This is a genomic window from Amycolatopsis sp. NPDC114503 (assembly GCF_055633655.1).
Map to the genome: position 1 here is coordinate 1 of NZ_JBVKDT010000013.1, position 57,671 is coordinate 57,671.

The window sequence follows — 57,671 nt, forward strand, 5'->3', positions numbered from 1 at the left end:
CGTGGTCAAGCGCAGGTGAGGGATGCCGTAGTCCCACACCGCTAGGCGCTATGCCAACTAGCACCGGGATATGCCAACTATCACCTGTCGTCACAGGCATCGAACGGGAGCGTCGTCGTGGTCACCCAGTCATTCTCTCGAACGCACGTTCGATTACGCCATCGCTCGAAGTGGTCAACCCCGACCGCGGGAGCGAGAGAAACAAGATCACCGTCCGGAGCCAAACCCCAGTCCTGACAGCAGAAATCTTCCGCTCGCACGCAGGCGGCACCGCGAGAAACCCACGCCATCCGCAACGCAAGGTAATCGCGATCACCTGATTGAGTGACTTTAGATCGCGGTTGGCTGTGCTTAGGGGGCGGCTGCGACTGTGGCACACGCAGGAAGATGACCGTTGGGTCGAGGAGCTTGCGATGGGCGTGAACTGGGGGCAGAACCGCCGCACCGAGCCAAACGAAGCAGTGTCCCTCCTTGAGGGCCTGCTGATCGAATGCGATGCGGGGGCCGGAGACACGGTATTGGTCGGCGGAGGACCGGCCAGCGGGAAAACACAGGTACAGAACCAAGTGGTAGCGCGAGCCCGCGAACTGGGCGTTCTGACGCTCACCGCGGCGGGAGCGGCCGACGAGCGCGACGTCGACGGAGGCGTGCTCGAGCAACTGCTCGCCAGCCCGGCATTGCCGCGCGAAGTGCTGGCTGCCGCCGACGGCGAGGACCGGATCGCGGCGTTGTGCAGTGCGTTGCACCGGGTGGCGCGGGAGCGGTCGCTGCTGATCGCGGTCGACGATTTGCAGCACGTGGACGAGACATCGGCGCGGTTGTTGCTGCGACTGCAACGGCGGGCGCAGTCGGCCGCGATGTTGCTGGTGCTGACGCAGCCGGACGGCTGGTATTCGGGCGAGGGCGTCGAATTCGCCGCGCAGCCGCACCGGTACGTGCATCTCACGCCGTTCACCGTGGAGGCGATCGCGCAGCTGGTCTCAGACCACGGCGACGCTGAGCGGATCCACGGCCTGAGCGCGGGGAATCCGTTGCTGGTCAGCGCATTGGTCGACGCATGTCGTAGCTCGGTGGACGATGGCGCGGTGTATTCCGATGCGGTGCAACGGCTTCTCCATCGCTACGGTTCGCCGCTGCGGGAAGTGGCGACGGCGATCGCGGTGCTGGACACCGACGTGACCACGGACGCGGTGGCGACGGTCGCCGGCGTCGACCCGGTCGAGGCGGAGGCCTCCGCGGGACTGCTTGTGGAGACTGGGCTGGTCGACGGGGTGCGGTTCCGGCAGCAGCCGGCCGCTGCGGCGGTCGTCGGCGGGTTGCGCGGGTCCGAGAAGGTGCAGCTGCACATCCGGGCGGCTGAGGTGAAGCACGCACGCGGGTTGTCGGCACCGGAGGTCGCGCGGCATCTCGTGGCGGCGGGCGAAGCTCAGGCGGAGTGGGCGTTGCCGGTGCTGGTCGCGGCGGCGGAGCAGGTGATGCTCGGCGACGACGTCGACTTCGCCACCCGCTGTCTGCATCTGGCGGCATCGACGACCACCGCGTCGTGGGAGCAGCAGATGATCTCGCAGCTGCTGGCCAAGATCACCTGGCGGGTCAACCCGGCAGCGGCCGCACCGCATCTGGCGGCGTTGCGTGAGGCTGGTTCGCTCGACCAATCCGATCGGATCGCGTTGGTGCGCCAGTCATTGTGGTTCGGTGACCGGGAAACGTTCGAGTCCGCGCTGGTCCGGCTGGGCGACGACCTCGAGCCGCTGCACCCGCGCATGGCCGCTGAACTGACTCTCGCCGCGCATTGGCACTACGGCACCGCACCGCAGCTGTCGGTCGACGCATCGGATCCCTGGATGCGCACGGCAACCACGCTCGCCTCGGTTTGGCGGGTCGGTGGCAGCGAAGAGACTTCGGTGTGCGCGGAGCGGATTCTGCAGAACTGCAGGCTCTCGGACACTTCGCTGGAAGCGTTGGCCACAGCCATCCTCGCGCTCGCGTACGACGGCAAGGCGGACCGCGCGGAAGGCTGGTGCTCTTCGCTGGCCGAGGAGGCCGAGTACCGCGGCGCGGTGACGTGGAAGGCAATGCTCGACGCTATCGGTGCGAGTCTGCTGCTGCGTCGCGGCGAACCGACCGAGGCGGCTGAAGCGGCGAGCCGTGCGCTTGCGTTGCTTGACGAACCGAACTGGGGCGTCGCGATTACGTACCCGCTGGCCACGATGCTGACCGCGTACACCGCGGCAGGCGCGTTCAAGGCCGCAGCGGCGGTGTTGCGACACGCTCTGCCCGAAACGGTGTACACGACACTCGGCGGCATACGGTTCCTCAGGGCGCGCGGGCAGTTCCACCTGGCCACGAATCGCGGACTCTCCGCGGTGAGTGATTTCCAGCAGTGCCAACGCATTCTCCGTGACCGCAACCTAGACCTGCCCGCCGTGGCGCCGTGGCGGACCGACCTCGCCGAAGCGAATCTGCGGCTGCGCAACCCGACCCTGGCGGTCGAGCTGGCGAAACAGCAGCTGGCGGACACGACGGACGCGTTCTCGCAAGCAGTGGCGCTGCGGGTGCTGGCGTTCGCCGGGGACACCGGTGCGCGGTCCGGCCTGCTGAACCGGGCGGCGGAGGCGTTCAAGGAATCCGGCGACCGGCTTGAGCTGGCCCGTACGGTCCGCGCGATCAACCAGCTCGGCCAGCGCGCGGAACGCTCGGCGGGCCTGGTGAAACCGGTGCAGGTGCCGCGACAGCCGATGCGTCCGCTTACTCCGCGTCCGGTGGCGTCGAAACCCGAGCTGCCGCGCGCGGATCCGGAGGGAACGGCGGCGACCGCGCTCAGCGAGGCCGAACTGCGCGTCGCGGAACTCGCCGCGCACGGGCGGACCAACCGCCAGATCGCCGAGGCGCTGTACATCACAGTGTCCACTGTGGAGCAACACCTGACCAGGGTGTACCGGAAACTCGGCGTGGCCGGGCGGAGCGCGCTGGCGGGCGAACTCGCCGGTGCCGGGCAGTGACGGAAAGCGGGGCAAGGGTGCTGACCGACGTAGAGCTGCGAGTCGCCGAACTCGCCGCGCAGGGCGTGCCGGTGGCGGTGATCGCGGAGGTACTGGGAGTGTCCGCGAACACCGCCGCCAGCCACCTGACGGCCGTCTACGTCAAGCTCCGGAACGCGTGAAGGGCCTCTCGCGCGAAATCCGCGGGAGGCCCTTCACCGGAGACAGGTCAGGAGCGGCGGGCGGCGACCACCGCGTTGATGATGTCGTCCAGGGAACGCGTCGGCACGAAGCCGATCTGGTTGTACGCGCGGGTGCAGTCGGGAATGCGGCGCTGCATGTCCTCGTACCCGTCGCCGTACGCCTCCTCGTAAGGCACCTTCGTGATGGTGCTGCTCGAACCGGTCGCGCTGATCACGCGCTCGGCCAGCTGCGAGATGGTGGTCTGCTCGTTGCTGCCGAGGTTGAACACCTTGCCGTACGCGGATTCGTCGGCGAGCAGGTCCGCGAGCGCGGGCACGACGTCCTGCACGTGGCAGAAGCAGCGGGTCTGCTGTCCGTCGCCGAACACCGTGATCGGCTCGCCGGCCAGCGCCTGCGTCACGAAGCGCGGGATGACCATGCCGTAGCGCCCGGTCTGGCGCGGGCCGACGGTGTTGAACGGCCGCACGATCACCGTGCGCAGGCCGTGCTCCACCGCGTACAGGTGCGCGAACGTCTCGTCCAGCGCCTTCGCCTCGGCGTAGGACCAGCGGTTCTTCAGCGGCGAACCGATGATCCGGTCGTCGTCCTCGCGCAGGCCGTCGGCGGTGTTCTTGCCGTAGATCTCGCTCGTGGACGCGACGAGGATCGGCACGTCGTGGCGCAGCGCCGCGTCGAGCATGTTCTCCGTGCCGTGCAGGTTGGTGCGCAGGCTGTCCATCGTCTTGTCGAGGATGGTGAACACGCCCACCGCGGCGGCGAGGTGGAACACCGCGTCGATGCCCGCCATGCACGATTCGACCGCGTTCGGGTCGGTGATCGAGCCGCGCACGAAGCGGAAGCCGGGGTGCCCGGCGAATCCGGTGAGGTTGTCCAGGGTGCCGGTGCTGAGGTTGTCCAGTGCGACGACCTCGTCGCCGCGGGCCAGCAGGTGCTCGGTGAGGTGGGAGCCGATGAACCCGGCGCCTCCGGTGATGAGGTAACGCACTGTTGAGTCCTTTCAGTGTCATCCGGGGCTTCGCCCCAGGCCGGGGCTCCGCCACCCGGAACCCCCGCAAAGAATTAGTTCGCGAAGAGCGCGCGGTCGAAGCGATAGGTAGCGTCGATGACGGTCGAGCAGTCGGCGAGCCATTCGTAGTCGTGGCCCGGCTGGACGGTGTGGATGAGCGCGACGTCCCAGTCCTGGCCGTCCGGCTCGGGGACAGTGTCGAGCGAACCGCCGGTGATCCGGACGTTCGGGACCAGCGGGTCGTAGTAGCCGATCTTCGCGCCCTTCGCGGCGAGAAGATCGAGGATGTCGAGCGCGGACGAGGAACGCACGTCCTGCACGCCGGGCTTGTACGTCACGCCTACCACCAGCACGCGCGTACCGGCCATGCCCTTGCCTTCGCGCGACAGTGTGTTCAGTACGCGGTCGACGATCTGCTTCGGCCGCTCCGCGATGGCGTGCATCGCCTGGGTCACCAGTGGCGCGTTGCTCTGCGTCGCGCGCAGCTGCCACAGCAGGTAGTGCGGGTCGCAGGGGATGCAGTGGCCGCCGACGCCGGGGCCGGGGTGGAAGGCCATGAAGCCGTACGGTTTGCTGGCCGCCGCGTCGATGACCTCGATCGGGTCGATCGCGAAGCCGTCGCTGATCTCGGCGAACTCGTTGGCCAGCGCGATGTTCACCGCGCGGAACGTGTTCTCGTACAGCTTGGTCATCTCGGCCGCTTCCGGCGAGCTGACGCAGTGCACGCTCGGGGTGAGCACGTTGATCACGCGCTGCGCCATCGCGGTGCACACCGGGGTCACGCCGCCCAGCACGCGCGGCGTCTCGGACTGGGTGTGCGTGACGTTGCCCGGGTCGATCCGTTCCGGGCTGGACGCCACGAACAGGTCGCGTCCGATCGTGAATCCCTTGGCCACCAGCGGTTTCACCAGGAGCCGGTTCGAGGTGCCGACGTAGCTGGTCGAGGTCAGGATGAACGTCTGGCCGCGGCGGGCGTTCGCGACCAGCGCCGCGCACGCCGCCTCCAGCGGGCCGAGGTCCGGCATCAGGTACTCGTCGAGCCCGGTCGGCACGCACACCAGCACCGCGTCCGCCTCGGCCATCCGCGCCGAGTCCGTGGTGAGCTGGAAGTCCTCCTGGTGCACGGCTTTCTCGAGCCTGCGGTGGTCGGCTTCGATGAGGTCGACCTCGCCGGAACGGATCGAGTCGAGCCGGTTCTGCGACAGGTCGATGCCGATCACGCCGACGCCGCCGGCGTGCAGTCCGAGCGCGGTCGGCAGGCCGACGTAGCCCATCCCGATCACCGCGACCGACGTCAGTTCGTTGCGTTCGGCGATGGTCTCGAATTCAGCGACAGTACTGGTCATTCCTGGTCACCCGTTTCTGGATGGGCTGTGGGAAAAGCGAGTGGAAAAAGCGGAGAAGAACCCGGTCATCGGACCGAACGGACGATTTCGAAGGCCTCGGCGAGGCCGGCGCTGACCTGTGAGCCGCGGTATTCGGCCAAGGCGCGGACGCCGCGTTCGCTGCGCGGGTTCGGCCACGGCTCGAGTTCCTTGCCGTAGGCGCGCAGCGCTTCGATTTTGCGTTCGAGGTGGCTTTCGTCGATGATCTGCCAGCAGTTCGGCCGGAACGTGACCGGCAGCCCGGAGGCCTCTCCGACGTCGGTGGCGGAGCGGATCTCGAAGGTGCGGACCTCGCGCACCGGACCCTTGCCCGGCCGTCCGGCGACCCGCGCGGCGCGGCTGACCAGCGCGTGGTCGGTACTCAGGTCGCACATGCTCGTGGCGAAAATGGTGTCCGGCTCGAATTCGCGGACCTCGCGCTCGACGACCTGGTTCAGTTCGAGATGGCTGACCGTGTCGAGCCGGTTGTCGCCGAATTCGTGGACTCGCACGCGTTCGATGCCGAGCGTTTTCGCGGCCAGTTCGATCGCGTCGGTGCGATTGGTGACCTCGGCGCCGGCGGCCGAACGCGAACCGTCGTCGTTGGTGAGAATGCAAAGCGAAACGGTGACGCCCTCGTCGGCGAGCCGGGCGATAGTCCCGCCCGCGCCGAGCGTTTCGTCGTCGCCGTGGGCTCCCACCACCAGCAGCCTGCGTGTCAACGTGTGCATACGATTCCCCAGTCCTTGTCCGGGCGGTGAAACCCCCAGCGAAAACGAGCCGTGCGAAATGGCTTGGAACGCCAGCAAAATCTGACACCCGGCCGGGCTTGCGACAACCCCTAAAGACCGTCTAAAGCGGACCTTGGCCGGCGGGTGCGACCGGCGCGGCAGGGGCCGTTAGGGGTGGGTCCGAGCGCGGACGCGCTCGTATCGTCACGACGTCGGGCGAGCAGGCGACGCGGAAGGAACGTGGGCACGTGGGCAACTCCGAAGAGAAGCTGGTCGGTGCGCTCCGGGCTTCGGTGAAGGAAACCGAGCGGTTGCGGGAAAAGAACCGCAAGCTCACCGAAGCCGCGCGGGAGCCGATCGCGATCGTCGGGATGGCCTGCCGGCTTCCCGGCGGCGCGGGCACCCCGGAAGCGTTGTGGGAAATGCTGTCCGGCGGGGTCGACGCGATCGGCGAATTCCCGTCGAACCGGGGCTGGGACCTTGACCGGCTCTACGACCCGACCGGCGAACGGCCGGGTTCGAGTTATGTGCGCGAAGGCGGGTTCCTGCACGACGCGCTCGATTTCGACGCCGATCTGTTCGGCATCAGCCCGCGCGAGGCGCTGCTGATGGACCCGCAACAGCGACTGCTGCTCGAAACGTCCTGGGAGGCATTCGAGCGCGCGGGGATCGCGCCGCATTCGGTGAAGGGCAGTCCGACCGGCGTTTTCGCGGGCACGATGTACCACAATTATCAGGGCAGCTACGGCTCTTCCGGCGTCATTTCCGGTCGCCTCGCCTACACTTTCGGGCTCGAAGGACCCGCGGTGACCATCGACACCGCGTGCTCGTCCTCGCTCGTCGCGCTGCACTTGGCGGTACAGGCGCTGCGCAGCGGCGAGTGCACGCTCGCGCTCGCCGGCGGCGTCTCAGTGATGTCGACGCCGCGTACGTTTGTCGAGTTCTCCCTTGACGGAACGCTCGCCCGCAGCGCTCGTTGCCGTACCTTCGCCGACTCCGCGGACGGCACCGGCTGGTCCGAGGGCTGCGGAATGCTGCTGGTCGAGCGGCTGTCCGACGCACAACGCAACGGGCATCCGGTGCTGGCGCTCGTCCGCGGCACCGCGATCAACCAGGACGGCGCGTCCAACGGCATGACCGCGCCGAACGGGCCCGCGCAGCAGCGCGTGATCCGGCAGGCGCTGGCGAACGCACGGCTGCGGCCGGACGAGATCGACGTCGTCGAGGCACACGGCACCGCGACCAAACTGGGCGACCCGATCGAGGCGCAGGCGCTGCTCGCGACGTACGGCCAGGAGCGCGAAGAGCCGCTGTGGCTGGGGTCGATCAAGTCGAACGTGGGGCACACGCAGGCCGCGTCCGGCGTCGCCGGTGTGCTGAAGATCGTGCTGGCGCTGAACAACGACCTGCTGCCGAAGACGCTGCATGTCGACAAACCGACTCGGCATGTGGACTGGACCGCGGGCAAGGTCGAACTGCTGACCGAGGCCCGGCCGTGGGAGCGCGGGGACCAGCCCCGGCGCGGTGCGGTGTCGTGTTTCGGGCTGAGCGGGACCAACGCGCACATCATCATTGAGGAAGCGCCGGCTCCGGAGGTCGCGGAGAACCCGCGCGACGAGGCGGCGGTTCCGGTCGTGGTTTCCGGCCGGACGCCGCAAGCCTTGCGGGCGCAGGCCGCGCGGTTGGCTGAACACCTTGCGGCACAGCCGGAACTGGAACTGCTCGACGTCGCCGCCACCTTGGGCGCGTCGCGGACGCATCTGGACCACCGGGCCGCGGTGATCGGGAAGTCCGCTGAGGACGTTCTGCCCGCGTTGAACGCGCTCGCGAATGGTGAGCTGGGTGCGGTGAGCGGCCTGGCGCGCGGCGAGGCGTCGTTGGCGTTCTTGTTCTCCGGACAGGGATCTCAGCGAGTCGGGATGGGACGTCAGCTGGAGGTCTTCCCGGTCTTCGCCGAGGCTTACGCGGCGGCATGCGCGGAGCTGGACCGGCATCTCGACCGGCCGATCCGCGCGGTGATCGACGGCGATGCGGATGCGTTGGGGCAGACGGCGAACACCCAGGCCGCGCTGTTCGCGTTCGAGGTTGCGCTGTTCCGGCTGGTCGAATCGTGGGGGCTTACCCCGGCCGCGTTGTGCGGCCACTCCATCGGCGAGCTTGCCGCCGCGCACTGCGCGGGCGTGTTCTCCTTGCCTGACGCGGCAAAGCTGGTCGTCGCTCGTGGACGGTTGATGCAGGCGTTGCCGAAGGGCGGCGCGATGGTGGCCGTCGAAGGAACTCCGGACGAGGTCGCGGAGCATGATCCACAAAGGACGGTTGATGTCGCCGCGGTGAACGGGCCGCGTTCTGTCGTGCTGTCCGGTGCTGAAGACGCCGTCGTAGCCGTGGCCGCGAAGTTCAGCGACGCTGGGCGGCGGACGACGCAGCTCAAGGTTTCGCATGCGTTCCACTCGCGACTGATGGAGCCGATGCTCGCCGAGTTCCGGGCGGTCGCGCAGGGTATTGCTTACGCGCAGCCGACGATTTCGGTGATCTCCAGCGTGACCGGCGAAGAGGTCTACGCCGAGCTGACCGACCCCGAGTACTGGGTGCGCAACGTCCGCGAGCCGGTCCGGTTCGCGGATGCTGTTCGCGCGCTCGCCGCTGAGGGCGTCAACCGGTTCCTCGAGCTGGGCCCGGACGCGCCGCTGACGGCCGTGGTTCCGCAGTCCGCCGGTGACGCCGTCGCGGTGCCGGGCCAGCGTCGTGACGTCCCCGAGGACGTGGCGCTGCTGACCGCGTTGGCGACGTTGCACGTCCGTGGCGTGGTGCTGGACTGGGCCGCGCACTTCGCCTCGCGGGGTGCGAGCCGCGCGGGCCTGCCGACGTACGGCTTCCAGCACCAGCGTTACTGGCTGGAGGTCTCGTCCGAATCCGGGGACGTCTCGTCGATGGGGCTCGACCCGGTCGACCATCCGCTGCTGGGCGCGGCGACGTTGCTCGCCGACGTGGACGGCGTGGTGCTGTCCGGTCGCGTGTCGACGGCGACGCATCCGTGGCTCGCCGACCACGCCGTCGGTGGTTCGATCTTGTTGCCTGGCACGGCGTTTGTGGAACTCGCGGTGCGCGCTGGCGACGAGGTCGGCTGCGGTCGCGTCCAGGAGTTGACTCTGCACGCGCCTCTCGTGCTGCCCGCCAAGGGCGCCGCGCGGATCCAGGTGCGCATCGGCACTCCGGCCGCCGACGGGACCCGGCCGATCAGTGTCCACTCGCGACCCGATGATCTCGCCACGGCTGTCGGCTGGACTCGGCACGCGGACGGCACGCTCGCGTCCGCCGCTTCCGGAACGAACTTCGACCTCAGCGAATGGCCGCCGGCCGGAGCCGAGACCGTTGACGTCGAGGGGATGTACGACCTGCTGGCCGAGCACGGAATGGCTTACGGGCCGGTGTTCCAGGGCCTGCAGGCGGCGTGGCAGCGCGGCGAGGACGTTTACGCCGAGGTCGCGCTGCCCGAGCAAGAGCGGATCGGAGCGGAGGCCTTCGGCCTGCACCCGGCCGTGTTCGACGCGACCCTGCACGCCGTGGGGCTCAGCGCGGCAGCGGGGGAAGGGACCACGCTCCCGTACGCCTGGTCCGAAGTGGAGCTTTTCGCGACAGGTGCGTCCTCGCTGCGAGTCCACGTGCGACCGACTGGTGAACAGGCTGTCGAGCTGCGTCTTGCCGACAGCGCCGGATCTCCGGTCGCGCGGGTCGGCACGTTGAAGCTGCGGCAGATCAGCGAGGAACAGCTGGCGGCTGCGGCTCCGACTGGTTCGGACGAACTGTACGAAGTGGACTGGGTCCCGGTGGCTTTGCCGGACGCACAGGAGGCTTACGAGGTCTACCGGGCGAAGGCCGGGAACAACGCTGCTTCAGCGAAGAAGGCCATCCACAATGCACTGTCCAAACTGCAGTCGGACGGCAAAGAGAAGCTTCTCGTGGTGACCGGCAACGACCTTGCTGGGGCTGCGGTGGCTGGTCTCGTCCGGTCAGCGCAGGTGGAGAACCCGGGACGGATCGTGCTCGTCGAGGGCGATGCCAGCGACGAGCAGTTTGCGGCCATCGCGGCGGCGGACGAATCGGCGGTGCGGGTGTCCGGTGCCGAGGTGCGCGTGCCGCGTCTCGTCCGGGCGACGCCGGAGCTGGAGGAGCCGGTCGACTGGTCAGCCGGGACCGTGCTGCTCACTGGCGGTACCGGGGCGCTCGGCCGGATCGTCGCTACGCACCTCGCGAAGCAGGGCGCAAGGAAGTTGCTGCTGGTCAGCCGTCGTGGCGACCAGGCGCCCGGCACTGCGGAACTTGTCGCGGAACTGGCCGAACTGGGCGCGGAGACGACTGTCGCCGCGTGTGACCTCACAGACCGCAAGGCCGTTACGCGGCTGCTGAAGAAGCACCCGGTCGCCGCGGTGGTGCACGCCGCTGGGGTGTTGGACGACGGCGTGCTGCCGTCAATGACTCCGGAGCGGATCGACGGCGTCTTCAACCCGAAGGCGCTCGCTGCGTGGCATCTGCATGAGCTGGCTGGCGACGTCTCGGCGTTCGTGACCTTCTCGTCGGCCGCCGGTGTGCTCGGCGCTCCTGGCCAGGCAAACTACGCTGCCGCAAACGCTTTCCTCGACGCTCTCGCCGTGCACCGCCGCGCCGAAGGCAAGCCGGCGCACTCGCTGGCGTGGGGCATGTGGGAATCGGCGGCCGGGATGGCTGGCGAAACGAATGGCAAGCGCGGGCTCGGCGCATTCACCGCGGCGGAGGGGCTGGCGCTGTTCGACACCGCCGTCAGCTCGACTGGAACGGTCTTTGTGCCGGTGAAGCTCGACCTGCCTGCGTGGCGCGAAGCCGGCGCGGTGCCGGACCTGCTGCGCGGCCTGGTCCCGGCGGCCCGGCGGACCGTCGCCGACCGCGAGGCCGGGACGGACTCGTTGCTGGGCAAACTGGTCCGTCTGCCCGCGGACAAGCGCCTCGACCACCTGCGTGACCTGGTCATCGAGCACGCGGCCGCGGTGCTGGGGCACACGTCGACGGACGTCATCGACGCCGACCGCGCGTTCAAGGACCTCGGTTTCGACTCGCTGACCGCGGTCGAGCTGCGCAATACGCTCAACGAGGCCACCGGCCTCAGCCTCACCGCGACGCTCGTCTTCGACCACCCGACCGCCGGCGACCTCGCCGCGCACCTCCACGACGAGCTGCTCGGCGACCTGGACGCGGACGCGGCCGGGCCGGAGACCACGGTGGTGGGCAGCGACGAGCCGATCGCGATCGTGGGCATGGCCTGCCGGTTCCCTGGCGGCGTGACCACGCCGGACGAGCTGTGGCAGCTGGTCGCCGCCGGTCAGGACGGGACCAGCGACTTCCCGACCGACCGTGCTTGGGACATGGACCACTGGCTGGAGCAGGTCGCGCCGGAGGGTGGCACGCCGCGCGGCGGATTCGTTCCGGACGCCACCGACTTCGACGCCGCGTTCTTCGGCATCAGTCCCAACGAAGCCGTGATGATGGATCCGCAGCAGCGGATGTTGCTGGAGTCGTCGTGGGTCGCGCTGGAGAACGCGGGCGTGGATCCGTTGGCGCTCAAGGGAAGCACCACCGGGGTATTCGTCGGCGTGATGCAGTCCGACTACGACCCGGGCGACGCGCTCGAACAGGGCGGCGGGGCTTATCGCGGATCCGGTGCGTTGAGCAGCGTGGTCTCCGGACGGGTCGCGTACGCGTTCGGCCTCGAAGGGCCTGCGGTGTCGGTGGATACGGCGTGCTCGTCGTCGCTGGTGGCGTTGCATCAGGCGACCCAGGCGTTGCGCGGTGGTGACTGTTCGCTCGCGTTGGTTGCGGGTGTCTCGGCGCTTGTTTCGCCGGCACCGTTTGCGCAGTTCCTTGACGGTGCCGTTGCTCGCGATGGCCGGTGCAAGCCGTACTCGGCTGCGGCGGACGGGTTTGGCTGGGGCGAGGGCGTCGGGGTGCTCGTGATCGAGCGGCTGTCTGACGCGCAGCGCAACGGGCACGAGGTACTTGCCGTGGTGAAGTCCAGCGCGGTCAACGCGGATGGTGCTTCCAACGGGCTCAACGCGCCCAGCGCTTCCGCGCAGGAAAAGCTGATTCGGCGGGCTTTGTCGGCGGCTGGCCTGGTGGCATCCGATGTGGACGCCATCGAAGGACACGGTGCGAGTACTCCGCTGGGAGACCGGATCGAGACCGCTGCGCTGCTGGCCACTTACGGCCGGGAGCGGTCGGCGGACCGTCCACTGTGGCTTGGTTCGGTGAAGTCGAATATCGGGCACACGCAAGCCGCGGCTGGTGTCGCGGGTGTGATCAAGATGGTGCAGGCCATGCGGCACGGAGTGTTGCCGTCGACCTTGCACGTCGACGAGCCGACTCACGAGGTCGACTGGGGTGCTGGAACTGTCCGGCTGTTGGACAAGTCGCGGGACTGGCCGGAAGTGGATCGGCCGCGGCGTGCTGCGGTGTCGGCGTTCGGGTACAGCGGGACCAACGCGCACGTGATTCTGGAGCAGGCTCCGGATGTCGTGGCGGAAGCGGCTGACTCGGGCGACTCCGGCGGGGTGTTGCCGCCGCTCGTATTCTCCGCTCGGACCGCGGCGGCGCTTCCGGATCAGGCCCGGGCGTTGCTGGCGCACCTCGACAGGTATCCGGCGTTGGATGTCGTTTACTCGCAGGCGAATCGTCAGCCGTTGTTCTCGCATCGGGCCGCGGTGGTCGGTTCGGATGCTGCTGAGCTTCGTGCGGCATTGAAAGCTTTGTCTACTTCGGACTCGGCGGTGACGGGCCGTGCTCGCTCTGGCGGGCGGACCGCGTACCTCTTGCCGGGGCAGGGCAGCCAGCGGGCTGGGATGGGCGCGGAGCTGTCCGCTGCGTTCCCGGTGTTCGCGCACGAACTGGAGCGAGTCGCGGCGAAGTTCGATCAGCATCTCGGGCGGTCTCTGCGCACGGTGATGTTCGCTGAGGCCGGGTCGGTGGATGCGCAGTTGCTGGACCGGACTCAGTTCAGCCAGGCAGCGGTGTTCTCCTTCTCGGTGGCGTTGTATCGGCTCCTGGAATCGTGGGGGCAGCGGCCGGAGGCGCTCGTCGGGCATTCGGTCGGTGAGATCGCGGCCGCGCATCTGGCTGGGGTGTTCTCTTTGGACGACGCGGTGAAGCTGGTCGCGCACCGGGGTCAGTTGATGGCGGAGACTCGGGCCGGTGCCGTGGTCGCGGTCGAGGCCAGTGCGGACGAGGTGCGGCCACTGCTGGGCGAGGACGTTGCGCTGGCCGCGGTGAATGGGCCGCGGTCGGTGGTGGTGTCTGGTGTGGACAGTGACGTTCAGGTGATCGTTGAGCACTTCGAGAAGCTCGGCCGGCGTAATAACCGGCTTGCGATCGATTGTGCGGTGCACTCGCCGTTGCTGGACGAGATTCTCGAAGAGCTGGAAGAGATCGCGCAGGAACTGACGTTCGCGGTGCCGACTGTGCCGGTGGTCTCGACGGTCACTGGTGCTGAGGTGACGGACGAGTTGTCTGATCCGGCGCATTGGGTGGCTAACTGCCGGAACACAGTTCGCTTCGCGGACGCGGTGCAGGCTTCTGGGGCGACTCGTTTTGTCGAGTTGAGTACGAACGGGGTGCTCACCGCGGCTGCTGAGGCGAGCGTCGAGGACGCGGAGTTCGTGCCGGTGCTTCGGCGTAATCGTGGCGAGGTTGCTTCGACGCTTCTGGCGGCTGGGCAGTTGCACGTTCTTGGCGCGGGGCTGGATGTTCGGCGGATGTTCCACGGGCGGTCCGCGGCTACGGTTCCGTTGCCGCCGTACGCGTTCCATCGGACGCGGTACTGGCCGTCGGTGGACATGGAGGCTCGGCGGGCTACTGGGACTGGGCTGGCGACGTTGTTCGGGCCTGCGTTGACTGTCGCTGGATCGTCCACTGTGGTGTTGAGCGGTACTTTGCCTGCTGATGAGGCGTTCCCGGTGGCTGGGTATGTGGAGCTGGCAGTTCGGGCTGGCGACGAAGTCGGGTGCGGACGCGTGGTGCGGTTGACCGTCGAGTCGCCGTTAGCCTCTGCGCAGGTGCAGATCGTGGTTGGTGAGCCGGATGACGCTGGGCAGCGTTCGGTGACTGTCCACTCGCGACATGACGGTGCTTGGACGCGGCATGCCGAGGGTGTGCTGGCGGTGGACGACGGTGGTGAGCCGGAGAGCATTGGCCAGTGGCCGCCTGCCGGTGTGGAGCCGGTCGCGGCTGGACGGCTGGATGCTGCTTGGACTGTCGACGGGGTCGTGTTCGGGGAGATTGAAACTGATCCGGACGAGCGGTTTGGCCTGCAGCCGGCCGCGCTTGACGCGGCACTGTCCACTGTGGGCGGGGATCCCGTGGAATGGCGGGACTTCCGGTTGTTCGCTACTGGGGCGGCGAAGCTTCGGGTTCGGTTGACGCCGCTCGGGGACGATCGGGTGGCGGTGCTGTTCGCTGATCGTTCTGGGCGGCCGGTTGCGGCGGCCGAGTCCGTGACGTTGCGGGAGCTCGTGGCTCCGGAGGCTGTTGCGTCGACGCAGGCTGCGGTGAAGAAGCGGCGTGCGGTGGCTGACGATGTCTCGGAGTTGGAGCTGACCGAGAAGGGGCTGCTGGCGTTTGTGCTCGAGCAGGTTGCTGGTCTGCTTGGGTATGCCGATACCGCCGAGCTTGACGAGGATGCGCACTTCTTGGAGATCGGGTTCGATTCGCTGACTGCGGTTGAGTTGCGGAATCGGATCGCCGGGGTGGCGGGGGTTTCGTTGCCTGCGTCGATTGCGTTCGATCATCGGACGCCGGGCGGGCTGGCGAGGCATTTGCTCTCGGTGCTGACCGGGCCGGCGGTTGAGGTCGGCGGGGATCCGGTTACCGAGATGTTCTTCGAGGCTGTCCGGGGCGGGCAGGTGGAGAACGGTCTTGCGTTGCTGGGGGCGGCGGCTCGGTTGCGGCCCACTTTCCGGACTGTGGCTGAGCTTCCGGAGGAGCCTCGGCCGGTGGAGTTGGCTGATGGGCCTGCTGAGGTGAAGTTGCTGGCGGTGCCTACTCCGGCAGGGATGGGTGGCGCGTATCAGTACGCGAAGCTGGCGGCTCGGTTCCGCGGGGTGCGGAGGGTTGCTGCGTTGCCTACGCCGGGGTTTGTTTCCGGGGAGTCGTTGCCTGCTGATCTTGAGTCGTTGCTGGAGGTGCTGGCGGAGAGTGTCCGGCTTTCCGGGGATGGGCCGTTTGTTTTGGCGGGGCATTCTTCTGGCGGGGTGCTGGCGTATGCGTTGGCTGCCCGGGTGGGGGCGGCTGGGGTCGTTCTGCTTGACACTTATGCGATGGATGACGGTGGGGATGCTGGGGATACTGTGCGGGATATGGCTGCGGGAATGGTGGAGCGGGAGGAGCAGTTCGGGCCGTTTGACCGGGATAAGCTGACTGCTATGGCTTATTATCTCGGGTTGCTTGACGGGGTTGAATTGCCTGAGGTTTCCGCGCCGGTGGTGTTGGTTCGGCCGGATCGGCGGTTTGTCATTGCGGGGGATTCCGCGGAGCGGGCGGAGGAGGATCCTGGGGTGTGGCGGACTACGTGGGATCGGGCGGATGTTGTGGTGACTGTGCCTGGGGATCATTTCAGTATCGTGGATTCGGATGTGGAGACTACGGCTAAGGCTGTGGAGGGGTGGCTGGGTTCGGTCGGGTAATCTGCGGGGCGGCTCGTCGCCTGGCGGCGACATTGCGCCCTGGTGGGCTGGGGCACCCCGAAGCCCATTGTGATGACGGACGGCGGGTGCTTGTCAAGGCGGGAAAGATGCCTTGACAAGCACCCGCCGTCCGCATTTGTGGCTTCGTATCGGGGTGCAGGGTGGGGGCTGGCTGCCTGGGTCAGTGGGGTGTGTCGGGGGCGGTTTGCGCGGGGCTTGGGTGTCTGGCTGGGGTGGGGTTCGCGGGTGCCGGTTGGGCGGTAGGTCCGTGAAGGAGTCCCTCACGACCGGCGACGTCCGTGAGGGGAACCCTGAGGGAATCAGGGGCTGTGAAGGTGGCCCTCACGGACGAGGGTCAGGGGAGCAGGGTGGCGATTCCGTCCAGGACTCGTTCCAGGGCGAAGTCTTCGGGGGCGGCGGCGGGGTATTCCCCAGCTTCTGCCAGCTCGGCCAGGTGCGGGTAGGCACCCTCGGCCAGGCGGGGTTGCAGGAACGCACGCACCTCGGCCGCGTACTCGGTGGATTCCGGTGAGTCCGGATCGGAGATCGTTCGGCGGCGGTCGGACGTGGCTCGGACTACTGCTGAGACCAGTTCAGCGCACGAGAGTGAGTCCACTGTGGACAAACCGGCCTCGGTGAAGATGGCCAGGAGTTGTTCGGTCCAGCGGAGGCGGTGTGGGGTCAGGCCCTCGCGGACGTCCAGCAGCCACGGGCGCGCCGCATATCGCTTGGTTGCGGCGTCGGCCCAGGTGCGGACGGCGGAGCGCCAGTCCAGGCCGACCGGAGGTTGCGGGGGTGGGCCGAAGCCGGCTTCGGCGAGGAGGATCAGCAGTTCGTCTTTTGAACTCACGTACCGGTACAGCGCGTTGGTCGTCAGCCCTAGTGCGGACGCGATGTTCGGCAGCGACGCGGCTGCCAGGCCTTCGGTGTCGGCCAGTTCGACGGCTGCCGTCACCACCGCTTCCACGGTGTGGGACGGCTTCGGTCCTCGGCGGGGGCGGGGGGCGCCTTCCCACGCTGGGGTCAGGCCCGGCGGCAGGGCTCGGGGATCGGGCTCGATCGGCATCTTTCGCTCCGGTACGTCTTTCAGTAAACTGTGCAAGTCTTACACTGATCTGGTCTGGGGGCGAGCCAACGTGAGCGAGACCAACCGGTTCGGGTTCGGGAAGGTCACCGAACTGGATCGGAAGCTGGCGGCTACCGAGGTCGAGCACGCTCGCTCCGAGGGGTTTTGCGACGGGCAGGAAGCGGCCCGCAGGCTGGCCCGGATCCGGCTCGCCGGGTCGCATGCGGCGTTGCGGGCCGCGGTCGAGGGGCGTGCTTCGGGGTCTCCGCCTCCTCTGCTTGAGGCCGCGCCGAAGCTCGCGTTCGGGCTTTGGGTGGTGGTCGTGGCGGTCAACGCGCTGATCTGGTTCGGGATCGGCGTGATCGGCGGGCAGTGGGATCCGCTGTGGCTGCTCTGGGTGCTGCTCGGCGGCGGGGTGCTGGTCGCGGGCGTGTGGAGCGTCCGGGACTTCGACCGGCGGGCGCGGACCTCGGCGGGCGGGGCGTCCTGAGCGGAACCCCTTCGCGAGGGCCTGGGGTTCCCCGATCGGCCGGGGTCCGCTAAACTGTTCAAGCCTTACACAATTAATCCCGACTCCGTCGAAGCCGTATTGGGGGGCCTCATGTCGGAGAGCACCGAGAAGACCCGCTCCGGGAGCGGACTCGCTCGCCGAATCGTCACGATCGCACTCGCCGCCATCACCGGCGTCCAGTTCGTGATCTGGCTGTTGATGAGCCTCATCAGCATGTCCTTCAAGTCGCCCTTCTGGCTGTGGACGCTGGGCGGGGGAGCGATCGTGCTCGCGGTCTGGTGGTCGCTCGAGCGCCGCGGTTCCGGGAACGGATCGGAGTGAACGACGTGCCCACCACTACTTCCGTGGCGACACCCGTCCAGCTGGACGCGGTGCACAAGACCTACGGCCGCGGCGAGAGCGCCGTCGAAGCGCTCGCCGGCGTGTCCGTCGCCTTCCCGGCAGGCACCTTCACCGCGGTGATGGGCCCGTCCGGGTCCGGCAAGAGCACACTGCTGCACTGCGCGGCCGGGCTGGACACGCCGACCTCGGGGCAGGTCACCCTCGTCGGGACCGACCTCAAGGGCAAGAACGAAACCCAGCTCACCGAGCTGCGCCGCGAGCACGTGGCGTTCATTTTCCAGTCGTTCAACCTGATGCCGGCGCTGAACGTGGAGCAGAACGTCACGCTGCCCACGCTCCTGGCCGGTCGCACGCCGGACAAGGCGTGGGTGGACCAGGTGATCGCGCGCGTCGGGCTGTCCCAGCGCGTGAAGCACCGGCCTGGCGAGCTGTCCGGCGGACAGCAGCAGCGCGTCGCGATCGCCCGCGCGCTCGCCGCCCGCCCGGCCGTGGTGTTCGCCGACGAGCCCACCGGCGCGCTCGACACCACCACCGCGCTCGAGGTGCTCGGCCTGATGCGCGAGCTGGTCAGCGCGGGCCAGACCATCGTGATGGTCACCCACGACCCGGTCGCGGCGTCCCACGCGGACAACGTGCTGTTCCTGGTCGACGGGCGGATCGTCACGCAAATGGCTTCGCCCAGCGTCGACGCGGTCGCGAGCACCCTGGCGCACCTCGGCGAGCAAGCGCGGAGGCAGCGGTGAGTTCGCGGCGAGTGGTGCTCGCGCTCGCGCTGTCGAGCCTCCGGTACCGCGCGGCGGCGTCGCTCGCGTCGTTCGTCGCCATCCTCATCGGCTGCGGTCTGCTGATCGCGTGCGCCGGGCTGTTCGAGACGGCGATCGTGCTGAAGGCGGTGCCGGAGCGGCTGTCCGCGGCGCCTCTCGTGGTCGGCGGCTCCGCCGGGTTCAAGCTGCCGGACGAGGAATCCCAGGTCGTCCCGTACGCCGAGCGTGCGGTGCTGCCCGAGGACCAGGTCGCGAAGATCTCCGCGGTGCAAGGCGTCGGACAAGCGGTGCCGGACGTGTCGTTCGCGACCGTGCTGCTGCACGACGGCGCGCCCGCCGAGTCGGGTGCGTCTGTCCTTTCCGGACACGGCTGGGATTCGGCTTCGCTGGGCGGATACAAGCTCACCGAAGGCGCGGCTCCGAACACGCCGGGCCAGGTCGTGCTCGACGCGACCACCGCGTCCGCGGCGGGCCTGCACGCCGGTTCGGCCGTCGATCTGGCGGTGAACGGGCAGCGGCAGTCGTTCCAGGTTTCCGGGATCGCGCAGCCTTCGCAGACCGTGCGCGCGCCCGCGTTCTTCTTCTCTGTCACGGACGCGCAGCGGTTCAACCCGCACCCCGGCACGGTCGGGCTCGTCGGCGTTTTCCCGGCGGACGGGGTCGACGCGGCGGACTTGGCGGGCAAGATCTCCGCGCAGGTTCCCTCGCTCACCGTGCTGACCGGCGACGACCGCGGTTCGGCCGAATTCCTCGGCGTGAGCGGAAGCCAGCTGCCGCTGATCCTGCTCGCGGCGGTGTTCGGCGGCATGGTGCTCGTCGTGATGGCGCTGGTGGTTTCCGCGACGATCAGCCTCACCGTCCGGCAGCGGCAGCAGGAACTCGCGCTGCTGCGGGCGACCGGGGCGACGCCGAAACAGGTGCACCGCATGGTCGTCATGGAGACGATGGCGGTCGGCGCGATCGCCGCGGTGTGCGGGGCATTCCTGGGCAGCCTGCTCGGAAACTGGATCTTCAGCACCAGCGGCTCGCTCGGCATCGTGCCGGACGAACTCGCCTTCACCCAGGACATCATCGCGTTCGCGGCCGGGATCATCGCCACGCTCGCGATCACTTTCGGCGCCGCGTGGCTGGCCGCGCTCGCCGCCGCTCGGGCCCGGCCCATCCAGGCGCTGGCCGAAGCGGCGATCCCGGGCGTCAAGGTGAACGCGATGCGCCGCATGGGCGCGCTGATCTGCGGTGGGGCCACGGTATTGCTCGCCGCGACCACGATCTTCATGCCAGCCGACACCGCGGCGGCGATCGGCGGACCGGCGGTGCTTACCGGCTCGATCGGCGTCGCGTTGCTCGGTCCGGAGATCATCGCCTGGGTGGTGGACCGGTTCGGCCCGTTCGTGCGCCAGGTCGCCGGCCGCGACGCCACGCTCGCGGTCATCAACACCCGGGCACGGGCGGTCGCGTTCGCCGCGGTGCTCACGCCGATCACGCTCGCCAGCGCGGTCGCGCTCGGCAACGTGTATTCCGAGACCACCGCGCAGAAAGCGCAGATCGCCGCGTATGCCGGGCAGCTGAAGGCAGACGCGGTGGTCACCTCGACCGCGGGCGGGTTCTCGCCGGACGAGCTCGCGCAGATCCTTAGCACACAAGGGGTTTCGACGTCGTCGCCGCTCGTCACCAGCTCCGGCTGGGTCGAGGATCCTTACGACGGCAACGGAAGCGACCCGTTGCGGCTGCTGGGCGTCGTCGCGCAGGACCAGGGCGGCACGGTGCTCGCCACCGAGGTCACCGAAGGCTCGCTGACGGAGCTGCGCGGGAATTCCGTCGCGTTGCCCGCGTCGGTCGCGGACAAGCTCGAGGTCAAGGTCGGGTCCAAGATCAAGATGCGGCTCGGCGACGGGGCACAGGTCCCGGTGACCGTGGTCGCGCTGCTGGACAGCCCGTCCAGCTACGCGAGCATGGTCCTGCCCGCGGATCTCCTGGCCGCGCACACCACCAGCGGCCTGGCGTCGCAGGTGCTCGTGCGGGGCGGGGACGCCAGCGCGATCGTGTCGGCGCTGTCCGACCGCGCGAAGGACTGGCCCGGCGTCACGGTCGGCGATGACAGCGCGCTCGCCGCGAGCTTCCAGGCGAGTGCCGACGTCGAGGCGCTGATCAACTACCTGCTGGCCGTGCTCGCCATCGCGTACGCCGCGATCGCCGCGGTGAACACGCTCGCGGTGGCAGTGCTGGCTCGACGGCGAGAGTTCGGCGCGCAACGGCTCGCGGGCGCGGATCGAGGGCAGATCCGGCGGATGCTGTTCGTGGAAGGCGGGATCGTGGCGGTGACCGGGCTGGTGCTCGGCATCGCGATCTCGCTCTTCACCGTGGTGCCGATGGCGCTGACCACCGGCGAGATCATCCCGTCCGGGCCGATCTGGGTGTTCCTCGGAGTGGTCCTCGCGATCTTCCTGATCGTGTGGCCGGCGACCGCGCTCTCGGCGAGGCTGGCGATGCGCCACAACGCCATCGAAGCGGTGAAAATGCCCGGCCAGTAACGGTTTCTAGGGGTACGCCGGGCCGGTCCGGGGTGGATAGTCTCGTCAGGACTGTCCACACCGGGCCGGCCCGGTTTTGTCGTATCTGGAGTGATCCCCATGCGTGTACTCCTGGCCGCGCCGTCGTCAACGGCCCGTCTGCACACCCTGGTTCCGCTGGCGTGGGCGCTGCGAAGTGCCGGGCACGACGTGAAAATCGCCGGACGTCCCGCGTTCGTCGAGGACATCCTCCGCACCGGCTGCGTCGCGGTCGAGCTGGAGGACGGCGACGCGGAGCTGACCGAATCCGCGGCACTGGCCGAGTTCGCGCACCTATGGCGGCCTGCGGTGGTGGTGTCGAACGCGCCTGCCGGAATTACCGCCGCGCGCACGGTCGACGCTAAGGCGGTTCGCGTGCTGGGACCGGCCGATGAGCCGGACGCTGCTGCGGACCTCACGCTCGATGTCGTTCCGCCTTCATTGCGGGACTCTCCCGGGCAGCCGCTGCGGCACGTGCCGTACTTCGGCCCAGTCGAGGTGCCGACCTGGTTACGCCGCAAGGCCCGGCGGGCTCGCATTCTCCTGTCGCTGAACGATCCGTCGTGGTACGAGCCGGTGTTTCGAGCAATGTCCGATGTGGACGCTGAAGTCGTCTGTGCGGCAGAGCTGCCCGCTGGTCTCGAATTGCCGCAGAAATTGAAGCTCGTAGACGCCGCGCCACCAGCCGCCGTATTGCCGACCTGTGCGGCGGTGGTGCACGACGGCGACGAGACCTTGGCGCTTGCTGCAGTGGCGTATGGACTGCCGCAGCTGTCGTTGACCGAGTCTGCTTTCGGCGCTCGCGTCACGGCAGCGGGTGCTGGGATTTCTGGTGTGGCAGAAGGGATTTCCCGATTGACGGGTGAAACCCTTCGTGCCGGTGCGAGCGCGTTGCGTGCGGAGGTGGCGGCGTTGCCGGCCCCTCGCGCGGTCGCCGCCGCGCTGGCCAGCTGAATGTGGGGCCGCTAGGGGTGGGGGCGCGCGGAGGCCGTCGGTAGCGTTCCCGACGTGGCACTTTCCACCCTTTTCGCGGTTAGGCGGGGCGATTGGCGTGAGTAGCGACATCCAGTCCGGGGGCGAGAACGAGCGCAAACTGCTCGCCTACCTCAAGCGCGCGACGACCGATCTTCGCGAGGCGAAGCGGGCATTGCAGGAAACGCGCGAGCGCGACGGCGAGCCGATCGCGATTGTCGGCATGGCCTGCCGGTACCCGGGCGGCGTCACGTCGCCGGAGGACCTGTGGAACCTCGTCGCCACCGGAACCGACGCAATCGGCGGGTTCCCGGAGGACCGCGGCTGGCCGCTGGACACGCTGTACGACCCCAGCGGCGAGCGGCCCGGCACCACGAACACCCGCGAGGCCGGATTCCTTTACGACGCAGCGGAATTCGACCCGGAGTTCTTCGGCATCTCGCCGCGCGAAGCACTCGCGATGGACGCGCAGCAGCGGATCCTGCTGGAAACCTCGTGGGCCGCACTGGAACGCGCTGGGATCGTGCCGGAGACGTTGCGCGGCAGTGAAACCGGGGTTTTCACCGGCGTCATGTACCACGACTACGCCGGGCACGCGGCCGCTGGCAGCGTCGTCTCCGGCCGGGTCGCTTACGCACTCGGGCTCGAAGGGCCGGCGGTGAGCGTGGACACCGCGTGCTCGTCGTCGCTCGTCGCGCTCCACTGGGCAGCCCAAGCACTTCGCCGCGGAGACTGTTCGCTGGCGCTGGTCGGTGGCGTCACGGTGATGGCCACGCCCGAAACTTTCGTGTATTTCTCCGAGCAGCGCGGGCTTTCCGACGACGGCCGGTGCAAGGCATTCGCCGCCGCGGCCGACGGTACGGGCTGGGGCGAGGGCGCGGGAGTCCTCGTCGTCGAGCGGCTTTCCGAAGCCCGCCGCAACGGTCACCCGGTGCTAGCCGTGATCCGCGGCTCCGCGGTGAACTCCGATGGCGCTTCTAGCGGTCTGACTGTCCCTAATGGACCTGCGCAGCAGCGAGTGATCCGCCAGGCGCTGGAGTCGGCCGGGCTGACCACAGCGGACGTTGATCTCGTCGAAGGCCACGGCACCGGCACTAAGCTCGGCGACCCGATCGAAGCGCAGGCGCTCCTCGCGACCTACGGCCAGGACCGCACTGAGCCGCTGTGGCTGGGCTCGCTCAAGTCGAACATCGGACACACCCAGGCCGCGGCCGGGGTCGGCGGCGTGATCAAGGTCGTGGAGGCGATCCGGCACGGCGTACTGCCGAAGACGCTGCACGTCGACGCGCCCTCGCCGCATGTGGACTGGTCGGCCGGCGAGGTCGAGCTGCTCACCGAGGCCCGCCCGTGGCCGGAGGTCGGACGCGCCCGTCGCGCCGCGGTGTCGTCGTTCGGGATCAGCGGCACCAACGCACATGTGATTGTGGAACAGGCCGAGCCTGTCGAGGAGGCCGCTGCGCCCGTCGAAGTGCCGGTGCTCGCGTGGCCAGTCTCCGCAGACAGCGCCGAAACCCTTGACGCTCAGGTGAACCAGCTCTCGGACCTCGAAGGCTCGCCGACCGATATCGGTTTCTCCTTGGCCACCACCAGATCCGCACTCGACCACCGCGCGGTGCTCGTCGGTGCCACGCGTGAGGTGGTTCGTGATCGCCGCACCAACGGCCGCATGGCTTTCCTCTTCACCGGCCAGGGCGCACAACGCGTCGGGATGGGAACCGAACTCGCCGCGAAGTACCCGGCGTTCGCAGAAGCTTTCGACGCCGTGTGCGCTGAGCTCGACCCGCACCTGGACCGTCCACTGAAGACAGTCCTTGACGATTCCGCCGAGCTGGAGCGCACTGGCTTCACCCAGCCCGCGTTATTCGCCGTCGAGGTGGCGCTGTTCCGGTTGTTCGCGTCGTGGGGGATCAAGCCGGACTTCCTGCTCGGCCACTCGATCGGCGAACTCGCCGCCGCGCACGTCGCCGGGATTCTCTCGCTTGCGGACGCGGCGGCGTTGGTCGGCGCACGGGCGCGGCTGATGCAGGCGTTGCCGTCCGGCGGGTTGATGGTGGCTCTCCAGGCGACCGAGGCCGAGGTCACGCCGCATCTGACCGACCAGGTCAGCATCGCCGCGATCAACGGTCCGGACTCGGTGGTGCTTTCTGGCACGGAGGAGGCCGTCGCCGCCGTGGTGGCGGAGTTCGACGGACGGAAGTCTTCGAAGCTCAAGGTGTCGCACGCGTTCCACTCGCCGCTGATGGAGCCGATGCTCGCCGAATTCGCCGTCGTGGCGGAGAAACTCACCTATGCGAAGCCGCAGATTCCGGTCGTCTCCACTGTCGGCGTAAACGAGGATCTGTCCACTCCGGACTACTGGGTGCGTCAGGTTCGCGCTGCAGTCCGGTTCCACGCCGGGGTCGAGAAGCTGGTGGACGAAGGCGTCCGGACGTTTGTCGAGATTGGACCGTCCGCAGTTCTCACCGCCGCCGCTCAGAACGGGTTCGACGACGACACCCTCGCCTTCGTTCCGGCCCTGCGCAGAGACCGTGGTGAAGCGATCACCGCCGTCACCGCGCTCGCGACCCTGCACGCACGCGGCGTCCCGGTCGACTGGGCCGCCTTCTACCCGGGCGCGCGTCGCGTCGAGCTGCCGACCTACGCCTTCCGCCGCACCCGCTACTGGCTCCCCGCCGACACGACCAGCGGCGACGCGACCGAGCACGGCCAGCGGCCCGCCGAACACCCGATGCTGAGCTCCGTCGTCCACCTGCCGGAAACCGACTCGGTGGTGCTGACCGGCCGGCTGTCCACCGCCAGCGTCGGCTGGATCGCCGACCACGTCGTGCTCGGCACGGTCCTGGTTCCCGGGACGGCATTTGTCGAGCTGGTGCACCGCGCCGCTGCCGAGGTCGGGTGCGCGCACATCGAGGAACTCACCCTCGAAGCACCGCTCACTCTCACCGAAAGCGCGGCGATCCAGGTCTCCGTCGAGGCTCCGGACGAGAACGGCCGACGCACGGTCACTGTCCACTCGCGACACGACAGCGCCGAAGCCTGGACCCGGCACGCCAGCGGTTTCGTCGCCCCGACTACGGAAGCGCCGTCGTTCGACCTCGCCGAGTGGCCGCCCGCCGGTGCCACGAAGGTCGAGCTGGACGACCCGTACACGACCCTCGCCGCACTTGGCTACGACTACGGCCCGGCTTTCCAGGGCCTGCAGGCGATGTGGCAAGACGGCGAAGTCATCTACGCGGAGGTCACGCTTCCCGACGGTGCCGAGGCCCGCGACTATGGCGTCCACCCCGCTCTACTCGACGCCGCCATGCACGCGCAACTCCTCGGCCCGGCCCCCGAGGGCGGTGCCGAGCCGATGCTGCCGTTCTCCTTCAGCGGCACCACAGTGCACTCGCCGGGAGCGTCGACGCTGCGAGTCCGAGTCGCTCCGGCGGGCACCGACACAATCACTCTGCAGATCGCCGACGCCACCGGCGGCCCGGTCTTGACCGTCGAGGCTCTCGCCGCACGGGTGCTCAAGCTGGCACCCGCGAAAGACACGCTTCACCGGGTCACGTGGGAGTCCGTCGAGAACCTCGGCGAACAGCACGACTTCCGCGTCCTCGAAGTGTCCACATCGGAGCGTCGAGTGCCGGAAGCGGCGCGCGCAGTCGCCGCGAAGGTGCTCGCCGCGATCCAGGAAACCCTCGACGGCGACGGTCGGCTCGCGGTGGTCACGCGCGGAGCGGTGTCCGTAAATGGCGAGGACGTCGATCCGGCGCTGGCCCCGGCGTGGGGCCTGGTCCGCGCCGCTGCGGCGGAGAACCCCGGCCGGTTCGCGCTGGTCGACGGCGATCCTGACACAGCTCTGGCGACCGGCGAGCCCGAAGCGGCGGTCCGAGACGGCAAGGTCTTCGCCCCGCGATTCGCCACCGTCGCCGCGGAACCGACCGAACTGAACTGGGACAAAGTCCTGGTCACCGGCGGTACCGGCGGACTCGGCGCGGTCGTCGCCCGGCACCTGGTGACCAAGCACGGTGTGCGAAACCTCGTCCTGACCAGCCGTAGGGGAGCGAACGCACCCGGTGCGGCCGAACTGCGCGACGAACTGAGCGAACTCGGCGCGACGGTCGCGGTCGAAAGCTGCGACGTCACCGACGCGGAGTCCGTGCGGAACCTGCTCGAAGCCGTCGGCCCACTTTCCGCAGTCATCCACGCGGCAGGCGTGCCGTCGGCCGGCCGCATCGAAACGCTCACCGAGAAAGAAACGGCCCGCGTCTTCGCGCCGAAGGTCGACGGTGCCTGGAACCTGCACGAGCTGACGAACGACCTCGACGCGTTCATCCTGTTCTCCTCCGCCGCCAGCACGGTCCTAGCGGCCGGGCAGGCGGGATACGCCGCGGCCAACGCCTTCCTCGACGAACTGGCCGAACACCGTCGTGCACAAGGACTTCCGGCGACGTCGCTCTGCTGGGGCGCGTGGTCCGAGGACGGCGGCATGGCGGGCGAACTGTCCGAAGCGGACTTCCGCCGTCTCCGCCGCCTGGGCACGCCGCCGATGGCGACCGCCGAAGCGCTCGCCTTGCTGGACGCGAGCCTCGCCTCGATCGAACCCGTGCTCGCTCCGGTCCGCCTGGACCAGGCCGCGCTGCGCGCCCGGACCGACGACCTCCCGCCGGTCCTCCGGGGTATGGTTCGCCGCCCGGCCAAAAAGGCTCCGGCCGCGACAAGGTTGGCGACCGTGCCCGAGGCCGAACGCGAGGAGTACCTGCTGGGCCTGGTGTCCGAGCAGGTCGCGGCGATCCTCGGCTTCGCGAACGCCGCGGCGGTCGAGCCGGGGCGCGCGTTCCAGGAGATGGGGTTCGACTCCCTCACCTCCGTCGAGCTGCGCAACCAGCTCGGCGCGCGGACCGGTCTGAAGCTGACCGCGACCATCGTGTTCGACCACCCGACGCCGGCCGCGCTGGCCAAGCGGTTGCACGAGCTGCTCGGCGTGGGCCGCGGCCCGGCCGAACCGCTGCTGACCGAGATCGACCGGCTGGAGACCCTTCTCGGGGGCGCGGCCGGAACGCTGAACGGGTCGACCGCGAAGGTCGCCGCGCGGCTGGACGCCTTGGTGCGCAAGTGGGCCGACGCGCACGCCGGAGCCGAAACCGAAGCCGATCTGGACGAGGCCACCGACGACGAGCTGTTTGCCGTCCTGGACGACGAATTGGGCATCTCATGAACGGGCAGACCATGAGCAACGAGGACAAGCTCCGCGACTACCTGAAGCGTGCGACGGCCGATCTCAAGCAGGCCCGCCGCCGGCTGCACGAGCTGGAGGCGCGCGACACGGAGCCGATCGCCATCATCGGCATGAGCTGCCGCTACCCCGGGGGCGTGCGGACGCCGGACGACCTGTGGGAGCTCGTCGACGAGGGCCGCGACGCGATCGGGGAGTTCCCGGCCGATCGCGGCTGGGACATCGAGGGCGTCTACGACCCGACGCCCGAGCGGCCCGGCAAGACCTACACCCGGCACGGCGGTTTCCTTTACAACGCAGCGGATTTCGACGCCGAGTTCTTCGGCATCAGCCCGCGCGACGCCCGCCGCGCCGACCCGCAGCAGCGGATCCTGCTCGAAGCGTCCTGGGAGGCGTTCGAGCGCGCCGGGCTCGACCCGCACGGGCTCAAAGGCAGCTCGACCGGCGTCTACGCCGGCGTGATGTACCACGACTACAGCGGCGGCAGCCCCGACGGCAGCCTGGTGTCCGGCCAGGTTTCCTACACCCTCGGCCTCGAAGGACCGTCGGTGTCGGTGGACACCGCGTGCTCGTCTTCGCTGGTCGCGCTGCACATGGCCGCGCAAGGGCTACGTCGCGGCGACTGCTCGCTCGCGCTGGCGAGCGGCGTCGCGGTGATGGGCACGCCGGAGATGTTCGTGGACTTCTGCAGCCGTCGCGGTCTCGCGGCGGACGGCCGGAGCAAGTCGTTCTCCGACGACGCCGACGGCACTTCGTGGGCGGAAGGCGTCGGCGTGCTGGTCCTGGAGCGGCTCTCCGATGCACAGCGCAACGGGCACCGCGTGCTCGCGCTGCTGCGCGGTTCGGCGGTGAACCAAGACGGGGCCAGCAACGGCTTCTCCGCGCCGAACGGTCCTTCGCAGGTTCGCGTGATCGAGGCCGCGCTCGTGGACGCTGGGCTGTCAGTGTCCGATGTGGACGCTGTCGAGGCGCATGGCACGGGAACTGCGCTGGGTGACCCGATCGAAGCCCAGTCGCTGCTGGAAACCTACGGACAGCGCAGCAGCGGTGCGCCGCTGCTGCTCGGGTCGATCAAATCGAACATGGGCCACCCGCAGGCCGCCGCTGGCGTTGCGGGCGTCATCAAGATGGTGCAGGCGCTGCAGCACGCCCGGCTGCCGAAGACGTTGCACGTCGGGACGCCGTCGAAGCACGTCGACTGGACGTCCGGCGCGGTCGAGCTGCTCACCGAACCGCAGGCGTGGCCCGAGGTGAACCGGCCGCGGCGGGCGGCGGTGTCGTCGTTCGGCGTGAGCGGGACGAACGCGCACGTGATCCTGGAGCAGGCCCCCATCGCGGAGGAAGCCGCAGCTCCTTCGGCGCCCGTTTATCCGCTGGCTCTGTCGGCGAAGACGCCCGTCGCGCTGGCCAACGCCGCCGGGCAACTGGCTGGCGTGGACAGTGACCTCGCCGACGTCGTACACACGCTTGTAGCCGGTCGTGCGCCGCTGGACCACCGCGCGGTCGTCGTCGCGCAGGACCGCAAGCAGGCTGAGGAAGCGTTGCGCGCCTTGGCTTCCGGAGCTTCGCGTCCAGACGTGATCACTGGAACCGCGGACGTGCGCGGACGTACCGTCTTCGTCTTCCCGGGCCAGGGTTCACAGTGGACTGGGATGGCGCTCGACCTCATCGAGCAGTCCCCGGCCTTCGCTGCGCGAATGTCCGAATGCGACACGGCGCTGCGGAAGTTCACCGACTGGTCCGTCATCGAGGTCCTGCGCGGCGAGCCGAACACGCCTCCGGCCGACCGGGTCGACGTCGTACAGCCGATGCTGTGGGCGGTCATGGTTTCGCTGGCCGCGCTGTGGCGCGCGCACGGCGTCGAGCCGGACATGGTCATCGGCCACTCACAGGGTGAGATCGCCGCCGCGACTGTCTCAGGTGCACTGTCGCTTGAGGACGGTGCGCTGGTGGTTGCGCTGCGCAGCAAGGCGATCGGCGACATCCTCGGCGGACGCGGCGGCGGCATGCTCGCGGCGGGTCTCCCGGCAACCGAGCTGGAAGAGCGGCTCGGCGCGTGGGACGGCCGGATCTCAGTCGCCGCCGACAACGGCGCGACGTCCGCGGTCCTGTCCGGTGACACCGAAGCCCTCGAAGAGCTGCGCGACCAGCTGGTGGCTGAAGGTTTCCGCGCCAAGCTGGTCCCGGTGGACTACGCGTCGCACTCGGCGCACGTCGAACACCTCTCGGACCGGCTGCTCGCCGATCTCGGCCCGATCCAGCCGATGCGCGGCGACGTCGCGATGACCTCCACGGTGACCCTCGACGCGGTCGAAGAGTCCACTGTGGATGCCGCGTACTGGTTCGCCAACCTCCGCCGCACGGTCCGGTTCGCTCCGGTCGTCGCTCAGCTGGCCGAGGCGGGCTACACGAGGTTCGTGGAGATCAGCCCGCATCCAGTGCTGGCGATGAGCATCCAGGAGACGCTGGACGAAACCGGACACACTGGTTCGGTCGTCGGCACACTGCGGCGCGACGAGGGCGACCTGACCCGGTTCGCCACCTCGATGGCGGAGTACTCGGTCCGCGGCGGTTCGGTCGACTGGCTCTCGCTGGTCCCCGGCGGCCAGATCGTCGACCTGCCGACTTATCCGTTCCAGCACAAGCGTTTCTGGCACGAAGAGGAAGCAGCTGCCCCCGAAAGCTCAGCCCCGGTAGCCGACCAGGAGTTCTGGCAGGACGTGACCGGCGGCGACGTCGACGCGCTCGCCACGAGGCTCGGCGTCGGGACCGGCCCGCTCGCCGAGGTCGTCCCGGCACTGGCCGCCTGGCACAGCCGCCGCACTGAACTGTCCACGGTGGACTCTTGGCGGTACCGCGTCTCGTGGGCCCCGCTGTCCGGCGTTGCCAGCGGACTCACCGGCAGCTGGCTGATCGTCGTCCCGGCCGGGGTGGCCAAAGCAGCTGACCTGGCGGATTCGCTGGCCGAACAGGGCGACGTCGTCCGCCTGGTCGCCACCGACTACAACCGCGCGGCCTTGGCCGAACTGCTCGGCGAAGCAACCGCAGTCCGTCCGTTCGACGGCGTTCTCTCGCTGCTCGCCTTCGACGAGAACCCGACACTCACCACCATCGCACTGCTACAAGCGTTGCGGGACAACGAGATCGACGCTCCGGCGTGGGTCGTCACCCAAGGCGCGGTCGCCGTCGACGCCTTCTCTGACGCCGACCCCGAAGCCGCGTCGGTATGGGGCCTCAGCACCGTGGTCGCCCTGGACCAGCCTGGCAGCTGGGGCGGTCTGGTTGATATCACCGATGCATCAGACGCCGCGAAGCTCGCCGCCGTCGTGTCCGGCATCAACGACGAGGACCAGGTCGCGATCCGGCCGTCCGGAGTCTTCGCGAAGCGGATGGTCCACGCACCGCTCGGCCCGGATGTCGCCGAGCCGTGGCAGCCGCGCGGCACCGTGCTCATCACCGGCGGCACCGGCGCGGTCGGCGGCCACGTCGCGCGCTGGCTCGCCGCACGAGGCGCGGAGCACCTGGTGCTGACCAGCCGTCGTGGCCTCGAAGCCGAAGGCGCGCGCGAGCTGGTGGAAGAACTGTCCGATACCCGCGTCACCGTCGTGGCCTGCGACGTCGCCGACGAGGCGGCGCTGTCCAAACTGCTCGCCGAGCACCCGCCGACCGCCGTGGTGCACGCCGCCGGAGTGCTGACCCGCGAACCCGCGCTGGTCGACGTCACGCCGGAGGAGTTCACCGCCGCGATCCGCGCGAAGGTCACCGGCGCCGCGCTGCTCGACCGGCTGCTCGGCGACACCGATCTCGACGCGTTCGTCCTGATGTCTTCCGGCGCCGCGGTGTGGGGCACCTCCGGCCAGCCCGCCTACGGTGCCAGCAACGCCTACCTCGACGCGCTGGCTCGACGCCGTCGCGCAGCCGGACGTACCGCGACCGCGGTGGCCTGGGGTTCCTGGGGCGGTGGCGGGATGGTCGACGCGGACGCGAGCGATCTGTTGCGCCGCATGGGATTGGCCGAGATGGACCCGCGGCTGGCCGTCGAAGCTCTCGGCCAGGCGCTCGACCACGACGAGTCCCAGCTGGTCGTCGCGGACATCGACTGGGCAGCGTTCGCACCGGTCTACCAGCTCGCCCGGCCCCGCCCGCTGCTGCGCGGCATCCCCGAGGCGGCGGCGGACCAGACCGACGCCGAACCGGTCGGCGCGGGCGACCTCGCCACCCGGCTGGCGTCGCTGAGCCCGGCCGAACAGCGCCGGACCGTGCTGGACCTGGTGCGCGGCGAGGTCGCTGCGGTCGCCGGATATGACGACGGCGGTGCGGTGGAACCCGCGCGGGCCTTCAAGGAACTCGGCTTCGACTCGGTGACCGCGGTCGACCTGCGCAACCGGCTCGGCGCCGGCACCGGGCTGAAGCTGCCCGCCACGGTCGCGTTCGACCACGTCAACCCGCAGGCGCTGGCCGAGCACCTGTGGAGCCAGCTGTGCGCGGGCGAGACGGAGGTCCCGCTCGAGGCCGGGCTCGACCGGCTCGAAGCGGCCGCCGCCGCGCTCGACGCCGCGGAGATCGACCGGTCCCGCATCCTGCCCCGGCTGCAGGCGGTCGTCGCCGCGCTGCACCAGACGCTGTCCGGCGGCCAATCCGGCGCCGAAGCGCTCGAAGCGGCCACCACCGACGAACTGTTCGCCCTCATCGACGACGAGCTCGGCGCCTGACCACCCGCCCTTGATTCTGCGACAAGAGGTTCTCCAGATGTCTGACGAAGCCAGGACCGAAGAAACCAAGCTGGTCGACTACCTGAAGCGGGTCACCGCCAACCTGCAGGAGACGCGGGCACGGCTGCGCGCGGTCGAGGCCGCCGAATCCGAGCCGATCGCGATCGTGGCGATGGGCTGCCGTTACCCCGGCGGCGTCCGGTCCGCCGACGACCTGTGGGAGCTGGTCGCGCAGGGCCGCGACGCGATCGGACAGTTCCCCTCCGACCGCGGCTGGGCGCTGGACCGGCTGTTCGACGCCGACCCGGACAGCCCTGGCACGAGCTACGTCTCCGAAGGCGGGTTCGTGCACGAAGCGGGCGAGTTCGACGCGCCGTTCTTCGGCATCTCGCCGCGCGAGGCGCTGGCGATGGACCCGCAGCAGCGGATCGTGCTGGAGCTGGCGTGGGAGACCTTCGAGCGGGCCGGCATCGCGCCGCATTCGCTGGCGAAACAGCAGGTCGGAGTGTTCGTCGGCAGCGGCGGGCAGGACTACTACGACGAGCTGCCGCCGTCCGTGCTCGCGGGCGAGGTCGAGGACTACCTGAGCACCGGCAACGCCGGCTCGGTCATTTCCGGCCGCATCGCCTACGCGCTCGGCCTGGAGGGTCCGGCCGTCACGATCGACTCCGCGTGCTCGTCTTCGCTGGTCGCGCTGCACTTGGCGGTCCAGTCGCTGCGCCAGCGGGACTGCTCGCTCGCGCTGGCGGGCGGCGTGATGATCATGTCGCGCCCTGGCCCGTTCCTCGCGTTCAGCCGTCAGCGCGGTCTTGCCGCGGATGGTCGTTGCAAGGCGTTCTCCGACAGCGCGGACGGCACCGGCTGGGCCGAGGGCGCGGGAACCCTGCTGCTGGAGCGGCTTTCCGACGCCCAGCGCAACGGACACCAGGTGCTCGCGGTCGTGCGCGGCTCCGCGGTGAACTCCGACGGCGCGTCCAACGGCCTCACCGCGCCGAACGGTCCTTCGCAGCAGCGGGTGATCCGGCAGGCGCTCGCCAACGCTCGGCTGTCGGCGTCCGATGTGGACGCAGTCGAGGGGCACGGCACCGGCACCACGCTGGGCGATCCCATTGAGGCGCAAGCATTGCTGGCCACCTACGGTCAGGACCGCACCGAGCCGCTGTGGCTCGGGTCGATCAAATCGAACATCGGCCACGCGCAGGCGGCGGCGGGTGTCAGCGGCGTGATCAAGATGGTGCAGGCGATGCGGCACGGTCTGCTGCCTCGCACGCTGCACGTCACCGAACCGTCCACAGAGGTCGATTGGACCTCCGGCGCGGTGGAGCTGCTGCGGACCGAGCGTCCGTGGGCGGCGGGGGAACGCCCACGCCGTGCGGGTGTTTCGTCGTTCGGCGTGAGCGGCACCAACGCGCACATCATCCTGGAGGAAGCGCCTGCGGTGGAGACCGCTGCGCCGGTTATGCCGAGCTGGCCGGAGGGCGTCGCGGTTCCGCTGCCGTTGGCTGGCCACGGCAGTGCGGCGCTGCGGGCACAGGCCGCGCAGCTGGTTTCTTCTGCTGCGACCCCGCTTGACCTGGGCTTTTCGCTCGCCACGTCGCGGTCGCCGCTGTCGCACCGCGCGGTCGTGCTGGCCGAGGACCCGAAGCAGGCCATCGCCGCGCTCGCGGATGGTGTCGCCACTCCGGACGTCGTCACCGGTACGCAGGCGGAAGGACTGACCGCGTTCCTGTTCTCCGGCCAAGGCGCGCAGCGGGCCGGGATGGGGGCCGCGCTGGCCGCCGCGTTCCCGGTCTTCCGCGCGGCGCTGGACGAGGTCTGCGCCGAGCTGGACCAGCACCTCGACCGTCCACTCAAGACAGTCCTGTTCGAGAAACCGCGACTGATCAACCAGACCGGCTACACCCAGCCCGCGCTCTTCGCGATCGAGGTGGCGCTGTTCAGCCTGCTGGCGTCGTGGGGGATCAAGCCGGACTTCCTGCTCGGCCACTCGATCGGCGAACTCGCCGCCGCACACGTCGCCGGAGTCTTCTCGCTGGCCGACGCCGCCACCTTGGTGGCCGCGCGGGCGAGCCTGATGCAGGCCCTGCCGGCCGGCGGTTCGATGATCGCCCTGCAGGCGACCGAAGACGAGGTCACGCCGCATCTCACTGACGACGTCAGCATCGCCGCGATCAACGGCCCGGACTCCGTGGTGCTTTCCGGCACCGAGGACGCCGTCGCCGCCGTGGTGGCCACGTTCGACGGGCGGAAGTCTTCGAAGCTCAAGGTGTCGCACGCGTTCCACTCGCCGCTGATGGAACCGATGCTCGCCGAGTTCGCCGCCGTAGCCCGAGGCCTGACCTATCACCAGCCGGAAATCCCGCTGGTCTCCACGGTCGGCCCCGATGTCGACATGTCAACTCCGGACTACTGGGTGCGCCAGGTCCGTGCCGCGGTCCGGTTCCACGACGGCGTCGGAACCCTTGCCGCACAAGGCGTCGGACGCTTCGTCGAGGTCGGTCCGGACGGCGTTCTGTCCGCCCTGATCCGCCAGACATCCGACGCGCTCGTGGTCCCGGTGCTCCGCAAGGACCGCGAAGAACCGGCCGCTGCACTCACCGCGTTGGCCGAGCTGTTCGTCAGCGGGCTGGCTCCGGACTGGGCCGCGATCTTCGCTGACCGTGGTGCCCAGCGCGTCGACCTGCCGCCGTATGCCTTCCAGCGCAAGCGTTACTGGCTCGACGCCCGCGCTAACCGCGACGAGGTGACCGCCGCCGGGCTGACGTCCGCCGGCCACCCGCTGCTCGGCGCGGCCGTCGCGCTCGCCGACACCGACGGCGTCGTGCTCACCGGCCGGCTGTCCGTCGAAACCCATCCGTGGCTGGCCGAACACCAGCTGGGCGACGCGGTCACTGTGCCTGGCACGGCGTTCCTGGAACTGGTCGTCCGCGCCGGAGACCAGGTCGGCTCCGGCCGGATCGAGGAACTGACCCTGGGCAGCCCGCTCGTCCTGCCCGCCCGTGGCGGCATCCAGGTGCAGGTCACCGTCGGCGCGGCGGGGGAGCGCGACGTCCGCCCGGTGACTGTCCACTCGCGACCCGAGGACGACAACGCCGACTGGACCTTGCACGCAAGCGGCAGCGTCGCTCCGCAGTCGGCCCGCGGCGGTACTGAGCTGACCGAGTGGCCGCCCGCCGGTGCAGAGTCGGTTGCCATCGACGGTCTGTACGACGATTTCGCCGACACTGGCCTGACTTACGGCCCGCTTTTCCGCTCCCTGCAAGCAGTCTGGCAGCGCGACGGCGAGATCTTCGCCGAAGTTGCGTTGCCGGAGGACAGCGACGCCGACCGCTTCGGCCTGCACCCGGCCGCTCTCGACGCCTGCACCCACGCGCTGCGCGTCGCTGGCGGCGGTGACGGCGGCGTCGGCCGGGTTCCGTTCTGCTGGACCGGGGTTGAGCTGCACGCCACCGGTGCGTCCGCGCTGCGCGTGCGATTCACACCGACCACAGAGGACGGTTTCACCATCGCCCTCGCCGACCCGACCGGCGCTCCGGTCGCGACAGTCGCCGAGACGGTGTTCCGCGCGTTCGCCGCCCCGGTCGCCGAGCAGGCCGCCCCGCTGTACCGGATTGAGTGGCAGCGGTCGGCGGCCGTCGAAGCCACTGTGGACACTGCCGATGTCCAGCTTCTCGAGTGCATCGGCGAATCCGGCACCGCAGCGGAGACCCACGAGCTGACCCACCGCGTACTGGCCGCGCTTCAGTCTTGGCTGGCCGAAGAGCACCCCTCGCACGCCCGGCTCGTCGTGATCACGCGCGGCGCGGTCCCGGCCGCCGGGGACGTCACCGACCTCGCCGCCTCCGCGGTCTGGGGCCTGGTCCGCTCCGCGCAGGAGGAGAACCCGGACGCTTTCGTCCTGCTCGACCTCGACGCCGAAACCACGCCGGAAGCGGTGTTGTCGCAGGTCCTGGCCTCGGGCGAGGCGCAGGCGGCGGTCCGGCTCGGCACCGTCCTCGTGCCCCGGCTGGTCCGCACGACACCGGAGCTGGAGCGGCCGTACTTCTGCCCGCACGGCACGGTGCTGGTCACCGGCGCGTCCGGCGCGCTGGGCGGAAAGCTCGCCCGGCACCTGGTCGCCGAGCACGGCGTCCGCCGGTTGCTGCTGCTCAGCCGCCGGATCACGCCCGCTCTCGACCAGTTGGCCGCCGAGCTGAGCGAAAGCGAGGTCGACGTCCGGCTGGAGCGTTGCGACGTGGCCGACCGCGAGGCGCTGGCCGGCGTGCTGGCGTCGCTGCCGGAGGAGAACCCGCTCACCGCGGTCGTGCACGCCGCTGGCGTTCTCGACGACGGCGTGGTCACCGCTTTGACCCCCGAGCGGGTCGACGCCGTGCTCGCGCCGAAGGTCGACGGCGCGCTGAACCTGCACGAACTCACCCGCGAGATCGCGCTGTCCGCGTTCGTGCTGTTCTCGTCGGTTTCCGGCGTGCTCGGCGCACCCGGTCAGGGCAGCTACGCCGCGGCCAACGCCTACCTGGACGCCCTCGCGTCGCACCGCGTCGCGCACGGCCTGCCGGGTCTGTCGCTGGACTGGGGCCTGTGGGGCGAGGTCGGCGGCATGGGCGGCACGCTCACCGAAGAGGAGGTGCAGCGACTCGCGGCCAGCGGCATCGTGCCACTGTCCACTGCGGAGGGTCTGGCGATGTTCGACCGCGCCATCGCCATCCGCAAGCCGACCGCCGTCCCGGCGAAGTTCGACCTTCCGGTGCTGCGCAAACTCGACCGGCTTCCGCGCACGCTGGAACAGCTCGTCGGTCGCGCCACGCGCCGGGTCGCCGCCGCTGCCGAGTCCTCTGTGGACTCGTTTGCGGCACGGCTGCTGGGTCTGCCGGAAGAAGACCGTCGTGACGCGGTACTGGAACTGGTGCGCAGCCATGCCGCCACCGTGCTCGGCTACCGTGCAGCACACGAAATCGAGCCGTCGGCACAGTTCCAATCGCTCGGCTTCGACTCTCTGACCGCGATCGAACTCCGCAACGGCCTCACCGCGGCTACCGGTCAGCGGCTGCCCGCCACACTGATCTTCGACCACCCGACGCCGACCGCTCTCGCCGCGCACCTGCTCGACGAACTCGCGGGCACAGCGGTCGAAATCAAGACGGTGTCCACTAAGGACAACTCGGATGAGCCCATCGCGATCGTCGGTATGGCCTGCCGTCTGCCCGGAGGCGTCACCTCGCCGGAACAGCTGTGGGAACTGGTCGCCGAGGGTCGCGATGCGATCGGGGACTTCCCTGCCGACCGCGGCTGGGACATCGACGGCCTGCTCGACCCGACCGGCCGCCGTCCCGGCACGACCTACGTCGCACGCGGCGGATTCGTCTACGACGCGGGCGATTTCGACCCGACGTTCTTCGGTGTCTCGCCGAAGGAAGCGCCGATGATCGACCCGCAGCAGCGGCTCCTGCTCGAAGCGTCCTGGGAGGCGCTGGAGCGGTCCGGGATTGACCCGGTCTCGCTCAAGGGGAGCCCGACCGGCGTGTACGCCGGCGTCCAGTACCACGACTACGTGGGCGCGAACAGTGCCGGATCGATCGTCACCGGCCGGGTTTCCTACACTCTCGGCCTCGAAGGCCCGGCCGTGTCCGTCGATACCGCGTGCTCGTCTTCGCTGGTCGCGATGCACATGGCGGCACAGGCACTGCGCGGCGGCGACTGCTCGCTCGCGCTGGCCGGCGGCGTCACGGTGATGGCCACGCCGGAGACCTTTGTGGAATTCAGCCGCCAGCAAGGCCTCGCGGCAGACGGCCGGTGCAAGGTGTTCTCCGACGACGCCGACGGCACGACCTGGTCCGAAGGCGTCGGCGTGCTGGTGCTGGAGCGCCTTTCCGACGCGCGCGCCAACGGCCACCCGGTGCTTGCGGTTCTCAAGGGCAGTGCGGTGAACCAGGACGGCACGTCGAACGGCCTGACCGCGCCGAACGGTCCCGCGCAGCAGCGAGTGATCCGCGCCGCGCTGGCCGACGCCGGGCTGGAACCGTCCGATGTGGACGCCGTCGAAGCGCACGGCACCGGCACGAAGCTCGGCGACCCGATCGAAGTCCAGGCGCTGCTGGCGACATATGGCACGCAGACGTCGGCGGACCGTCCGTTGTGGATCGGTTCGGTGAAGTCGAACATCGGGCACACCCAAGCCGCCGCGGGTGCGGCAGGCGTGATCAAGATGATCGAAGCGATGCGGCACGGCGAGCTCCCCGCGACGCTGCACGTGGGCAAGCCGTCCAGCGAGATCGACTGGTCCACGGGCGCGGTGCGAGTGCTCGCCGAGCCGGTGAAATGGCTGCCGAACGGCCACACCCGACGCGTCGGCGTCTCGTCCTTCGGCGTAAGCGGCACGAACGCGCACGTGATCCTGGAGGAAGGCGACCGCCGTGAGGTCACCGCCTCGACGGGTCCGGAGTACGACGGTCCGGTCGCCTGGCCCGTCTCGGGCCGTGGCGCAGCGGCGTTGCGCGCCAAGGCTGAGCAGCTGATGTCCTATGTGGACGAGGACCCGGAAGGCAGCCTCGCCGACATCGGCCTCTCGCTGGCGACCGCGCGCAGTGCCTTCGACCGCCGCGCGGTGCTGATCGGCAGCCGTTCGCCGCAGTTCGTGCGCGGTCTGGCGGCCTTGGTGGACGAGGAGGACGCACGCGGCGTCGTCCGCGGCACCGCCACCGGCAGCGGCCGTACCGCGTTCCTGTTCGCGGGCCAAGGTTCGCAACGCGCACAGATGGGTGCGCAGCTGGCCGCGCGGTACCCGGCGTTCGCTGAGGCCTACGACGAGGTGTGCGCCGAACTCGACAAGCACCTCGACCGTCCGCTTCGCGAAGTGATCGAAAGCGGCGACGGCCTCGACGAGACCCGCTGGACGCAACCAGCGTTGTTCGCACTGGAAGTCGCACTGTTCCGCACAGTCCGAGCCTGGGGCGTGAAGCCGGATCTGCTGGCCGGACACTCGATCGGCGAACTCGCCGCTGCGCACTGCGCTGGCGTCTTCTCGCTGTCCGACGCCGCGAAGCTAGTGGTTGCCCGGGGCGCGCTGATGCAGGCCCTGCCGACCGGCGGCGCGATGGTCGCAATCGACGGGACGCCCGATGCGGTTCGCGAAGCCGCTGGGGACGCTGTGGACATTGCCGCGGTGAACGGCCCGACCGCAGTCGTCATCTCCGGTGCCGCGGAAACGGTTGCCGAGGTGGCAGCGAAGTTCGAGCGCACCAAGCAACTCCGAGTCTCGCACGCGTTCCACTCGCGACTGATGGACCCGATGCTCGCCGAGTTCCGCACTGTCGCAGAAGGACTGTCCTATACGGAGCCGAGGATCCCGATCATCTCCACGGTCACCGGCGAACCCGCCGACGACCTGACCTCGCCGGAGTACTGGGTGAACCAGGTCCGCGAAGGTGTGCAGTTCCGCGACGCGGTCACCCGGGCCGCCTCGGACGGCGTGACCCGGTTCCTCGAACTAGGCCCGGACACCACGCTCACCGCAATGGCCGACGCCTGCCTCGACGAGCGTCCGGACGGTCTCGTGCTCGCGTCGCTCCTGCACAAGGAACAGGACGAAGCCGTCGCGGCGCTCACCGGTGTCGCGCAGCTGCACGTCAGCGGCGTCGACGTCGACTGGTCGGCGATCTACGCGCCCACCGGTGCACACCCGGTGCCGGTGCCCACGTATCCGTTCCAGCGCCAGCGTTACTGGCTGGAGAGCACGGCCACCGCACCGGGCCAGGAAGACCACCCGCTCCTCGGCACTGCGACGGAGCTGGCTGGTGCGGAGGGTCTCCTGTTCTCGGGGCGGCTGTCCGTCGGCACGCACTCGTGGCTGTCCGACCACGTCGTCGGCGGCTCGATCCTGTTCCCCGGCACCGGTTTCGTCGAGATGGCGATCCGGGCCGGCGACGAGGCCGGATGCCCGCGCCTGGACGAACTGACGCTGGAGTACCCGCTGGTGGTGCCGGAGCGGACCGGCGTGCGCGTCCAGTTCGCGCTCGACGCCGCGGAAAACGGCGTCCGGACCTTCACTGTCCACTCGCGACCGGAAGGCGCGGCGGACGGCGTCCCGTGGACCCGGCACGCCACCGGATGTCTCGCAAAGGCAGGCAAGTCGGAGAAGTTCGACCTCTCCGCCTGGCCGCCCGCCGCCGAGCAGGTCCAACTCGAAGGCACCTACGAGGAACTGGCCGCCGACGGTCTCGCGTACGGCCCGGCGTTCCGCGGCCTCGTCGCTGCCTGGAAGGGAGACGGCGAAGCGTTCGCCGAGATCCAGCTGCCCGCCACAGTGTCCGATGTGGACCGTTACGGCATCCACCCGGCCGTCCTCGACGCCGCCTTGCACACCATCGGTGTCTCGGGCGCGGTCGGCGACGAACCGGCACTGCCGTTCGCGTGGGAAGGCGTTCGGTTGCACGCAGTCGGCGCGACGACGCTACGGGTGCACGTGAAGCAGATCGGTTCAGGTGCTGCGGAGCTGAGGATCGCCGACGCCACCGGTGCGCCGGTAGCTTCGGTGGATTCGCTGCTGCTGCGCCCGATGTCCGCGCAACCGCAGGCCGCTGAAACCGGTGGCACGGAGTCCCTGTTCCGAGTCGCGTGGGAGCAGACCGACCTCGACGCGGTCGCCGAAGTCACCGACTGGACCGTGGTCGGCGACGATCCGTTCGGCCTCACCGACGCCCTTGGAGCCACCGCCACGACCGGCATCGGCGACGCCTCCGGCCTGGTCGTGCTGCCCGTCGCCGGCGACGACGTGCACGCGGAACTGCACCGGGTCCTCGGCGAACTGCAGACGTTCCTCGGCCGTCCGGAAGGCTCGCTGCTGGTGGTCACCCGAGGCGCGGTCGCGGCCGACGCCGAGGAAAGCCCCGACCCAGTCGGAGCCGCGGTGGCCGGACTGGTCCGTTCGGCGCAAGCCGAGCACCCGGACCGGATCACCCTGGTCGACCTCGGAACCGGAACCCCTAGCGGCCGCACCCTTGCCGCAGTGTCGGCATCGGACGAGCCACAGGTCGCTCTCCGCGCCGGAGCGGTGCTGGTGCCACGCCTGCAACGGGCCGCTGACGCGGCAGCCGCCCCGGTCTGGGATCCCAACGGCACGGTGCTGATCACTGGCGCGACCGGCGCGCTCGGCGGCGCAGTCGCGAAACACCTCGTGACCGAACACGGCGTGCAGAACCTGCTGCTGCTCAGCCGTCGCGGTGCAGACGCACCAGGCGCGACCGAACTGCGGGACGAACTGATCGGTCTCGGTGCCGAAGTCACGCTCGCCGCCTGCGACGTGGCAGACCGCACGGCAGTTTCTGCTCTGCTGGACGGAATCGACCTGCGCGGAGTCGTGCATGCGGCGGGTGTCCTGGACGACGGTGTTCTGACTTCCCTTACGCCAGAACGCCTCGACAACGTCCTGCGCCCGAAGGTCGACGCCGCGGCAACGCTCGACGAGCTGACCCGCGACCGTAACCTGACCGCGTTCGTCCTGTTCTCCTCGGCCGCCGGCGTGCTCGGCGCACCGGGCCAGGGCAGCTACGCCGCGGCCAACGCCTACCTCGACGCGCTGGCGGTCCGCCGCCGACGCGAGGGTCTCGCGGGCTCCTCGCTCGCTTGGGGCCTGTGGGGCGGCGGCATGGGCGCGGCACTGGAGGACGCGGACGCCCACCGCATCGGCGAAACCGGCATCACCGCGCTGTCCACTGAGGACGGTCTTCGATTGCTGGACGCGGCAGCGGGTTCACCCGAACCGCTGCTCGTGCCGATCGCGCTGGACACCCGCGTACTGGCTTCCTCGGGCGACGACGACCTCCCGGCCGTCCTGCGCGAACTCGCCGGCACGCGTGGCCGACGCGCGGCTCAGGACGCCGTGGAGGACACCGAATCGCTGGCGCAGAAACTCGGCGCGCTCCCGCCGGGCAAGCGGGTGCCGACCGTGCTCACCCTGGTGCGCACGCACGCGGCGACGCTGCTCGGGCACGCCGGTCCGGAGGCGGTGGAAGCGGACCGCTCGTTCAACGAGGTCGGCTTCGATTCCCTGTCCGCCACCGGGTTCCGCAACAAGCTCAGCCTCGTCACCGGCCTGAAGCTTCCGGTGAGCCTGATCTTCGACTACCCGACGCCGCGCATCCTCGCCGAGCACCTGGTCACCGAGCTGGCCCCGGCCGAAGCCGAGCCGGAACCTTTGTCGGACCAGGGAATCCGGGACGCGCTGGCGGCGATCCCGCTGGAGCGGCTGCGTTCGGCGGGCCTGCTGGACGGGCTGCTCGAACTAGCCGGGATCCAGATCACGGAACAGGCCGAGCACTTCGAAGACGAATCGTCCGCAGTGGACGAGGACACGATCGACGAGCTGGACACCGACGCGTTGATCAGCATGGCAATCGGGGGTGGGGACGACGATTAGCCCACCCCTATCGGGCCCGGCCGGTATTGCCGCTCTCGCGGCCGCTGTGGCCCACTTGATCCCGACAGTTTCCCCGCTTGACCGAACCGAGGAGAGGTAACCCGATGGTCACCGGCTACGCAATCGAAGCACGGGGGCTGCGCAAGTCCTACGGCGATGTCGACGTCCTGGAAAGCGTCGACCTCAGTGTCGAGCGGGGCACGATGTTCGCGCTGCTGGGCCCCAACGGCGCCGGCAAGACCACGACGGTGCGGATCCTCAGCACCCTCCTGGAGGCCGACGGCGGCACCGTGACGGTCAACGGTCACGACGTCGCCAAGCGCACCCGCAAGGTCCGCGAGCAGATCGGCCTCACCGGACAGAACACCGCGGTCGACGAACTGCTCACCGGCCGCGAAAACCTGGAAATGATGGGGCGGCTGTTCCACCTGCCGATCGCGCGGGCGAAGCAGCGGGCCACCGAACTGCTCGCGCAGTTCGACCTCGAAGAAGCCGCGACCCGTCCGGTGAAGACGTACTCCGGCGGCATGCGGCGCCGCCTCGACCTCGCGATCAGCCTGATCACGTCGCCGCCGGTGCTGTTCCTCGACGAGCCCACCACGGGCCTCGACCCGCGCAGCCGCGCGGCGATGTGGGACGCGATCCGCAAGCTGCTCGACGGCGGCACCACAGTCCTGCTCACCACGCAGTACCTCGACGAGGCCGACCAGCTCGCCGACCGGATCGCGGTCATCGACAAGGGCCGCGTCGTCGCCGAGGGCACCGCCACCGAGCTCAAGCGCCGGGTCGGCACCGAACGGCTCAAGCTGACCTTCGCCTCGGTCGCCGAAGCGGGCCGCGCGCAGCAGGTCACCGGCGGCGTGCTGCTGGACGAGACGGTCAGCGTCCCGATCGACCACCCCGGCCAGGTGCGGGCGACGCTCAACCGGGTCGCCGACGCGGGACTCGAGCCCGCCGGGATCGAGCTGTCCGAACCGACGCTCGACGACGTGTTCCACACCCTCACCTCAACCGCGGGAGCGAAGTGATGACCCAGACCTTGTCCAGGGAAACCGAGGGGACGCAGATCCCCGCGGCACCCGAGAGCGCCGGGCTGGCCACGGTGCTGTCCGACTTCCGCGTGCTGATCGGGCGCAACGTCAAGCACATCACGCGGAATCCGGAGATGCTGCTGCAGGCGGTGTCGCTGCCGATCGTCCTGCTGCTGCTGTTCCGCTTCATGTTCGGGCCCGCGATCAACGTGCCCGGCATGGCCTACGTCGACTACCTGGTGCCCGGCCTGCTGGCGATCAGCATCGGCTTCAACTCGACGACCACGGTCGTCGGCGTCGCCGCGGACCTCACCCAGGGCCTCGTCGAACGCTTCCGCTCGATGCCGATGTTCGGCCCGGCCGTGCTCGTCGGCCACGTCGCCGCCGGGATGCTGCGCAGCCTGGTGTCGTTCGTGATCATGGTGGCGATCGGCTTCGCGATCGGCTTCCGCCCCGGCGGCAGCGCACTGGGCTGGCTCGCCGCGATCGGCCTGCTGGTCCTGTTCGCGGCCGGCGTCTTCTGGCTGGCGGTGCTGCTCGGCTCGATCTCGAAGACGGTTGAGGGTGCCGGCGGACTCGGCATGATCCTCGTGTTCGTGCCGTACGCCTCCAGCGCACTCGTGCCGACCCAGGCGATGCCCGGCGTGCTGCGGGTGATCGTGGACAACCAGCCGTTCACGGTCCTGATGGACGCCGTGCGGGCCCTGATGAACGGCACTCCCGCCGGGGGAACGGCGTGGCTCGCGCTCGCTTGGTGGGGCGCGATCACCGTCGCGGCCTCGTTCCTCGCGGTGCGCAAGTTCAACCGGCGCACCAAGGGCTGAACTGGCTTTGTGCTCCAAGGGCGACCCGCGCCGCGGCGGGTCGCCCTTTCGCCGTGCCTAGGGGACCCCGATTCCGCTAGATCGGCTTTAGATCGTTCCGGCACTCTCTGTGGAGTAGAGAGGACCACTGCGTGAAGTGAGGTGGCGACAATGCCGACCCGGGTGATGGAAAAGCCGGTCGATCCCGTGGCCGCGTGGCTGGCCCCGCTGGCGGACGACCCGGCGGGCGCGGTCGCGTTCCTCTCCGAAGTCGCCGACCGCGTGTCCAGGTCCCACGGCTCCGGCCGGATCCTGGTCCCCGGCGGCGGCCCGGTCGCGGACGCACTGGCCGGAGAAGGCTACGAAGTCCACCTGGAACCCGGCCCGCGCTTCGACGCCGGCTACCTGGGCGCGGACGTGCTGTCCCGCCTGCCGGACCAACGAGACCAGCTGCGCGCGATCGGCCGCTACAGCCGCCTCCTGCGCCCCGGAGGCGCACTGGTGGTGCAGGGCCGCCACCCAGATCCGGCGTGCTGGACCGCAGACGCCCGCGTGCGCGCGGTAGACGACGTGCGGCAGATCGTGCACCTGACCGATGCGTCGCTCCCGCTGCGCTACGTCTGGCCCGCAGAGCTGGATCTGATGGCCGAACTGGCAGGCCTGGCTTTGGACAGCCGCTGGGGCGGCTGGTACGGAGAACCTGTTACGTGCGGCGGTTTCGTAGTCTCGGTCTACCGCAGCTGAGGGGTGTCGTGAGGGGAACCCAGAGGGAATCTGACTCCCTCAGGGTTCCCCTCACGGCTTTTCCCCTGCCCGCTGCCGCACACAAAAAAAGACCCGGCCTCCGTCGCAACGGAGACCGGGCCAAACCCCCACGATCAAGCTCAAACAGCGTCGGACATCTCCCCGACAAGGATGCTGTGATGCAGCTTCCGCAACGAGCTCCCCGGCTCGATCCCCAACTGCTGCACCAAATTCTGCCGCGCCGAAGCGAACGTCTCCAACGCCTCGGCCCGCCGATTGGACCGAGCCAGCGCAGTCATCAAATACTCGGTGAACGTCTCCCGAAGCGTATGTTCCTTCGCGAGCGCGGACAGCTGCCCCACCACTTCGCGATGCCGCCCGATCAACAGCTCGGTCTCCATCAACAGCTCAAGACACCCAAGCCGGCTCTCCTCGAGCAAGGTCGCATACGCCTGAACATCAGGCGAATCAGTGAACCCCCCGAACGCCAACCCGCGCCACAGATTAGTGGCCTCCCGCAACACCTTCGCAGCCTGACCATAGCCACGATCCCAGTGCAACGCGCGCCCCTGCTCATAGAGCCGGGTGAACCGGTCAGCATCAAGCTCATCGATCCCGACGTGCAGCGAATACCCCCGCGGACTGGTGACGACAGGGCTGTCTTCCGCACTTTCGCCGTTGCCGCGCAACAGTTTCCGCAACTGCGACACATACACGTACAGTGCCGCGCTCGCCCTCGCGGGCGGATGTTCGCCCCAGATCTCGCCGATCAGATGCTCGGCGGTCACGACCTGGTTGTTCTTGGCCAGCAGCACGGACAGCAGGGTCTCGATCTTGCGGGCCCGCGGAGCGCAGACGCCGGGCCGGCCGCTCACTCTGATCTGTCCGAGAATTTCGTAGTTCAGCATGACTGCCCTCCGGTGTCTCTCGCGCCGGACCCGCCCGGCGGCGCCCCCAGCGCCGCTGCCTGCCGGTCCGAGCCGGGTCCACTGCTGGACCATAGCAAACCGGGAGGTCGGTTTTCAAGACAAAACCGGGAGGTTGGTCTGTTTTGATCTTCACTGAGCGGCGACAGCCACGTAATCGGCCGTCCTCTCTGGTAAACCGGGCGGTCGGTATGTCATTATTGAGCGGCCGGGACGCACACCGTGCCCGTTCCCGGCGCGAGACGATGGGGAAGACGGTGACAAAACAGGCTCGTGCGGAGCTCACCCGGCTCCTGCTGCTGGACGCCGCCGCGGCGCTGCTGCACCGCGACGGCTACGCGGCCACGAGCATGGTGGACATCGCGCGCGAAGCGGGCGTGACCAAGGGCGGCCTGTACTTCCACTTCTCGTCGAAGGACGAGATCTGCGACGAGGTGCAATCGGCGGCCGTCGCGGTCCTGCACCGGCACGTCGCGCAGGCGCGCGGGCGCCGTCCGCATCTGCGCAGGCTGGCCGACCTGAGCCGGGCGCTGATGGGTTGGCTCGCCGAAGACGCGAAGGTAGGCGCGAGCTTCCGGCTCGCCCGAGAAATGGGCTCGAACGACCCGCGGTTCGTCGCCTTCGTCCGCGCGTGGCTCGGCCAGGTGCGCGCGCACATCGCCGCCGCGCACGGGGCGGGGGAGATGAGCCCGCACGTCCGCCCGGACATGGCGGCGCTGCTGGTCGTGGTGACCTGCGTGGGCCTGGAATCGGCGGCGGCGAGCGGGACGATCCCGGCCGGCACGGACCTGGCGAGCACGCTTTCCGAGCTGTGGCGAGTGATCGAGGCGGCGCAACCGGCGGATTCGACTGCCGCTGAGGCGACTGGCACCTGAGCGGCAGCCGGTGCCGTCCGCCGTCTGCGGCCGAGGTGACCGGTACCTGAGCGGCTGCCGACGGCCGACAGCCGTCTGCGGCCGAGGTGACCGGCGCTTGAGAGACTGCCGCCTGCCGCCTGCGGCCTGCGGCCGGGGCGACTGGCACTTGGGCGACTGCTGGCCGACGCTTGCGGCCGGGGCGACCGGCGTCTGAGCGGCTGCCGACAGCTGCTTGCGGCCAAGGTGACCGGCGTCTGAGCGGCTGCCGACAGCTGCTTGCGGCCAAGGTGACCGGCGTCTGAGCGGCTGCCGACGGCCGACAGTCATCTGTGGCCGAGGTGACCGGCGCTTGAGCAACTGTTGCCTGTGGCCGAGGTGACCGGCGCTCGAGCGACTGCCGCCTGCGGCCGGGATGACTGGCACTTGGGCGGCCACCGACCGCCGCTCGCGACCGAAACGACGGCACCTGAACGATTGCTCAACCGGCTCGATCCCCGAGCCGCACCGCCACTGCGCCGCAGAAAATTCAGCCCCACAAACCGACCGCCCGGTTTTAACCCGCGCCTCCGGATCTAACTAGGCGTCGCCGGGAAAGGTCCCAGCCGGATCGAACTTGTGCAGCCGCCGGGGCGGGACGACCGCGTTCAGGATCGTCTGCCACATGAACGTGACCCGCTCGTGCAGATCCGTCCGCCCGGTCAGCACCTGCGAGCTGAGCTGGCTCCCGGTGAACGACGCGACCACGTACTGCGCGAGATCGTGCGCGTTGACGTCTTTTCGCACGTCGCCCGCGGCCTTCGCGGCGAGCAGGCAGCCGTGAATCGTGTCGGTCCACTGCTTGTACGCGCCCGCGGCGGGCGTGACGAACGAGCCCTGCTCGATGACCAGCCGGATGCTGGCGCGCACGCGCACGTCTTTGCGCAGGCTGTGCCCCATGTTCTGGGTGAGGTCGATGACCGTCTGCATCCCGGGGCTCTCGATGTCGGCCAGCGGGTCCCACACGGTGAACTGTTCGTTGATCAGCGCGTCCGCGAGTTCTTCCTTGGACTTGAAGTGGAAGTACAGTGCGCCCTTGGTGACCCCGGCCTCGGCGAGGATGTCCGACAGGCTCGCGCCAAGGAAGCCGACCGCGTCGAACCTGGACGCGGCGGCGTCGAGGATGGCATTGCGGGTCTGCTGCGCGCGTTCCTGGCGAGCCACTGTGACTCCTCTCGGGGGATTGCGGGCCCGCTCCGGGCCACGCTGACACTCCAGTCTACCTCCGCGCGGCCCGCGGAGCCAGAGAAAAAAACCGGTAGGTAGGTATGGTTTTGTCTGCCCTTTTCCGCTAAAAATGTTGTGGGGGTACTGGGGAAGTACTTTTTTCTGGGAGGACCGACATGGTCGGTATGTTGTTAGAGGAGTCTGTCGGAAGAACCTTCATCATCAACGGCGAAAGTTCGCCGGGCGGAAGCCCGGTCGACTTCCAGCAGACGATCCCGCGCAATCTCGTGCACCGCGCGGCCGTCTCGGAAGTTTTCGTCACTGATCTGAACATCGTGGCCGAGGACCGGTTCGAGGTCGGCGCGCAGTGGCCGCGCCGGCACGGGTTCTTCGGCCCGCGCACTCCGGGATCGCACGATCCCATGCTGTACCTGGAAACGTTCCGCCAGGCGATCATGCTGGTCGCGCATCGCGCGTACGGCGTCTCGCTCGGCACAGTGTTCGTCGGCGGCCGCAAGACCAGCTCTATCACCCCCGAAGGGCTGGTCACCGCGGGCAAGCCGATCGACGTGGTGCTGCGGGCGAGCGTGCAGGACGTGATCCGCCGGGGCAACAACGTCGGCGGCATGCGGTTCGAGTTCGGCTGCTTCCGCGACGGGGAGCTGATCGGCACCGCCGCGGAGACCATTCGCTGCGTGTCCCCGGCGGTCTACCGCCGGCTGCGCGGCGACCACTTCGCGGCGACGCCGTTCCAAGCCATCACGTTGCCCACTGTGGAACCGGTGCTCGTCGGCCGGGAACGCGAGGAAGACGTGCTTGTCGCCGAGACCGCGACGCCCGGCACCTGGTCCCTGCAGTTCGACCCGGACCACGCGGTCCTGTTCGACCACTCGGTGGACCACGTCCCGGGCATGGTGCTGCTGGAAGGCGCGCGCCAGGCGGCGTTGCTGACGCTCGGAGACCCGTACGCGCTGCCGTTGCGCACGGACTTCGACTTCTCCGTCTACGTCGAGTTCGACTCGGAATGCCTGCTGACGGCGGAAGAGATCGGCGTCGACGCGGACGGGTCCCGCCTGGTGCGAGTGGTCGCGGAGCAGAAGGGCCGTCCCGTGGCGAGCGGCACCCTGGCGATGCAAAGGTCATGACTGCCGGCCTGGGGGCGGACAGTACGACCGGGGAAATCCTCCTCACCGGAGCGACCGGGTTCATCGGCTCGGCGGTGCTGCGGGCGTTGCTCGCCCGCGGCGCCGCGGTGCGGGTGCTGGCGCGCGGCGAGGTGCCGGAGTGGATCACGCGATCCGGCGCGCGGATCCACCGAGGCGACCTCGCCGACGCCGCCGGGCTGGCCGGGGCGTGCACGGGCGTCGCGACGCTCGTGCACGCCGCGTCCCGGATCGGCGGCACCGAAGAGGAATGCGCGCAGGTCAACGATCACGGCACGGCCCGGCTCCTCGCGGAAGCGCGGCGTGCGGGCACGCGCCGGATCGTGTACCTGAGCACCTGCGCGGTCTACCGCGACGGCGAGCATCGAGGCGCGCCCGAGAACACGCTCGACCTCGGGCCCGCCTCGGCCACCAGCCGCACCAGGCTGGCCGGGGAACAGCACGTCCGCGCGGCGGGCGGGATCGTTCTGCGGCCGCACCTGGTGTACGGCGACGGCGACCGGCACGTGGTCCCGACGCTGGTGAAGTGGCTGCGTGCGGTGCCGGCTTGGGCCGAGGGCGGCAGGTCCCGGACATCAGTGGTCTCGTCGTGGGATCTCGCTGCTGTGCTCAGCGCGTTCGCGCTGGACCCGGCACTGGGCCGGCCCGGCGAGGTGTTCCACGTGGCCGACCCGGAGCCGGTGCGGATGCGCGAGCTGCTCGAAGCGGTCTGCGCCGTGCTTGACCTGCCCATTCCCAGCCGCGACCGGTCGCTTGCCGAGCACCGGGCGCGCACGCCGTGGCTCAGCGAGCACCAGCGGTCGCTGCTCACCCGTGACCATTGGTATGCCAGCGAAAAGGTCTGGGATCTCACTGGGGTCTCCCCGGGACCGGGTCTCGGCGTCCGTTTGGCGCAAGCCCGGAACTGGTATCGGGAAACACTGGCAATTCCGGAAGCCGGGTGAAGATCGAATTCGCGGAAAGTGATCGAACGAATTCGAACGGCAATTGTTCGCGGCGCGCGGCCGTCCGGGGAATTCCTCCCGGACGGCCGCCGCTGTTTCCGCGGAGTTCATTTCGGTGGCGTCGGGCCCAGGCGTGACGCGAAGATGATCGTCATGTCCCGACGCGAGCTAGTGGTGCTCGGCTCGGCGAGCCAGACGCCGACCCGGCACCGCAACCACAACGGCTACCTGCTGCGCTTCGACACCGACGGCGTCCTCTTCGATCCGGGCGAAGGCACCCAGCGGCAGATGATGTACGCCGGTGCGACGGCGAGCGAACTCACGCACCTCTGCGTGACCCACTTCCACGGCGACCACAGCCTCGGCCTCGCCGGCATCATCCAACGGCTGTCGCTGGACGGCGTCGCGCATCCCGTGCGCTGCCATTACCCAGCGTCCGGCCAGGAGTACTTCGACCGGTTGAGGCACTCGACGTCGTTCCACGAACGCGCCGAACTGGTCCCGCTGCCGATCTCCGCGCCGGGCCCGCTCGGTGGTGCTCTGTCGGCGTACCCGCTGGAACACCGCATCGACTGCTTCGGCTACCGCTACACCGAGCCGGACGGGATCCGGATGCTGCCGGACGCACTCGCCGCAGCAGGCGTCCAAGGCCCTGCGGTACGAAAACTCCAGGCCGACGGGGTGTACATGACAGAGGACGGCGTGGTCCGACTGGAGGACGTGAGTGTGCCGCGTCGGGGCCAGGTGGTCGCGTTCGTGATGGACACGCGCCTGTGCGCGGGTGCGTTCGCCTGCGCGCAAGAGGCGGACCTGCTGATCGCCGAATCGACCTTCCGCGCCGACGACGCCGACTTGGCCTACCGCTACGGCCACCTGACCAGCACCGACGCCGGTCGGCTCGCCGCGGAGTCGGGTGCCCGGGAGCTGCTGCTGACGCACTTCTCGCAGCGCTACCCGTACGAGGAGGCGGACCGGTTCCGCGACGAAGCCGCGAAGGTATTCGACGGGGAGATCCACGTGGCCCGGGACCTGGACGTGGTGCCCTTGCCTCCGCGGCGGTGAGGCGTCTTCGCGGGGGCTCAGGCACCTCCGCGTTAGGCATCTTCGTGACGATGAGGCACGTCCGCGAGGTGAAGGTGCCTTCGCGACGATGAAGCACCTCCGCGGCACCGAGGCATCTTCGCGACGGTGCGGCGTGGCCGCGGCGCGGCCACGTCCGGCAAACTCGCGGAATGCGTCAACCGGTCCCCGCCGACCTGCTGGAAATCGCCGAAGCACTCGTCCCCGGCACCGCAGTCAGCTCCGCCCGCCTAGCCGCCCAGGGAAACATGCACCACGTCGTGCTGCTGCCCGGTATCGCAGCCGTACGGATCAGCAAACGCCCCGACGCCGCAGCCGAGCTCCCTCGCCGAGCCAAGATCCTCGGCGCCGTCGCAGCGGCCGGCCTGCCTTTCGCCGTGCCAGAGCCGCTGACCCCAGTGACGACGTTCGGAGACCGCGCAGCCGTCGCGGTCTCCTGGATCGACGGCGAGGGCCTGCCGGAAGGCGTCGGCGACCCAGCGGTGTTCGGCCCACTGTTGACGGCATTGCGCGAGGTTGAGATCTCACCGGAGCTCGAAGCCGTCCTCCACCGGCCGCGCAGATATGCCAACGGCCTGGGCTGGGCAGAAATCTTGCACGAGGTCATCCCACGCCTGCCGGAAAGGTGGCAGCCCGGAGTCCAGCAACGCTTGGACACACTGCTGGTCCTAGAAGAGACCCCCGCCAGACTCGTCCACGGCGACCTCGGCGGCAGCAACGTCCACTTCGACACGAACGGCAAACTGACCGGCGTCCTCGACTGGGACCTGGCGACGTTGGCGGACCCAGCCATCGACGCAGCACTAGTCGCGACCTGGCACGGCTGGGACGTCCTCCGCGCAGCCGCCGACAAGGAAACCTTCCGACGCGCCCGAGCCTGGAACGACCCGATCGGCGTCGAGCACCTGCACGCGGTCTTCGCCGGAAAACCTTTGTCGAGCGTCGACGGCTTCGTCCGGGCTGTCGTCGCCTGGCTGGAGGCACGCGGCTAAGAGCGAAGCGAGGATCGCCGAAACGAGTTCGAACGCGGGGACAGGCGGCCACGAGACCGCGCCGTCCATCAAGGAGCCCGCCTCCGCTCGGGTTGTTCGGCCGACGGACGTACTGCGTGCTCGTTGCCTGCGGCTGGCAGTCAGCCTCCCGAAGTCCGGACGTGCCGATGCCCGCGGGCCGGAAATTCCGGCGGTGCGGGCGGCAAGAGTTCGTCGAGGACGTAGCCGCACTTCTCCGCGACCCGACAGGACGCCAGGTTGTCCTCGGCATGGAGCAAGTCCAGACGACTCAACGGGACGATCCGCTGCGTGCCGAGCGCCCACTGCGACGTAGTTTCCAACGCGCGGGCAGCGATGCCTCGACCTCGGGCCTGAGCAGCAATCCAGTAGCCGACCTCGGCTGTCCCCGCATCCCTGACCTTCACGACGACGTGCCCGAGCGGCGTGTCGTCTTCGGCCACCACCGCGAAGCTGAACTGCGTTGCGGATTCCCAACCGGAAGCTTGTGCGTCCAGCCACCACCGGGCATCGCCGTCATCGGCGAGAGAAGTGGCCAACCACCGACGCAACAGCGGGTCGCGGTGCGCGACGACCAGCGCCTGCCGATCCTCCAGTCGCCACGGCCGCAGCTGCAAGGCTTTCGCGGACTCGGTTCGGGGTATGGAGAGGACGACCGTCACGACCGCCCATTCTGCACCTGTCGAGACTTGTCCCGGCCGGAGTTCGCTCAAAGTCGTTGCCCGGCAGCGGCTTCGAGCGCGGTCCGCGAAAAATCGGCACTGGATGCCCCTGCAGTCGGGTAAACTCGCGGCATGCTCATCGAGGTGGACAGAGGCTAGCCGCCGGGTTCTCGGCGGCGTACTGGCCGACGCGTGCCCTGGCAGTAGGTCTTTCCCACCAACCTCCTCCTCGCGCGCCGTGCCGCGTGCGCTCAGTCGTGCGCCGGTCGCGCCGAGGGGATCGATGATGCCCAGGAGCACTCATGACGCAGGAAATGCCGCGTCCACCCTTCGATCCAGAACTAGCCGCAGTCCTGCCGACACTCGACGGCGGCGTACCGGTCGGCATGACAGCTGACCAACTGCAGCACTACCGAAACCTCCCTTTCCCCACCATCGAAGAACAAATCGGCGACCGCCCGGTCCGCTGCACGCACCACACGATCCCCGGTTACGGCGGCGCGGAGATCGAAGTCTCTGTCCTTTCGCAGGTGGACCACGAGGCCCCGGGCGTCGGCATCTACCACCTCCACGGCGGCGGAATGGTCATGGGAGACCGCTTCGCCGCGGCTGGTCCGCTGATCGACTGGGTGCTGAAGTACGACGCAGTCGCAGCCACCGTCGAGTATCGACTGGCTCCGGAGCATCCCGACCCCATACCCGTCGAGGACTGCTACGCGGGTTTGCGATGGATGGCCGCCAACTCCGACGCCCTACGCTTCGCCCCCGACCGCCTGGTGATGTTCGGCGGCAGCGGCGGAGGAGGGCTAGCTGCCGGAATTGCGCTGCTGGCACGCGATCGCAACGGTCCGACGCTGCTCGGCCTGCTGCTGCAATGCCCGATGATCGACGACCGCAACGAGACGGTGTCGTCTCACCAGTACGACGGCATTGGCGTCTGGGACCGGACCAGCAACCTGACCGCGTGGACCGCAGTCCTAGGCGAGCACCGCGGTACCGCCGCCGTCTCGCCCTACGCCGCAGCCGCCCGAGCAACCGACCTGAGCGGCCTCCCGCCAACCTTCATCGACGTCGGCGCGGCGGAGGTCTTCCGAGACGAGGACGTAGCCTTCGCCACCTCGATCTGGGCATCCGGAGGCGACGCCGAACTCCACGTCTGGGGCGGCGCATTCCACGGCTTCCACGACCTAGCACCACAATCCGCGCTGGCCGAAGCATGCATCGCGGCGCGCGAGTCGTGGCTCGAGCGATTGCTCAACCGCCCGAGGCCGTAGCGGGATGGCGCGCCGCCCCTGCTTGCTGTGGCCGCCGGGGTGGCGCGCACCTCGCGGAACGAGGTGCTCGACAACGCCACGACCCTGCGCGTGCCACGACTTCGCACCGGGACCCGCGCTGGCCGAGCGAATCGCGCGCCGCCTGCCGAGATCACCGAGGCGGTGCACACCTCGCCGACCGACATGACCGGCAACCCCGCCAGCTCGCAGATCACCAAGACCCGCTCAGCACAGACTCCGACCGAAAGCCACCTCCGACCAACCGCTCCGCGCCATGCCAGGTCAACGGCACCGCCTGAGGCCGACCGCGCCATGCCACGCAACCGCTCCACGTCAGGCGAACTGCACTGCCTCGGGCCAACCGAGCCATGCCAGGCCAACTGCGTCACGTCAGGCGAATAGCACCGCCCCAGGCCTCGTGCCATGCCGGGCCACCCGTGCCATGCCGGGCCAACTGCTCCACGTCAGGCGAACTGCACTGTCTCAGGCCGACCGCGCCATGCCAGGCCAACTGCTCCACGTCAGGCGAACTGCACTGCCTCGGGCGAACCGCGCCATGCCGGGCCGCCCGTGCCATGCCGGGTCAACCGCGTCACGTCAAGCGAACCGCACCGTCTCAGACCAACCGCTCCACCTCAGACCAACCGCACCACCAACCCCTCTCACCTCCCCGCAACCTCCGCTCCAGCACCCACCTCCACCCTCCTCGACTCCCGCTTCCCCACCACCCCAAGATCATCCCATCCACCACCGACAATTCCGGGCGGCGTGTCGCCACCCCGCCTCGCCAGGGCCCGCCACCGCGCGTGACAGACTGCCGGGCGATGTACACGCCGTCTGATCTCGCTGACCTGCTCGAATGCGAGCACCGGAGCATCCTCAAGCAGGCACTGGCGGCGGGGATACCCGGCGCGCCGAGGCCCAGTTCCGCACCCGATCGGCTGGCGGTGAAGCACGGGCGCGCGCACGAGGCGGCCACGCTCAGCCGGTTGCGCAGCGAGCGGACGCAGGTCGTCGAGATCGAGGAGCACGATCCGGTCGTCGCGGCGAAGGCCACCGAGGAAGCGTTGCGCGCGGGCGCTCCGGTGGTCTACCAGGCGGTGTTCCACGACGGCGAGTTCTCCGGCCGCGCCGATTTCCTCCTGCGCGACGACCAGGGCCGCTACGAGGTTTACGACACGAAGCTCGCCCGGCACGCCAAGCCGTCCGCGGTCGTGCAGCTCACCGCGTATGCCGACGCTCTGCGCCGCGGCGGCTGGCCCGCCGGCCCGGAGATGCATCTGCTGCTGGGTGACGGCAGCACGCGCAGCCTGCGCGTCGACGACTTCCTCCCGCTCGTGGACCGGCTCCGCGACCGGTTGCAGGACCGTCCGCCGCAGTTGCCGGACCGGGTTTGGGCCGACGAGCGTCCGGCGTGCACCGGATGCGCGTTCGCCGACCACTGTTCGTCCGCGCGCGAGGCCGACCGGGATCTGTCCCTGGTCGCCGGGATGCGCAGCGAGCAGCGGCGCAAGCTGGTGACTGCCGGGCTCGGCACCATCGACGCGCTCGCCGGCTCCGAACCCGCCGACCGTCCGCGCGACATGTCCGAGGGCACGTTCGCCTCGTTGCGCGCGCAGGCCGCGATCCAGGTCCGCCAGGACGAAACCGGCGAGCTGGCCTACGAAATCATCGCCCCGGACGCGCTCGCCGAACTGCCCGAAGCCAGCCCCGGCGACGTCTTCTTTGACATGGAAGGCGACCCATACGCCCTGGCCGGCACCGGCCTGGAGTACCTCTTCGGCGCGGTCACCCCGGACGAGCGCTTCACCCCGTTCTGGGCACACTCGCGCGCGCAGGAGAAACGAGCGTTCGAGGAGTTCATCGACTTCGCCACCGCACGGCTCGCGGAACACCCCGACGCGCACGTCTACCACTACGCGCCGTACGAGGTCACGGCGATCAAGCGGCTCGCCGCCATCCACGGCACGCGGGAGGAAGCCGTGGACGAGCTGCTGCGCAGCGGCGCGATGATCGACCTGTATGCCGTGGTACGCAAGGCTTTGCGGGTAGGACAGCGGTCGTATTCGATCAAGTATTTAGAACCACTGTACATGCCGGAAGCCCGCGACGGCGAGGTTAAAACGGCTGCGTCGAGCATCGAGGCGTACGAGGACTACCTGACGCTCTCGTCCGCGGGAAATACCGAGCAGGCCGACGAAATCCTGCGCGGCATCGCGGACTACAACGAGTACGACTGCCTCTCCACCTTGCGCCTGCACGAATTCCTCCACCGCGTGCGCGCCGAAGCCGGAATCGACCTGGCCGAGCCGGACCCCGAGTCCGAAGTGGACGCTCTTCTCCGCCGCACCGAAGAAGAGGAAGCCGCCCAGCGCCGAGCCGAACGTGCCGCCGCGATGGCCGCTTTGGTCGACCCGCTCCTGGACGGCCTTCCCGAGGACCCCGCGGATTTCACCCCCGACGACCACGCCCGCGCGCTGCTGGCGGCGTCCGTCGGCTACCACCGGCGCGAGACGAACCCGGCGTGGTGGGAGTTCTTCCGGCAGCTGGCCGCCCCGCTCGGCGACCTTGAGGTGGACACGACCTGCGCGGTCCCGGTGTCGGTGACCGCGGGCGAGTGGGTGCCGCCGTCCGGCCGGCTGCGCACCGCGAAACGCACGCTGGCCGTGAGGTGCGACCCGGACCGGCCGCATCCGTTCGCGCCCGGCGACGACGTGCGATTGCGTTACGGCGCCGATGCTCGCGACGCGAAAGTCGTGTCCGCGACGGCCGTCGAAGTGACCCTGGAGGAGAGCAGCGCCCCGGATCGGACGTCCAACGACCTTCCCGCGGCGGTCCTGCCGGGCAGCCCCGTCCGTCCGTCGCCGAAGGACGAGGCGGTAGCCGATCTTGCCCGGCTGGTCGGGGAAACCCTGCCCGCGCTGTCGTCACACCCCGGCGTCGACCTGTTGCGCCGCATCCCCCGGTTGCGCGGCGGTTTGCCCGAACCGGGGGAAGACCTGGTCGCCACGGTGATCACCGCGGTCGACCAGCTGGACGGTTCCGTGCTCGCCGTCCAGGGCCCGCCCGGGGCCGGAAAGACTTACCTGGCCGGGAAACTCATCGCGCATCTGGTGCGTTCGGGCCGGACCGTCGGCGTCACGTCGAACAGCCACAAGGCGGTCGAGAACGTGCTCTCGGCGGCCATGGAGAACGCACCGGAGATGGCCTGTGCCAAGCGCGCGAAGCGGACGCCGGACCCGTCATTGCCTTGGGAACAACCGAAAAACAACAACGCGCTGGTACGTTGGCGTGAAGAACACGACACCGGTCACCTGGTCGGCGGCACGGCGTGGACCTTCGCCAACGCCGCCGTGCGCGAAGAGCCCTTCGACGTCCTGGTGATCGACGAAGCCGGTCAATTCGCCCTCGCCGACGCGCTGGCGGTGTCGATGTGCGC

General features: G+C 69.4%; 27 protein-coding genes and 1 pseudogene (1 of these 28 running past the window's edge). 21 read left to right on the plus strand and 7 right to left on the minus strand.

Features of this window, described 5'->3' with window-relative positions:
- The first annotated feature begins 413 nt into the window (after positions 1-413).
- The gene (locus ACZ7OI_RS39155; RefSeq protein WP_470269174.1) at positions 414-3,002 is read left to right on the plus strand and encodes a helix-turn-helix transcriptional regulator; all 2,589 of its coding nucleotides are present in this window, start codon (positions 414-416) and stop codon (positions 3,000-3,002) included.
- Positions 3,003-3,019: 17 nt separating this feature from the next.
- Positions 3,020-3,163 (plus strand): LuxR C-terminal-related transcriptional regulator, encoded by a 144-nt coding sequence (locus ACZ7OI_RS39160; protein WP_470269175.1) that lies wholly within the window; start codon positions 3,020-3,022, stop codon positions 3,161-3,163.
- A gap of 47 nt (positions 3,164-3,210) precedes the next feature.
- Here ACZ7OI_RS39160 and ACZ7OI_RS39165 read toward each other — a convergent pair whose 3' ends face one another.
- The 3 genes from ACZ7OI_RS39165 to ACZ7OI_RS39175 form a co-directional block, all read right to left on the minus strand.
- A complete protein-coding gene (locus ACZ7OI_RS39165) occupies positions 3,211-4,170 on the minus strand; it encodes an NAD-dependent epimerase/dehydratase family protein (protein WP_470269176.1) in 960 nt (319 codons plus the stop codon).
- A gap of 74 nt (positions 4,171-4,244) precedes the next feature.
- The gene (locus ACZ7OI_RS39170; protein WP_470269177.1) at positions 4,245-5,537 is read right to left on the minus strand and encodes a nucleotide sugar dehydrogenase; all 1,293 of its coding nucleotides are present in this window, start codon (positions 5,535-5,537) and stop codon (positions 4,245-4,247) included.
- Between the two features lie 65 nt (positions 5,538-5,602).
- Positions 5,603-6,286 (minus strand): PIG-L deacetylase family protein, encoded by a 684-nt coding sequence (locus ACZ7OI_RS39175; RefSeq protein WP_470269178.1) that lies wholly within the window; start codon positions 6,284-6,286, stop codon positions 5,603-5,605.
- 248 nt (positions 6,287-6,534) lie between these two features.
- On the opposite strand from ACZ7OI_RS39175, the gene ACZ7OI_RS39180 reads away from it, so the two are divergent.
- On the plus strand, positions 6,535-15,987 hold the full coding sequence (locus tag ACZ7OI_RS39180) for a type I polyketide synthase (protein ID WP_470269179.1): 9,453 nt from the start codon (positions 6,535-6,537) through the stop codon (positions 15,985-15,987).
- A gap of 355 nt (positions 15,988-16,342) precedes the next feature.
- On the opposite strand, the gene ACZ7OI_RS39185 is transcribed toward ACZ7OI_RS39180, so the two are convergent.
- Positions 16,343-16,945, minus strand: a complete 603-nt coding sequence (locus ACZ7OI_RS39185) for a TetR/AcrR family transcriptional regulator (protein WP_470269180.1) — start codon at positions 16,943-16,945, stop codon at positions 16,343-16,345.
- A gap of 178 nt (positions 16,946-17,123) precedes the next feature.
- Between ACZ7OI_RS39185 and ACZ7OI_RS39190 the strand changes: the two genes are divergently transcribed.
- The 11 genes and pseudogenes from ACZ7OI_RS39190 to ACZ7OI_RS39240 all read left to right on the plus strand — a co-directional run bounded on the left by ACZ7OI_RS39190 (position 17,124) and on the right by ACZ7OI_RS39240 (position 45,113).
- The gene (locus ACZ7OI_RS39190) at positions 17,124-17,543 is read left to right on the plus strand and encodes a hypothetical protein (protein ID WP_470269181.1); all 420 of its coding nucleotides are present in this window, start codon (positions 17,124-17,126) and stop codon (positions 17,541-17,543) included.
- A gap of 111 nt (positions 17,544-17,654) precedes the next feature.
- Entirely contained in the window at positions 17,655-17,885 is a 231-nt protein-coding gene (locus ACZ7OI_RS39195; RefSeq protein ID WP_470269182.1) for a hypothetical protein, read from the plus strand.
- A 23-nt stretch (positions 17,886-17,908) separates the two neighbouring features.
- Positions 17,909-18,649, plus strand: a complete 741-nt coding sequence (locus ACZ7OI_RS39200) for an ABC transporter ATP-binding protein (RefSeq protein WP_470269183.1) — start codon at positions 17,909-17,911, stop codon at positions 18,647-18,649.
- Entirely contained in the window at positions 18,646-21,201 is a 2,556-nt protein-coding gene (locus tag ACZ7OI_RS39205) for an ABC transporter permease (RefSeq protein ID WP_470269184.1), read from the plus strand. The genes ACZ7OI_RS39200 and ACZ7OI_RS39205 overlap by 4 nt, the downstream gene beginning before the upstream one ends.
- A 99-nt stretch (positions 21,202-21,300) precedes the next feature.
- Positions 21,301-22,173, plus strand: coding sequence for a nucleotide disphospho-sugar-binding domain-containing protein (locus ACZ7OI_RS39210; protein ID WP_470269185.1), 873 nt, complete (start codon positions 21,301-21,303; stop codon positions 22,171-22,173).
- A 220-nt stretch (positions 22,174-22,393) separates the two neighbouring features.
- A pseudogene (locus tag ACZ7OI_RS39215) lies at positions 22,394-27,394 on the plus strand (type I polyketide synthase); the annotation flags it as partial.
- Positions 27,395-27,435: 41 nt separating this feature from the next.
- Positions 27,436-32,124 (plus strand): type I polyketide synthase, encoded by a 4,689-nt coding sequence (locus ACZ7OI_RS39220; protein WP_470269362.1) that lies wholly within the window; start codon positions 27,436-27,438, stop codon positions 32,122-32,124.
- Positions 32,125-32,134: 10 nt separating this feature from the next.
- Positions 32,135-42,535: an SDR family NAD(P)-dependent oxidoreductase gene (locus tag ACZ7OI_RS39225; RefSeq protein ID WP_470269186.1), complete on the plus strand. Its 10,401-nt coding sequence runs from the start codon at positions 32,135-32,137 to the stop codon at positions 42,533-42,535.
- A gap of 104 nt (positions 42,536-42,639) precedes the next feature.
- Positions 42,640-43,563 (plus strand): ATP-binding cassette domain-containing protein, encoded by a 924-nt coding sequence (locus ACZ7OI_RS39230; RefSeq protein WP_470269187.1) that lies wholly within the window; start codon positions 42,640-42,642, stop codon positions 43,561-43,563.
- Positions 43,563-44,390 (plus strand): ABC transporter permease, encoded by an 828-nt coding sequence (locus ACZ7OI_RS39235; protein ID WP_470269188.1) that lies wholly within the window; start codon positions 43,563-43,565, stop codon positions 44,388-44,390. The genes ACZ7OI_RS39230 and ACZ7OI_RS39235 overlap by 1 nt, the downstream gene beginning before the upstream one ends.
- Before the next feature lie 150 nt (positions 44,391-44,540).
- Positions 44,541-45,113 (plus strand): hypothetical protein, encoded by a 573-nt coding sequence (locus ACZ7OI_RS39240; RefSeq protein WP_470269189.1) that lies wholly within the window; start codon positions 44,541-44,543, stop codon positions 45,111-45,113.
- A 140-nt stretch (positions 45,114-45,253) separates the two neighbouring features.
- Here the strand turns inward: ACZ7OI_RS39240 and ACZ7OI_RS39245 are convergent, their stop codons facing one another.
- Entirely contained in the window at positions 45,254-46,021 is a 768-nt protein-coding gene (locus tag ACZ7OI_RS39245) for an AfsR/SARP family transcriptional regulator (RefSeq protein WP_470269190.1), read from the minus strand.
- A 275-nt stretch (positions 46,022-46,296) separates the two neighbouring features.
- Between ACZ7OI_RS39245 and ACZ7OI_RS39250 the strand changes: the two genes are divergently transcribed.
- Positions 46,297-46,914 carry a ScbR family autoregulator-binding transcription factor gene (locus tag ACZ7OI_RS39250; RefSeq protein ID WP_470269191.1) on the plus strand — a complete coding sequence of 206 codons (618 nt, stop codon included), beginning with the start codon at positions 46,297-46,299 and terminating at the stop codon, positions 46,912-46,914.
- Between the two features lie 558 nt (positions 46,915-47,472).
- On the opposite strand, the gene ACZ7OI_RS39255 is transcribed toward ACZ7OI_RS39250, so the two are convergent.
- Positions 47,473-48,096: a ScbR family autoregulator-binding transcription factor gene (locus tag ACZ7OI_RS39255; RefSeq protein WP_470269192.1), complete on the minus strand. Its 624-nt coding sequence runs from the start codon at positions 48,094-48,096 to the stop codon at positions 47,473-47,475.
- A 179-nt stretch (positions 48,097-48,275) separates the two neighbouring features.
- On the opposite strand from ACZ7OI_RS39255, the gene ACZ7OI_RS39260 reads away from it, so the two are divergent.
- The 4 genes from ACZ7OI_RS39260 to ACZ7OI_RS39275 all read left to right on the plus strand — a co-directional run bounded on the left by ACZ7OI_RS39260 (position 48,276) and on the right by ACZ7OI_RS39275 (position 52,278).
- Positions 48,276-49,244, plus strand: coding sequence for a ScbA/BarX family gamma-butyrolactone biosynthesis protein (locus ACZ7OI_RS39260; RefSeq protein WP_470269193.1), 969 nt, complete (start codon positions 48,276-48,278; stop codon positions 49,242-49,244).
- Positions 49,241-50,206 carry an NAD-dependent epimerase/dehydratase family protein gene (locus tag ACZ7OI_RS39265; RefSeq protein WP_470269194.1) on the plus strand — a complete coding sequence of 322 codons (966 nt, stop codon included), beginning with the start codon at positions 49,241-49,243 and terminating at the stop codon, positions 50,204-50,206. Before ACZ7OI_RS39260 ends, ACZ7OI_RS39265 begins: the two co-directional genes overlap by 4 nt.
- 153 nt (positions 50,207-50,359) lie before the next feature.
- A complete protein-coding gene (locus ACZ7OI_RS39270) occupies positions 50,360-51,268 on the plus strand; it encodes a ribonuclease Z (RefSeq protein ID WP_470269195.1) in 909 nt (302 codons plus the stop codon).
- Positions 51,269-51,438: 170 nt separating this feature from the next.
- Positions 51,439-52,278, plus strand: coding sequence for a phosphotransferase family protein (locus ACZ7OI_RS39275; protein WP_470269196.1), 840 nt, complete (start codon positions 51,439-51,441; stop codon positions 52,276-52,278).
- 140 nt (positions 52,279-52,418) lie between these two features.
- Here ACZ7OI_RS39275 and ACZ7OI_RS39280 read toward each other — a convergent pair whose 3' ends face one another.
- Positions 52,419-52,958 carry a GNAT family N-acetyltransferase gene (locus ACZ7OI_RS39280; protein WP_470269197.1) on the minus strand — a complete coding sequence of 180 codons (540 nt, stop codon included), beginning with the start codon at positions 52,956-52,958 and terminating at the stop codon, positions 52,419-52,421.
- Positions 52,959-53,260: 302 nt separating this feature from the next.
- Here ACZ7OI_RS39280 and ACZ7OI_RS39285 point away from each other — a divergent pair, with 302 nt between their 5' ends.
- Both ACZ7OI_RS39285 and ACZ7OI_RS39290 read left to right on the plus strand, forming a co-directional pair.
- Positions 53,261-54,232 (plus strand): alpha/beta hydrolase, encoded by a 972-nt coding sequence (locus tag ACZ7OI_RS39285; RefSeq protein WP_470269198.1) that lies wholly within the window; start codon positions 53,261-53,263, stop codon positions 54,230-54,232.
- An 824-nt stretch (positions 54,233-55,056) separates the two neighbouring features.
- On the plus strand, positions 55,057-57,671 hold the 5' portion of the coding sequence (locus ACZ7OI_RS39290) for a TM0106 family RecB-like putative nuclease (protein WP_470269199.1). 736 nt of this gene lie beyond the right edge of the window; the window shows 2,615 of its 3,351 coding nt (coding positions 1-2,615); its start codon is at positions 55,057-55,059; its stop codon lies off the right edge, out of view.

What these genes read in the sequence shown, in the direction of transcription:
- ACZ7OI_RS39240 (WP_470269189.1), top strand. Translation starts at nt 44,541, where the DNA reads ATGCCGACCCGGGTGATGGAAAAGCCGGTCGATCCCGTGGCCGCGTGG.
- ACZ7OI_RS39265 (WP_470269194.1), top strand. Translation starts at nt 49,241, where the DNA reads ATGACTGCCGGCCTGGGGGCGGACAGTACGACCGGGGAAATCCTCCTC.
- ACZ7OI_RS39155 (WP_470269174.1), top strand. Translation starts at nt 414, where the DNA reads ATGGGCGTGAACTGGGGGCAGAACCGCCGCACCGAGCCAAACGAAGCA.
- ACZ7OI_RS39175 (WP_470269178.1), bottom strand. Translation starts at nt 6,286, where the DNA reads ATGCACACGTTGACACGCAGGCTGCTGGTGGTGGGAGCCCACGGCGAC.
- ACZ7OI_RS39195 (WP_470269182.1), top strand. Translation starts at nt 17,655, where the DNA reads ATGTCGGAGAGCACCGAGAAGACCCGCTCCGGGAGCGGACTCGCTCGC.
- ACZ7OI_RS39235 (WP_470269188.1), top strand. Translation starts at nt 43,563, where the DNA reads ATGACCCAGACCTTGTCCAGGGAAACCGAGGGGACGCAGATCCCCGCG.
- ACZ7OI_RS39230 (WP_470269187.1), top strand. Translation starts at nt 42,640, where the DNA reads ATGGTCACCGGCTACGCAATCGAAGCACGGGGGCTGCGCAAGTCCTAC.
- ACZ7OI_RS39275 (WP_470269196.1), top strand. Translation starts at nt 51,439, where the DNA reads ATGCGTCAACCGGTCCCCGCCGACCTGCTGGAAATCGCCGAAGCACTC.
- ACZ7OI_RS39270 (WP_470269195.1), top strand. Translation starts at nt 50,360, where the DNA reads ATGTCCCGACGCGAGCTAGTGGTGCTCGGCTCGGCGAGCCAGACGCCG.
- ACZ7OI_RS39260 (WP_470269193.1), top strand. Translation starts at nt 48,276, where the DNA reads ATGGTCGGTATGTTGTTAGAGGAGTCTGTCGGAAGAACCTTCATCATC.
- ACZ7OI_RS39170 (WP_470269177.1), bottom strand. Translation starts at nt 5,537, where the DNA reads ATGACCAGTACTGTCGCTGAATTCGAGACCATCGCCGAACGCAACGAA.
- ACZ7OI_RS39210 (WP_470269185.1), top strand. Translation starts at nt 21,301, where the DNA reads ATGCGTGTACTCCTGGCCGCGCCGTCGTCAACGGCCCGTCTGCACACC.
- ACZ7OI_RS39245 (WP_470269190.1), bottom strand. Translation starts at nt 46,021, where the DNA reads ATGCTGAACTACGAAATTCTCGGACAGATCAGAGTGAGCGGCCGGCCC.
- ACZ7OI_RS39285 (WP_470269198.1), top strand. Translation starts at nt 53,261, where the DNA reads ATGACGCAGGAAATGCCGCGTCCACCCTTCGATCCAGAACTAGCCGCA.